Below are 57671 nucleotides of genomic sequence, written 5' to 3'. Positions count from 1 at the left end.
GTGCAGGAATCCGCGCTGCAGGGCGTCTCCGGCACATAGGCCACGGTGGGCTGACGCCCATCGTTGGTGTAGTTAAACGGGGGCCCGAAGCGATTGAACGGATATTGCGTGGACGGCAGCACCATGACGCCCAGACGCGAGTCGCCCAGCCACTGCCAATCCGTCCCAGGCGCGCTGGTACCCGGGCCCGTCTGCATAAACATGACTGTGGTCGGGTCGATGTCCTGCGTCGACCCATTCAGCCGATACGACACGACATGCGTACCCGGCGACGTCTGGTTTGTCGTCGCGAAGTGATTGTTCTGGTTGTTGATTTGCGCGGCCGCAATCGTCAGGTTGCCGTCGGCGTTGATGGTGGCCGAACCGTTGACGACATTCTGGGCTGAGCCAGTCGCGTGGTTGCTCGCGTCGAGCGCCCCGCCAACACGCATGTTGCCAATCGCGTAGATAAGCGCATGCTCCTGGTTGTTGAGCGTCTGCACACCCAGGTCCATGTCGCCACGGCTGGCGATGACGCCCGCCACGCCACTGCCGTTGACGGTGTTCGTTAGCGTGTTGGCAGCAATCGAGACCGAATCCCCGTACAGACGGCCCGTGTTGACGACGTTGTTCGCCCGCACGACGGTCGCGCCACCGTCGATAAGGCCGTCGTTGGACAGCGCGCCCTGCGCTGTCAGCGTGTTCGATACGGTGCCAATCAGTTGGCCGCTCTGCGTGTTGGTGATGTTGTTGGCCGACACCGCGAGGTTGCGGCCGGCGGACATCGTGCCCGAGTTGGTGACGTTGCCGGTGGTCGTCACCGACACGTCTTGCCCGGCAGCCAGCGTGCCGCTGTTGTTGTAGTCGGACTGCAGGTTCAGAGACACACTGCCTTGCGACTGCACCGTGCCGTCGCCGCTCATCTGGCCAGCCGTCACACCCACGCTCTTGGTGCCGTTCAGGTTGCCCTGGGTGTTCGTCAATGCAGCGGTCGCCTTGGCACCCACCGTGCCTGCCGATTGGATCGAGCCCTGCGTGTTGTTGATCGACGGTGCCGTGAGCTGCGTGTTGAGGTCGGAGCGGATGGCACCAGCTGTGTTGTCGAGCGACGTCGTGGCGGTGAGCGCTACATTTGCGCCCTCCATGCCGGTCGTGGCCGTATTGGTGTTCTTGTTGAGCAGGTTGGCACCGGATACCGTCAGCGTGCCACCGGAGTGCATCAGGCCGGCGGAGTTGTCGACCGTCGCGCCATTCACCGTCACATCGCTGTTGGAGGCGACCTGACCGCCGGCGTTGGTGAGGGTGCCGGTATTGACCGTCAGCGCACCGTTGGAAACCAGCTTGCCCTGGTCGTTGGTCAAGGTCTGGCTCTGCACGTCCAGCGTGGTGTTCGCTGAAATCGTGCCTTGCTGGTTTGTCAGCGTGTTGGCGTTGACCGAGACTGCGTTGCCGATCACCGCGCCTTTGGTATTGGCCAGCGATTGGCTGTGGGTTGCCAGTGTCGTACCCGCCTGCATCACGCCGCCGTTGGCGTTCGTGATGGCGCCCGCTGTTGCATCGAGCGCGGCCGTAGACGCGATGGCACCGCCGGTGTTGTCCAGCGCCCCTGTGCCGGTGTTGACCGTCACATTGCGACCGGACACCGTGCCGCCCTGGTTGCCCAGGCTTGCCGCCTGAAGCTGAATATCTTGCGTGGCGAGGAGCTTGCCGCCGGCATTGGCGACGTTGCCCGTGCTGGTGAGGGTGAGCCCACCCTGGCCGGAGCCGAGGATGCCACCGGCGGTGTTGTCCAGACTGGCTACCGTGGCGTGCACATCGCCAGTCGCGGCCAGCGTGCCGCCCTGGTTGGTGACCGCGCCGGCGGTCAGCTGCAACGCATTGGCAGCGGACACCTTGCCTGCCGTGTTGTCGAGTGCGCCCGACCCCGTGTTGAGGGTGACGTTCTGACCCGAGACCGTACCCGCCTGGTTGCCCATGCTGGTTGCCGCGAGCGTGACATCTTGAGCAGCGAGCAGCTTGCCGCCCGCGTTGCCGATATTGCCCGTGCTGGTGACGTTGAGGGCGCCAGCGCTGGAACCCAGTACGCCCGAGGTGTTATCAAGGCGCGCCACGTTTGCTGTGACATTGCCCGCACCGGCCAGCGTGCCAAGTTGGTTCACCAAGCTGCCGGCTGTTACGTTGGCCACGCCCGAGGCGGACACCGTACCGCTGGTGTTGTCGACCGCGCCCGACCCGGTGTTGACCGTGAGGTTGCGCGCAGAGATGGTGCCGGCCTGGTTGCCAAGGGACGCCGCATTGAGCGTCGCATCCTGACCGGCAATGAGCTTGCCGTATGCGCTGGCGATATTGCCGGTGCTGTTGATGACGAGGTTGTTACCGCTGGAGCCAAGTGCGCCACCGGTGTTGTCCACGCTCGCCACGGTGGCGGTCATGTCCGCGGCAGAAGCGAGCGTGCCGCCCCGGTTGACGAGGCTGCCCGCCGTCACGTCTGCCGTGCCGGAGGCGGAGACTTGCCCATTGGTGTTGTCGACCGTGCCAGCGCCTGCGTTCACCAACAGGTTGCGCGCCGAGATGGCGCCACCCTGGTTGCTCAAGCTGGCGGCGTTGAATGTGGCGTCTTGTGCGGCAATCAGCTTGCCGTTCGTGCTCGTGACGGCACCGCTGCTGTCCACCTTCAGATTGCCGGTGCTGGAACCCAGCACGCCCGACGTGTTGTCCAGGCTCGCGACGGTCGCGTGCACGTTGCCGTTGGCGGCAAGCGTGCCGCTCTGGTTGATCAAGCTGCCAGCCTGAACGTTGGCCACGCCCGATGCCGACACCGTGCCATTGGTGTTGTCGATGGCCCCCGCTCCGGCGTTGAGCGACAGATTGCGACCAGAGACGGTGCCCGCCTGATTGCCGATCGTCGCGGCATTCAGGGTGACATCCTGTGCAGCGACAAGCTTGCCGCCACTCGCGTTGGCAATCGAACCCGTGCTGTTGACGATCAGGTTGCCGGTGTTGGAGCCGAGCGCACCGCCAGTGTTGTCCACGCTGGCCACCGTCGCGGTGACATCGCCGGTAGCGGCGAGCGTGCCACCACGGTTGACGAGGTTGCCGCCCTGGATGTTGGCCGTACCCGAGGCGGCCATCGAGCCGCCCGTGTTGTCGATGGCGCCCGTGCCCGTATTGAGGGAAAGATTACGCGCCGAGATTGCACCGGCCTGATTTCCCAGGCTCGTGCCCGCAAGCGTCACATCCTGCGCTGCGACCAACTTGCCGCCCGCGTTCGTGATGGCGCCGCTGCTGTTGACGTTCAAGGTGCCACTGCCGGAGCCGAGCACACCTGAGGTGTTGTCCAGGCTGGCCACGTGGGCAGACACATTGCCGGCGGCTGCAAGCGTGCCGCCTTGGTTGACAAGGCTACCGGCCGTAACGTTTGCCGTGCCCGCGGCGGAAACCGTACCGCCGGTGTTGTCTACCGCGCCAGTCCCTGTGTTGAGCGACAGGTTCTGAGCCGACACCGTGCCACCCTGGTTGCCCAAGCTGCCGCCAGTGATGGAGACGTCTTGCGCAGCAACCAGTTTGCCCTTGGCATTGGTGATGTCACCCGTAGCGTTAACGGCGAGGCTGCCGCTATTGGAGCCCAGTGCTCCGGAGGTGTTGTCCAGCGAGCCAGTGGTGATGCTCGTGTTGCCGGTGGAAGCCAGCAGACCACCCTGGTTGACGACGCGCTGAGCGCCAACCTGCAGCGTGGTGTTGGACGAGAGGCTGCCGGCTGTGTTGTCCAACGTGCCGCCGGCCTGAACGGTTACGCTGCCGCCCGAAATGGTCGCGCTGCGCGTGGCCACATCGCCCGTGGCGGACAGCGAGACCGTGCCTTGCGTGGCGACGTTGCCGTTGCTGGCGTCAATGCTTGCACCGGTCACGCCAATGCTCTGACCGGCCAGCAGATTGCCGCTGTTGCGCACTGCGCCTGTTGCATTCAATGCCACTGCCCCCGGCTGCGTGACATTGCCGTTCGTATCGACACCCGCGCCGATCGTGCCGCTATTGGTGACTTGCGGGCCGGTGATGGTGGCGTTGCCGCCGGCAACCACGGTGCCGCTGTTGGTCGTGCTGCCAGACACCGTCACGTTGCCAGGGCTGGTGATCACGCCCTGGTTGTTGATGTTGGGTGCCGAGATGTTGGCATCCGCCGCGCTTTGCACGCGGCCGGTCGGCGTGATGGTGACATCGCCATTGGCCGCCAGGCTCAGGCTGCCGGTGAGCGCAGCGAGGTTGCCGCCGATGTTGACGCCCAGCCCTTGCTCGGTGCCGATCAACCGCGTGGCGCCACCGCCGTACATGCTGCCCAGCTGGCCAACGTCGATGGCGACCTGCGGTGCCGCGCCCACGCCCGCAATCGCGGTTGGCGTGACGCTGCCGTAGTCGACGCTATTGGCACCCGCTACCGCATTGAGACGTTCAGCCCACACTTGACCATTGATGGCCATGGCGCGAGACAGCAAATCAAGCTGCGCGCCGCGCGCATCAAGGCCTGCGCCGTTGACCGTAATTTGACCTTGTTGGACCGAGATGCTCGAGATGTTGCCCAGCGCATCGAAGTTGGGCGTGCCGGTGGTGAGCGTGACCCGAGGCGCCTGGATGAACGAACAACCGGCACACGTGATGCCCGCGGGGTTGGCAACGATGAGGCTGGCTTGGTTGCCTGCGATTTCTGTGGGGCCTGCCAGCACGGACGGATTGCCGCTGGTCACCTGGTTCAGGATGACGCGCGCCGCGCTGTTGCCCAGGAATGGGTTGCCCTGCACCCAGCCCGCGATTTGCGTCTGAGAATTCTGACCACTGTTGTTGAGCACAACGCCGGCCTGGCCCACGTTGTAGTTCGTGAACGCGTTGGAACTGACGCCAGCAGCCGAAGGCGCATTGATGTTCACCACCGGCGTGCCATTTGCCGCCACCCCCACGACGGGGTGGGGACCAGGAACATTGCGGTCTGGTGTAAGTGATTGCGCATTCAGGCCTGGCGCTGCCAGCGCGGCCACCGTACTCAACGTCAGCGCAGATGCCCGGCGGCTGGCGCGGCTTCCCGTGTCACGCCCCTTGCCTGTGCTTCTGGCCGTTTCCTCCACGGCAACCAGCATGCCGCGCACGGCGTTGAAGACAGTTCGATAACACTTGGCGTTCATGATGTTTCTCTACTGGCAATGGAGACGGCAAGTGCCTGCTGACGACCGGGCGCGATCGCAAGCAGGCGAGGAAAGACGACGACAGGCAAGCCGCTCGCACTGGAGCGGCAAGATCGTTTCACTTCAGGGAAGAGGCAGGTCAGCGTATGCGCCGACGGAAGACACGCCGAGCGGATGTCCAGCGCCTTGAAGACACACGGCGGCGCGCCTGAGATGTCGTCTCATGCGAAAGCACTCCCTGCCCCGTCTGAAATGGAACAACCCCGACGGCCTCACTCGACTGACGGAGGGAGTGCCTTTTGCTGTTTGCGCGGATGATAATCGAAAGGACCAGCTCGAAGATTAACAACCGTAAATTCGATGCAAATGCGCGACGTTCAATGATATTTACATCTGCATTCGGTGATATTGAATTCAGATTAATTGAGACTTTGCAGCGCGATTCCGGCAGTGGCATCGGTGAAAACGTCAGCCGATCGCGGGTAGTTCGCGCTTGGGCCACCTCGGGCTGGGCACCCCTACCATCTCCATGCCCCCACCCCGCGACTTGGGGATGGCGGCGGCAATGCCTGCCGCCTACTGTTGCCGTGCGCGCTCTGCGCGACCACAGGGAGGGATGCATGAAGCGAGTGATTGCACTGCTGACCATACTGACCGCCGCATGGGCGCATGCTAGCGACAGCGTAAAGCCGGTGAGCCCGGGCACGAAGTCAGGGACATCAACCTCGGGAAACAAGTCCGGTGGTGGCGGCGACTCCGGGGGACGCACATCTGGTGGCGGCACAGACAGCGGCGGCAAAGCGCACGACCCCGCCACACGGGTGGACATCTCTGGAAATCGCCCGGAACGTCCTGGCGGCTACAACAGCAAAGGTGAAAGCCTCGAGCGACCAAAGGACAACGCTGGCCCCATCCGATCGGGCGGAGGCGGCGGCCCTGCGCTTGGGCCTAAGCCTAAGGAAACCAAGGACGGAAGCTGACAGCCGAGCGCATCCGCGCCGCCGTTCGTCACTGATACTCCATCAGCACCGACATGGCGCCATTCACAGTGCCGGGCGTGACCTTGGCTTCGGTCTGAACGTATGACACGCGCATCGGGATAGAAAACGAACCGCCGGTGTCTTTGCTGTAGGCATCGATTCTGTTCGACGTATCGAATGCAACAGGCGCCCCCGCACTGTCAGTTACCCTGATCCTCACGCCTTTGGCAGTCGATTCGGCGGAAAGCGGCAATACCCCCGCTGACGTCCCAACGGTGTCGCCCACCGGCTTGAGCCTGTAGAGAATCTTGTTGTATCCCTTCGGGCAGTCGTCAATGTTGATCTGGAAGCTACGCTCGCCAGCCGTTGCGCCAACACCAGTCAGGCGTCCCACGCGAGCGGGTTGCAGCTCTACGGTCCGACTGGGTACCGAGCAGCTTCCTTCGATTCTGGTCAGCCTCGTGTTAAGGCGGATGTAGTTATCGATCCTGTTGGTTCCCGACGTTGTCTTTGTGAAAAACCAGAACTGAATTGAATCGGCGGTTGTTCCGTTGCCCAACTCTGGGGAAGCGTCCCTCAGCAATTGAATTTCGATCGGCGAAGAAAATTTTATGGACGGTTGATTTTCATCCAGCCTTGTCTGTGGTTCCCCATTGACGAGGACTTGCATCCGCAAGCCTTTGATTTCTGTGATGACGGTCGGTCCGTTTGATACAAAGCCCGGTACGTCACCCGAGGCGACATTAACATGGCTAATAGGACGGAAATTCACCAACCTGCATGTGCCCTCGCCACATAACGTTTGAGGCGTCAAATAGGCTCTCGCCACAACGGTATTAGCCGCAACACCCCGGGGCAGTGAGAGTGCGGTAGGAAAAGGGCGGAAGTCTGCGCCGAAAGCGGACGTGGCCGCAGTCAAGCCCAGCGACGCCGCTACTGCCCGTTCCACCACGCGCATGGCTTTCAGATCCAGCCGGTGCATCTTCATTAGTCTCTCCTCCATATGCTCGGTAGTTTTGGAACCGCGTGCCTGGCGCATCGGCCTATTGCACGCTTCCTCCACCGAAATTTGGTACACGTTTCAGTCGTTACGGGATACCCAGGATGTGCCCGGCTATTGCAAACACAGCGCTACGTAGGTTCGCGCGATAACGGCTGGGCACATGGAGGTTGATTCTGTGTATCGAGGGATGTTGGCGGTATCAGACCAATCCTAAGACCGTAAGCGCCCGGTGAACCCGCCTTGCCAGTTAGATGGCCTAGGTGTCCAGCGATGCGGAATGGGTGTTGTTGATTCTTGAAGTACGTGTTCACGCACGGAATTTGCCGATCAACGACATGGCGGTGGCACATTGCCATGACGAGGCAGTGCGCAACGTCATTGAACCGATTTGCCCCCAGCGGGGGCACCGGGACCCCGAATACAAGAACCGGATGATCTTCGACCGGTTTCGGGAAACTGTGCTTGAAGAATGAGAGAGAGGTTGGAACGCCAATAGCGCCGCTGTGACGGCGGGCGCGGGAAGTGTCGGGCGTGATCTATAAAACCTTGGCATTCCCGCCCGTCACGGGAATGCGTCAATCTGTTGTTATTGGCTGTAGCCCCGCCGCTCTATGGCGGCCAATACATCCCACGCCTGCGGATCAACATCGCGGCCCCCAAGCGACATCGAAACGTACGCATCAATCGCATCCACAAAGCCTTTGATAAATGCCGGGGGGAATGCGTGCGCGGACAGATGTTGAAGCTGCTCGCGCAGCATGCCCGGGCGGCATTGGCCGTGTGAGCGCATGGCGGAGCGCGTGCGCTTGAGATACGCCTGCGCTGCGATGGCGCCGTTCAGGTAGGTGCGGTTTTTGGTGAGCGTACCTGTGTCGGATGACGTGGGCGCGTGGGTGGGTGGTTCGGGTGGAGATGGGTAAGACGCGGGGCGGTGCCCGCTTTGGTTGCTTGGCATGATGGCCTCTTTGGGGTTGCAGGAGGCTCACCACTCCGTCGCCAGACGAGGGTGGCAGGCCCGACGGCGGGGCTGGCGAACCGGTCCCCAAAGAAAACCGGCAGACCCGAAGGTCTCCCCACCCGGCCTGCCATAAAGCTAGCGCGAGCGTGTACGGACGCAACCGCATCAGCAGCTGTCCGTCTTCTTTGAGTGTTGCGCGGTCGGATCGCCAGACCCGGCTGCCGTTGGTGCGACAGCGGGCCAATTATAGCGATGGGGGCACCTTCCAAGTTCCGATTCTCTGCCCCGGGGCCCCTCGCCCCAAGGGCCGAGAGCGCACCGCGCATTTCGGCTCAATGCGTGCTGGGATCGAGCCTGCGCGAAGCAAGCTTGGGCTGTTGCGCCGCGTCGCCTTCCTTCAGCGCGCCGAGCGACGCAGTTTTAGATGCGTGCGTCGATGTCAAACATTCGATTTCGGCAACCTGGGAACGGAGCTCGGCCATCACACCGCCACCCACGGCCCTCAGAGGCACGAACTCGGCTCAAAAACATTCGATACATCGGAGCTCCGAGAGCCGTGCTTGGCCATCAAAGCCCCGACGCCGACGCGTTCGGACTGGCGCGCCACCGTCGGGGGTTCAAAGCCCGCTGTCGAAGCTCGAAAATTTCGAGCTTGACAGCGGAATACGAGTGTTTGGGGCTCGCGATCCGCCTGCAACGGTTCGAGATCGAATCCGAAGGCCCCGCCCTCGAGCAAGAGACATGCGTGCTCGGCGATTTGAGACCTGCGCTCCGACCTCGAACCTCTGCGCAGGGACGCCGCCGCCCTGGGTTCTGTCAAAAGTGGTGACTTGCCTTGATATCGGCCCCGTAGCAAACCAATCTCGCCCGGTCGTGCCAATTGACGCGACCTTGTTAATACGTAGAGAAGGAATGCAATGTCACAGAACCTGATTTTGAAGCTCGCGGGCCTGATCGATCTGTCGATCGAGCAGCGCATGACCATCACGAAGATGGGCGACAAATCGGAAGCGTTTTGCCGTAAGGCCGTTGAAGTGCTGGGCAACAACCCCGGCGTGCTTTCGGTGAACTACAGCCTGGCGGAAGTGAAGCGTGACTTGGCGGCGTTTGATGCACTGCGCCCTCGCGTCGTTCGAGTGGAGAAGCTACTTGAAAAGATGCACGACTCGCAGATGGCACTGGGTAGCGACTTGATGACGGCCTCGCTGGAGGGGTATGCGTATCTCAAGGTGGCTGGCAAAGGGGAGGCGTTGGATACGGCTCGGGCGGCGTTGTCGGTACGGTTTAGTCGGGGGGCGCGGAAGAAGGTGGAGGTTGCTACGGAGTAAGTTGATCGATAGTTGTTAGGAACCAAAGCCGCTCCTTGGGCGGCTTTGTTCGTGTTTATGCAATCGATTGTAGGCAACCAGGCCAAACGACGCGCCGCCGAAGACTAGTGTTGCGATGTGCGCATGGCCATTCACTCGTTGGTGCGACAACGCGCTCCGCGCTCAGTGACATCTACCGGTGACATCTTTCCTCAGATCGCACGCTTTACGGTCTTCCGGACAGACCCACCGTCGCCGTTCTCAAGTGCCATGTCAGGTGAGTGGTGGCGTGGAGCCCGCGTTACCCAGTTCTTAAGTCTTGGCGCGAGGAACCACCAGTATGGTTGTGCACGAACTGCTGCGACCATGAACTGGATATCGGGAACTCCTGGCCGTTTCTCGGGGAGCTCTACGAGCGTACGCCCCAACTTCGCGCGAAAGCACTTGCGATAGTAGGAAAATCGCCAACGCTCAGAATTCAACTGGGCCTGAATAAAAATAAGGGCCTCAACAGGAAGTGGCGCGCCGCCCTGCTCCCGAGCCACGGCTACTGCCACATCATCTTTTGCCCCAAATTCATAGGGGTGCAGTTTGGTGGTCAATGGACTCCCGTTGAACGCAATCGTAATTGCGTTTGCATACGCCATACGCCTAGGAATTTCGTAGAAACCGGCAATTCCATTGTTCCCATCCGCGCACGAGGCCACGGGAATACCCCCCTTCCAGCGAATTTAAATTGTGGTAGTCGCCCGCCTCGAGTTCAAACAAGGAATTTAAAGAATACTCACCGAATTTTGAATAGCGCTTTGGAAATTCCTCGGAGATCGGAGAAAGTCCCACCGCCGCATCCACGATACCTCCGGAGCCCACCGACGTGCTCTTGAGATCAAGAGATACGAGTGCAGCGATATTTTCCCTGACCTGCACATCCAATCGGGATTGCAACTCCTTGGAAGTGGGGACCTGACTGTCAAGATAGGCTTCAGGCGCAAGCTCCAGGATAGGGTCGCTTAGATCAAGGGGGGAGATCTTTATGCGTGCCGGCTCCCCTTCGATAGGCTCATCGGGATCTGCAATAAATGCCCGAAGCTTTGGTTTGAGGGCGTCCAGATCGTTCACGCCTGGCACTGGCAAGCGCTTACCTTTGGACTTCCGATAACCATCATTGACGACCCGCGCCCAAAGTACCGGCTGCTCAGCCCTGTGCGGCACACCTTTTCGGAGAATGATCGCCACCGCTTGTACAGCCACGGGGTAGAACAATTCCTCTGGCAGACTAACAACGGCAACTACGGAATGATGCTCAAGGAGCGGGCGTCTCCACGCTCCAGCGCTGCCGCCCTCCGAGACGACAGACATAGGAACGATGGCCAGCAAGAGAGCTCCATCCGCCATCGATTTCAGTGCAGTTTCCACAAACCGCCATTCATGCTCGTCCGACTTCTTTAAGGCGAATGGTGGATTCATAAAAACACGCGTAATCGGCTCCTCACCCAATTTGGGTTTCGCTTTCACATACTGCGCTGTTGCGTGACCGTCATTTGTGGATCGAGTAAGAAATCGATTAAAACAGTCTGCCTCTACTATGTTGTTCTTTCCATCGCCGCGAAAGATCATGTTGACGATAGCCAACGCGGCAACCGATGATTCCTGTTCGATACCAAACAAGCCAAATCTCTTGAATCTCTCAAGCGGCGCCCCCTTGGTTTTTGCTCGAACATGATCGAACGCCGCTACCAAGAAGCCTCCTGTCCCACAGGCCGGATCAAAAACCAGATCACTTGGAGAAACGCCAACTGCATCGACGGCGAACCGAGTAATGTGCCTGGGCGTCAAAACAATGCCTATTTCCTTGGCACCATTACCGTAGCGCAAGAAGACCTCGTAGAACTTACCCAGGACATCGGTCCCAGAATTCATAGCGGACTTGATGTTTAGGTCAAGCAGTTGCTGAATTGTTCTAACTATTGCTGCCTTATATTTGACGTGACTATCCGGATTTGTTGGTGGTTCAATTTTTACAAACGGGTGAAATTCCCGCTTCCCGTGACGACGAAGCGCGGAATCCGTACGATTGTTGATGTCACCAATAAGAACCGGCAAATCGCCCTCAAGATCAAGCGATGCGGTCTCCACCAGGGCTAACAGCAGCGCTGCCATAACTCGGGACCGATCATTCTTATTGATCCCACCGTTGTGGAGTGTCGCGTTGATTTGCTCTGCGGCTCGAAGAAACAGTTCTTCGTTAACCTGATAGTCAGCAATATCCGGACTACCCGAAATAAGTAGCGTTTCAACGGTACGCGGATCAAGTAGGCCTGTAGCCTCTACACCGTTAATCGTAACGCTCTCGTAACGACCGCGCACGAGCATCTTGGTGCGCACTTCGTAGCCAGACTCGTCGTTTCCAGCCACACCGCTTATGAGTACAGCTTTAATGCCTCGACCTTTGTTAATAGGTGCAGCATAGTCGTTCTCCGCCTCTTTGAGCGCTTGTCCCAAAGCGGCTTTCCGACTCTTAGCTTCAATCACCCATACCTTGGTTTCCGAGAGTTTTACGATATTCTCGGGACGCATTAATTTGAGTGCAGACTTTAAAACAGGATGTTCAAAACATTGGTTCTGCGTCCATACCTGTCCTTCGCTATAGCGTGAAGGATTTTTGACGACCCAGCCCACCTCTTTCAGGTTTTCTCGGATGAAGTGATACGCTTCGACCTCGCTTTGAGGCGAGGCTGCTACAAGTGGCTTTAGTTGGGAGCGAGCCCGCTTTCCGGTTGCCATTGTTCGACTATTTCCTAAGACAGTATAAAAGTTACGTGTTATCGCCTACACCCGCGGAATGTACCCGACATGTCGCATACCCACTAGTGTTAGTAGTAACCAATGCATGCCAGCACGGTTAGCACTCCGGCTCGCTCTTGCTTCCATCGCAGCAAGAGAGATCCCCACATCCAGATTTTCGCTGCATGAACAGCGAAAGCAGTTACTTCGACTACCCGCTTCAACTCCAGCCGGAAACGCCTCGTTGGTGCTGTGCAAAGCAAAACGCCGGGAAGTAACCCCCGGCGTTTTGTATCTATGCGCGGCTACACCCCTCAAACATCAATATTCCGCGCCACCAACGCATTGCTCTCAATGAAGTTCCGGCGCGGTTCCACGTCGTCGCCCATCAGCGTGGTGAAGATCTGGTCCGCGGCAATGGCGTCTTCAATCTGCACGCGCAGCAGGCGGCGCTGGGTGACGTCCATGGTGGTTTCCCACAGCTGCTCGGGGTTCATTTCGCCCAGGCCCTTGTAGCGCTGGCGGCTCACGCCGCGCTCGGCCTCGCTCAGCAGCCAGGTCATGGCGGCGTGGAAGTCGGCAACGTTCTGCTCGCGCACCTTGTCGCCGGTGCCGCGGCGCACCTTGGCGCCGTCGCCAATCAGGCCCTGGAAGGTGGCGGCGGTGCTTGAGAGCGCGGTGTAGTCGGCGCCGGCCACAAAGTCGGCGTCGATGTGGCTGAGGCGCTGGTTGCCGTGCTGGCGGCGGACGACCATGATGCGGTACTTCTCGGTCTTCTCGTCGTACTGCATGAAGGCGTCTGCGGTGGCGCCGCCGTTGGCGCTGCTGGCGTTGCCTTGCATTTCCAGCAGGCGGGCCTTGAGCGTGCGGGCGCTGGCTTCGGCTGCGGCTTCGTTGGACAAGTCCAGCGACACGCCTTCGGCAATGGCGCGCAGGGCGTCGGCGTCAATCACGCGAGACAGGCGCTCGATCACGCCGCGGCTGAGCTGGTACTGGCGTGCGAGTTCGGCCAGGGCGTCGCCGGCAATCTCGGTGCCGTCGGGGCGCACGAGCACGGCGGTGTCCAGCGCCTGGCGCACGAGGTAGGCGGCCATCTCGACATCGTCTTTGATGTAGCGCTCTTCCTTGCCGTGCTTGATCTTGTAGAGCGGCGGCTGGGCGATGTACACGTGGCCGCGCTCGATGATCTCGGGCATCTGGCGGTAGAAGAACGTGAGCAGCAGCGTGCGGATGTGCGAGCCGTCCACGTCAGCATCGGTCATGATGATGATGCGGTGGTAGCGCAGCTTGTCGAGGTTGTAGTCGTCTTTGCCAATGCCGGTGCCCATGGCGGTGATGAGCGTGAGCACTTCCTGGCTGGAGAGCATCTTGTCAAAGCGCGCGCGCTCGACGTTCAGGATCTTGCCCTTGAGCGGCAGGATTGCCTGGAACTTGCGGTCGCGGCCCTGCTTGGCCGATCCGCCTGCGGAGTCACCCTCGACGATGAAGAGTTCAGACAGCGCGGGGTCTTTCTCCTGGCAGTCGGCCAGCTTGCCGGGCAGGCCCATGCCGTCGAGCACGCCTTTGCGGCGCGTCATTTCGCGGGCCTTGCGGGCGGCTTCACGCGCGCGGGCAGCTTCAACGATCTTGCCGCAGATGATCTTGGCGTCGACGGGCGTTTCCAGCAGGAAGTCGCTCAGCGCCTTGGCGACGACTTCTTCCACCGGCAGGCGCACTTCCGACGAGACGAGCTTGTCCTTGGTCTGCGAGCTGAACTTGGGCTCGGGCACCTTGACGGACAGCACGCAGGTCAGGCCTTCGCGCATGTCGTCGCCCGAGGTGTCGACCTTGGCTTTCTTGGCGATCTCGTTGTCGGCGATGTACTTGTTGATGACGCGCGTCATGGCGGCGCGCAGGCCCGTGAGGTGGGTGCCGCCGTCACGCTGCGGGATGTTGTTGGTGAAGCAGAGCACCTGTTCGTTGTAGGCGTCGTTCCACTGCATTGACACTTCCACGGCCACGCCGTCTTTCTCGCCTGCGGCAAAGAAGATGGTGGGGTGCAGCACGGTCTTGTTCTTGTTGATGTACTCAACGAAGCCCTTCACGCCGCCCGAGAAGGCGAAGTCTTCTTCCTTGCCGGTGCGCTGATCGGTCAGCCGGATGTGCACGCCGTTGTTCAGGAACGAAAGCTCGCGAATGCGCTTGGAGAGGATCTCGTAGTGGTATTCGACGTTGGTGAAGATCTCTTCGTCGGCCAGGAAGTGCACTTCGGTGCCGCGCTTGTCGGTGGTGCCCAACACGCGCAGCGGCGAGACCTCCACCATCTGACCGTCCGGCCCTTGCACCGTTTCGATCAGGCGGTTTTGCGGAACGCCCTGTGCAAACTCGATGTAATGCACCTTGCCACCCTGGCGCACCGTCACCTTCATCCACTTCGACAGACCGTTCACGCACGACACGCCCACGCCGTGCAGGCCGCCCGACACCTTGTAGCTGTTCTGGTTGAACTTGCCACCGGCGTGCAGCTCGGTCATGGCGATCTCGGTCGCGCTGCGCTTGGGCTCGTGTTTGTCGTCAAACTTGATGCCGGTCGGGATGCCACGGCCGTTGTCGATCACGGAGATGGAGTTGTCCGTGTGGATGGTGACCTGGATCTCGGTGCAATGCCCGGCCAGTGCTTCGTCGATGGAATTGTCCAGCACCTCGAACACGAGGTGGTGCAGGCCGGTGCCATCCGAGGTGTCGCCGATGTACATGCCCGGCCGCTTGCGTACCGCCTCCAGGCCTTCCAGGATCTGGATCGAGGCGGCGTCATAGCTGTTGGCCTCGGCGGGGGTGGATTGCGGTTTCTGCTCTTCGGTCATGTCGTTCTGCTCGCTGCCATGGGCGCGGAAATGGTTATCTCAACGCACACAGCGGGGTTGCTTAAAAACGGCGAAGGGGCGGATCGTCACGATCCAGCCCCTCGTCTTGCTCTGGGTGCAGCGGTGCGTCAAATGCGCATCGGCATGACGACGTACTTGAAGGTGTCGTCGTCGGGCAGGGTGATGAGTGCGCTCGAGTTGGAGTCGCCCAGGCTCACCTGCACTTTTTCGGCCTTGAGGTTGGCCAGCACGTCCAGCAGGTAGGTGACGTTGAAACCGATATCCAGCGCATCGCCCTGGTAGTCGATTTCGAGTTCTTCCTGCGCTTCTTCCTGGTCAGCGTTGGTGGAGCTGATCTTCAGGACGTTGGTGTCGAGCATGCAGCGCACGCCCTTGAACTTGTCGGTGGTCAGGATGGCCGTGCGTTGCAGCGCCTGCTGCAGGAAGGCACGGTCGATCGTGAAGCTGTTGCGGTAACCCTTCGGGATCACGCGCTGGAAATCCGGGAACTTGCCTTCGACCAGCTTGGAGATCAGCTCGATATTGCCGAAAGTGAACTTGACCTGGTTCGATGCCAGTTGCACCGAGACGGGATCGTCCACGTCTTCCAGCAGGCGTTGCAGTTCGAGGATGGTCTTGCGCGGGATGATCACTTCCTGGCGGCCGCCGGCTCCTGCCGGTTGCTCGCCGGTTTCCACGCCGCAGTAGGCCAGGCGGTGGCCGTCGGTGGCGACGGCCATGACTTGCTTGCCGTCCACCACCAGCAGCATGCCGTTGAGGTAGTAGCGGATGTCTTGCTGGGCCATCGCGAAGTGCACCATCGCCAGCAAGTGCTTGAGCGTCTTCTGCGGCAGCGTGATGCGGGCACCGAAATCGGTTGCCTCTGCAACGGTCGGGAATTCTTCGGCGGCCAGCGTCTGCAGCGCAAAGCGGCTCTTGCCGGACTGCACCGTCATGCGCTTGTCGTTGAGCGTGAGGGCGACTTCGCCGTCAGGCATGGCACGCAGGATGTCGACCAGCTTGCGGGCGGCCACGGTGGTGGCAACGTCGCCCGCGCCGGCGCCGCAATCGGCGTGCGTGGTGATCTGGATTTCGATGTCGGTGGACAGGAAGGAAACCCGTTCACCTTGCTTGGTGATCAGCAGATTGGCCAGGATCGGCAGCGTGTGTCGGCGTTCCACGATGCCGCTCACGATTTGCAGCGGACGCAGCAGGTTGTCTCGCGAGGTTTTGACCAATTGCATGAAGGCGATCCTTGGCTTGAGAGGTGACACCGCGCGCGCCCCAGCCTCGGCCACATGGCCAGGTGCCTGCAGGAGCATTCGCGATTAACCCAAAGTTGTTGTAAATCAAGGGGTTAATCACAAATTATACCGCAAATAAGGGGGCGCTGGATAGCGTCACGCGCGCGGCAAATATGTCTATTGTGCATGAAAAGACGCCCGCATTCGAGCGGGCGTCTGTCGAGGCTTGATTCAGGGCGAATGGCGTTGCCATGCGCTCTGCTGACCATCGCGCGGTCAGCCCTTGAGCGTTTGCTCCAGCACGTGCAACTCGTGGTTGAGCTGGGCGTCTTTGGTGCGCTCGTCGGCGATCTTGCGCACGGCGTGCAGCACCGTGGTGTGGTCGCGTCCGCCGAAGAGCTCACCAATCTCGGGCAGGCTCTTCTGCGTGAGTTCCTTGGCCAGATACATGGCGATCTGACGCGGGCGCGCGATGTTGGCCGGCCTCTTCTTGGAGTACATATCCGCGACCTTGATGTTGTAGAAATCCGCGCAGGTCTTCTGGATGTTTTCCACCGAAATTTGGCGGTTCTGCACCGTCAGCAGGTCTTTGAGCGCCTCCCGCGTGACCTCGATCGTGATCTCTTTGCCGTGGAAGTTGGAGTACGCCAGGATCTTGCGCAGCGCGCCTTCCAGCTCACGCACGTTCGAGCGCAGGTGCTTGGCCACGAAGAAGGCCACCTCTTCCGGCACGGTCACGTTCTCTGCCTGCGCCTTCTTCATCAGAATCGCAACGCGCATCTCCAGCTCGGGCGGCTCAATGGCCACGGTCAGGCCGGAGTCGAAGCGCGAGATCAGGCGGTCGTCGATGCCCGTGATCTCTTTCGGATACGTATCGCTGGTGATGATGACCTGCGCGCGATTGGCGATCAGCGCCTCGAACGCGTAGAAGAATTCTTCCTGCGTGCGGTTCTTGCCCGAGAAGAACTGGATGTCATCGATCAGCAGCAGATCGAGCGAGTGGTAGTAGCGTTTGAAATCATCAAACGCCTTGCGCTGGTACGCCTTCACCACATCCGACACGTACTGCTCCGCATGGATGTAGCGGATGCGCGCGCGCGGGTTCTCCATCAGCATGAAGTTGCCGATGGCATGGATCAAGTGCGTCTTGCCCAGGCCCACGCCGCCGTACAAGTACAGCGGGTTGTACGACTTGCCGGGGTTGTTGGCGACCTGGATAGCCGCGGCGCGCGCCAACTGGTTCGCCTTACCGGTGACGAAGTTGTCGAACGTCAGGATCTGGTTCAGCCGCGAGCGCTCATGCACGGAATCGTCCACGTGCGCCTGCGGCGGCGCAGCCAGGGTCGCGACCACGGCAGGCGCCTGCGGCGGCATGCGGTACGACCGGGCGCTGACCTCGGCGGCGTCCATCACGGGCACATCGATATCGGCGGCGGCATGGCTCGCCGTTGCGAGCGCGGTTTCGCGATACACAGACGGCGCGGGGCGCAACGTTGCGGCGTCATGCGAGACACCGTTGCCGGCCGGCATGGCCTGCCGCGGTTGACCTGCTTGCGCCCCAAGGGGTTGCATCGGCACTGGCGCGAGCGCCGGCTGAAGCGCCGCCTGGCGCTGGCCGGCGCTCGGGTCGAGCACGAACTGCACGTCGACCGTTGCCTCCCAGTAGTCGCACGCGAGCGACTGGATGCGGCCCGAGAACTGGCTCTTGACCCAGTCGAGCTTGAAACGGTTGGGCGCGGCAATCCGCAGCGTGCACGCCTGCTCGTCAAACGACAGCGGCGTCAGCGGCTTGATCCACGTCTTGAATTGTTGCGGCGTCAGCTCACTCTCGAGTTGAGCGGACGCCGCATGCCAGAAATCCTGCATCGTTATCGTTAGGTGTTTGACCGGCGCCACACGCGTCTGATGACGTCCCCGGGAGGGCCGGCCGCCGGGCTCCTGGCTGTGGCCAGAAACCGGGTGGCTTTCGTTATTGGAACGGGATTGTACCCCTGGCCGAAAGTTATCCACAAAGGATAAGTCTGTGGATAACCTGTGGACCCGCTGTGAGTAGCGGTGGACAACCGATTTTATTGACCTCCCGCAAACCCAATCCCGGCAAGCCTTTGCGCAGAGGACCCCAAGCCGCACAAGGCGCTGGGGACAACTCGTCGCCGGGTGGATTTCGGTCGCGGGGCGCACGTTATCCCCAGTCAGTCAGGCTTGACAGAAGTGGAAAATGCCGTTTAAATGCCGGGTTCTGCGATGCGCAGCAGGGGAGCGCACGCTTGTTCGTGTCAGATGCGGGGCGAGAAACACTTCGTCGCGACTGATCCGGCTTAGGCCCGATGCCCTCGGTGCCCGATGTTCCGGTGACACCCTAGACCTGAACAACACAGCGCACGGCGGTCTGCGTGGGCGATTTCTCTGACTGAATCGACACCAGGCCGCAGGGGCAGCCCTAGGCCCGGCGCGTGCGGCGATGTCCGCACCACCCATTAACAAGAGAGTGCATCATGAAGCGTACCTATCAACCTTCCGTTACCCGTCGCAAGCGCACCCACGGTTTCCGTGTCCGCATGAAGACCCGTGGTGGCCGTGCCGTGCTGAACGCACGCCGCGCCAAGGGCCGTAAGCGCCTGGCCATCTAAAGACGGCCGCGCCGAGGGCGGCGGCTCATGGCCGTTGTCCGTGGCTTTGCGGCACGCTGGCGATGGGCCTGCACGCCTACCCCAAGGCCGCGAGGCTGACAAAAACGGATGAGTTTTCATCCGTTTTTGCTTTGCGGCCGGTCCGGCGTAGTCGTCACTTCGTGCTGTATGTGCGCGCCAACGGCGATCGCCCGGCGCGCCTGGGCGTGGTGATCGGCAAGAAATTCGCCAAGCGCGCCGTCGAGCGCAACCTCATCAAGCGCCAGTGCCGCGAGTTGTTCCGCCTGCGGCAGCCGTTGCTGGGCGGGCGCGACGTGCTGATCCGCCTGCAGGCTAAGTTTCCGCGCCAGGATGTGCCCACCGTGGCCGCCTTCAAGCGCATCTGCCGCGAAGAGCTGGCGCAGCTTTTCGAGGTTGCCACGCGGCCACTGTCGGCGCCGCCTGCCGCAACACCTCCCCAGCCCACCGCTGGGAGCACGCCATGACGCGCGTGCTGCTGTTTCTGCTGCGCATCTACAAAGTGGCGTTCAGCCCGTTTGTAGGGGCGCAATGCCGTTTCCTCCCGACCTGCTCCGACTACGCGCGCGATGCCGTGCTCACTCACGGGCCCGGTTACGGCAGTTATCTTGCGGCAAAACGTCTATGCCGCTGCCATCCGTTCGCACAAGGCGGGTATGATCCTGTGCCGCCCGCTGCTGGCGACGCTGTGCCCCGCTCCACCGATCCCGCATCGACCGACGCGACCGCAGCTGACTCCCAGCCTGCGCGGCCGTCGATCCAGGCAGTGCCGGAAAACGTAGCGAGCAGCCCGAGGTTGGACCGAGAAGCGCAACCGTACAAGGGTACGGTGAGCATCGCAGGTTCAAGATCGGGCTGCGCAGCCGTTTTTCGGCGCTGGCTTCACCTTCCCAGACCGTAATCCGACATGGATATCAAACGCACCATTCTCTGGGTGATCTTCTCGCTGGCGGTTGTCCTGCTGTTCGACAACTGGCAACGCGCGAATGGCCACCAGTCGATGTTCTTCCCCACGCCGCAAACGGCCACGACCACGGCCGCCGCGCCGGGCAGCACGCCCGCAGGCGACGTGCCAAGCAACGCCTCTACAGCGGCAGCCGCCGGGTCGCAAGCCGCCCCGGCCACGGGTGCCGCTTCGCAGGCCCCGGCTTCGGAAAAGATCGTCATCTCGACCGACCTGCTGCGCGCCACCATCGACACCGACGGCGCCATCGTCACCAAGCTCGAACTGCTCGACCAGAAGGACCACGACGGCAACCCGATGGTGCTGTTCGACCGCAGCGTCGAGCGTACCTATCTGGCACGCTCGGGCCTCATCGGCGGCGACTTCCCGAACCACACGACGGTGTTCGCTGCATCGCCCGGCCCGCGTGACCTGGGTACCGGCAACGATGTCTCCATCACGCTGACGGCCGACAAGGGCGGCGCCAAGCTGGCCAAGACGTACGTCTTCAAGCGCGGCAGCTACGTGATCGACTCGCGCTTCGACGTGACCAACGACGGCACCGCGCCGATCAACCCGACGCTGTACCTGGAACTGGCCCGCGACGGCGGCGCTGTGGAGCAATCGCGCTTCTACAGCACGTTCACCGGCCCGGCCGTGTACACCGACGGCGACAAGTTCCACAAGATCACTTTCGCCGACATCGACAAGGGCAAGGCACAGGTGCCGGCCCCGACCAATAGCGGCTGGGTGGCGATGGTGCAGCATTACTTTGCATCGGCCTGGATTCCCGCCGACAACGTCAAGCGCGAGTACTACGTCAACCGCGTCGACACCAACTTCTACCGCATCGGCATCCAGGAGCCGCTGGGCACCGTCGCGCCGGGCGCCAGTGTGTCGACCACGGCGCGCCTGTTTGCCGGCCCGCAGCAAGCGCGCATGCTCGAGGCCATCACCCCGGGCCTGGACCTCGTGAAGGACTATGGCTGGCTGACCATCGTCGCCAAGCCGCTGTTCTGGCTGCTCGAGAAGATCCACGCGCTGCTGGGCAACTGGGGCTGGTCGATCGTCGCGCTCACGGTGCTGATCAAGCTGGTGTTTTTCCCGCTGTCGGCCACGAGCTACCGGTCGATGGCCAAGATGAAAGACCTGCAGCCGCGCATGACGGCCATCCGCGAGCGCCACAAGGGCGATCCGCAGAAGATGAACCAGGAAATGATGACGCTGTACCGCACCGAGAAGGTCAATCCGCTCGGCGGCTGCCTGCCGATCGTGATCCAGATTCCGGTGTTCATGGCGTTGTACTGGGCGCTGCTGTCGTCGGTCGAAATGCGCGGTGCGCCCTGGATCGGCTGGGTGCACGATCTGTCCACGCCCGACCCGTTCTACATCCTGCCGGTGCTGATGGCCGTGTCGATGTTCGTGCAGACCAAGCTGAACCCGACCCCGCCGGACCCGGTGCAGGCCAAGGTGATGATGTTCATGCCGATCGCGTTCTCGGTGATGTTCTTCTTCTTCCCGGCCGGCCTGGTGCTGTACTGGGTGGTGAACAACTGCCTGTCGATCGCGCAGCAGTGGTCGATCAACCGCATGCTGGGCACCAACAACAAGGCAGCACCCGCCAAGTAAGGCGAATTCGCTTCAGCAAAGAGGGCACTTCCGGGTGCCCTTTTTTGCGCCCGCCCGAAACGCGTCAACCGCTTCAACCGGGTGCGTGGCAGACGGCCTCGATGTTGTGGCCATCCGGGTCGCGCACGAAGGCGCCGTAGTAGTTCGGATGATAGTGTGCGCGCACGCCGGGCGCGCCATTGTCGGTGCCGCCTGCAGCCAGGGCCGCGGCGTAGAACGTGTCCACATCGGCACGCGTGTCGACGCGGAAGGCCACATGCACCGGCGGCTTGTTCGACCCCTGCCCGGCCGTCGCCGCTGAAATCCAGAATTCCGCCTTGCCCGATGGGCCAAAGCCCGCCACATCGGTGTGGCCCGTGACAGCCGCCGGAAACTCCCGCAGCTTGCCCAGGCCAATGGCGCCGAGCGCCCGTTCGTAGAACCGCTTGCTGGCTTCGAAGTCGCTGACGACGACGCCGGTGTGATCGATCATCCGAATCTCCTTGGTTGGAAACTGGCGCGCAACGGCGCGGCTGCCGCACAATACCGCCCATGACCGCTGCTGACCATCCCACCACCTTGCCGAATGCGTCGGCCGCGCCGCACGCGCCCATCCTCACGATCCCGATCGCGGCGATTGCCACCGCGCCCGGGCGGGGCGGCATCGGCGTGGTACGTGTGTCAGGGCCCGACGTGCGCGCTGTCATGCACGCCGTGTGCGGACGCCTGCTGACGCCCCGCCAGGCAACCTATCTGCCATTCCTCGATGCCGACGGCAACGCCATCGACCGCGGCATCGCGCTGTGGTTTCCCGCGCCGCATTCGTACACAGGCGAAGACGTGCTCGAGCTGCAGGGCCACGGCGGCCCTGTCGTGATGCAACTGCTGCTGCAGCGCTGCCTGACCGCCGGCCGCGAGATCGGCCTGCGCGTGGCCGAGCCCGGCGAGTTCACGCGCCGCGCCTTCCTCAACGACAAGATGGATCTGGCGCAAGCCGAGGCCGTCGCCGATCTGATTGAAGCCAGCACCGAAGCCGCCGCACGTTCGGCGGCGCGTTCGCTCGATGGCGCGTTTTCGCAAACGGTGCATGCGCTGGTCGAGCGGGTGATCCATCTGCGCATGCTGGTGGAAGCGACGCTGGACTTTCCAGAGGAGGAGATCGACTTCCTGGAAGCCTCCGACGCGCGCGGTCAGCTCGCCAACATTCGCACGGCCGTCGATGGCGTGCTGGCGCAGGCGCGCCAAGGTGCGCTGCTGCGCGAAGGCCTGCACGTGGTGCTGGCGGGGCAGCCGAACGTCGGCAAATCGTCGCTGCTTAATGCGCTGGCCGGAGCGGAACTTGCCATCGTCACGCCCATCGCTGGCACCACACGCGACAAGGTGCAGCAGACCATCCAGATTGAGGGTATCCCGCTGAACATCGTCGACACGGCGGGCCTGCGCGATACGGAAGACGAAGTCGAGCGCATCGGTATCGAGCGCACCTGGGCCGCCATCGCCCGCGCCGATGTCGTGTTGCATCTGCTGGACGCGACGGACTATCGCGCCAAGGGCCTCTCGCCCGAAGACACCGCAATCGACGCCCGCATTGCCGAACACGTGCCTGCCGGCGTACCGACCCTGCGCGTCATCAACAAGATCGACCTCTCGGGCGTAGCTATACCGTGCCGCGTGGATGCCGAACCGCCCGAGGTGTGGCTCTCGGCGCGCGATGGCCTGGGCGTCGAACTGCTGCGCGCGGCGTTGCTGGAGATTGCCGGCTGGCAGGGCGGCGGCGAGGGGCTTTACCTCGCCCGCGAGCGCCATCTCGCGGCGCTGCGCACGGCCCGCGAACATCTCGCCACGGCGGCGGAGCACGCGGCACAGCAAGCGCAATCGCTGGATCTGTTTGCCGAGGAACTGCGGCTTGCGCAGGAGGCGTTGAACAGCATTACGGGGGCGTTCTCCAGCGATGATTTGCTGGGGGTGATTTTTAGCCGGTTTTGCATCGGCAAGTGAGCGCCATGTCCGCCTACCCCGTCTCCATCAAAGGCGTCCTGCGCGCGCCCGCGGGCGAGGTCGTCCTGCTGCTCAATGAACGGGAAGAGTGGGAACTGCCCGGCGGCCGAATCGAACTCGGCGAGTCCTCCACCGAATGCCTCGTACGCGAGATTGCCGAAGAGCTGAACTTGCACGTTGAGGTGGGCGCGCTGGTCGACACGTACCTGTTTGAAGTCGTGCCGAGCAAGCATGTGTTCGTTGCCACGTATGCGTGCGCGCTGCTCAGCCCGTTTGAGCCGACCGTCAGTCATGAGCACAAGCGCCTTGGGCTGTTTGCGCCCGATGCCTTGCCGGTGAATTTGCCGGCGGGCTATCGGGCGTCGATAGCGGCGGCGTGCAATACGGCGATACCGCCGGATTAGCACGCATGGGCAGAGGGCGCTATTACAGCTGGTGGCGGCGCGCCGGCGAAACGGCCGAAGGGCTCTTCCACGCCAATGGCTGGGCAGCGCACGTCGCGCACGCACTCCGTCTTCAAGGACAGCTGCACGTTGATCGCCGTGATGTGACTTTACCCTTGAGTGCGCCGCTCGCGGAGCCGCTCAAAGTGGCCTTCGCTTCAGACTTCCATGCGGGGCCGTTGACCGATCCGCGCTTGCTGGATGCCATGCAGCGGGCGATTGCAGACTTCGCACCACACGTGCTCCTGCTAGGAGGCGATTTTGTTTCACTGCATCACCGCCACATCAGTGGCTTAGCTGCACGCTTGCAGGAACTGCCGGCGCCCGTGGGCAAATTCGGCGTGTTCGGCAATCACGACCTCTGGGTAGATGACACGTTCATCCGGGCGCGGCTGGAAGCAGCGGGCGTGCAAATGCTTGTCAATGAGTCCGTACGTCTTGCACCGCCGTATGATGAACTGCATGTTTGCGGGCTAGATGAGCCCGGTGTAAGGCAACCGACGCTGGACGCACCTTCAATGGCACCGGTCCGCGCAGACTGCTGCTGATGCACTCACCGCTAGGCTTGCGGCACGTGCAGGCGTATCCATTTGATTTGGCGTTCCGCGGGCACACGCATGGCGGACAGATTGCTCGGCCAAATGGTCGTGCCATCGTGCTGCCTTCGGGCTCGGGCGAACGGCGCTTTGCCAGCGGCTATTTTGAATTGGCGGAGGGTGGACGGTTGGTGACCAGTCGAGGCATCGGCATGAGCGATTTGCCGATTCGTTTGTTTTCACCGTCGGAGGTCCATCTCTATACCATTCAGGCAGCCAGCTAGGCGCGACCTCTCCGAGATCCAATCCCCTCTACCGCAAACGCGGCGCCCCGCCCACAGCACCGCAACTTGCACCGGCTCGATACAAGAGTATTCCCGCATACGTGGCGATCCACACGTGTTCATCCGATTTATGGACCGCTTAGCCCCGTGCGAGAACTGACCGCGGGATTCCACGCATCAAATCTGATACATCCAGCCCGTCTGGCGCGCTCACGATCCGCGACCGCGATGGAAACCGCCCGCCACCACTGGATTTGCGCCCGATGGTGCGCTCCTTGCAGTTATCCCAACGCGACCGGTACGAGCATCTACGAAGCAATGTCGGCCATCGCACGAAGGCGGTGGAACACGGCGCAATCAGGGATTGGATCGAGTAAGGGCGCGACAGACTGCAGTGGCTATGCCGCACCCCGTAGGGTTATTTGCGATCCGATAAATAGCGAAAACAACAGGGGAACGTTGCGCGAGTGAAACGTCGAGTGCGTTGCGGGGACGGACCCAACCGCTTAAGTCGATACGCCCTCGGCCTGGCACACGTCTGGGGAGAGGCCCGTGAAAAAGACAATCTATTTGTGGGTAGCAATGGGCGAGATCTTCGTTGGCAGCACTCAGGCGCAGGAGATATTTTTGCAAGGTGGTACACAGGGTGCAGGCATTGGAGCGGCGATAAGCTTCAACTCGATGCTTGGTGCGCATATCGATTTCAACGCGATCAACCTGTCGCACAACTTCAGCTTCGGCGGCAATCGCTATCAGGACGACATTCGACTTCGCCAGGGGGGGATTTACGCCGATATCTTCCCCTTGTGCGGCAGCGGCTTTCGAACAACCGCTGGCGTACGATTCTCCGACGACGAGCTCAGCGGCACCTCGGTGCCGACCAATGGCACATACACGTTCGCGGGTAGAAAGCTTCTGGCATTGCCGGGCATGTATGCCGTTGCAAAAGCCCGATATCCAACCGTGATGCCATATTTCGGCATCGGCTACGGCCATCGGCCGGCCTCAAAGGGGTTCGGCTTCATTGCGGACATCGGTGTCGCTTACGGCATACCAAAGTCTTCCTACACCTTGTCGCCGCAGTTGGCCGCAAAGGTCGGCCCCGTGAATAGCCACCTTATTGCAACGAATGGCCTGCAGGAGTTGCAACGCGAGATGTCGCGTTATCGCTGGTATCCGGTAATACAAATCGGGGTGTCATATCGGTTCTGAGTGAGGCCCCTGTTACACCGGCGCGCCAAAACGGCGCGCTGAAACGACTTGAGGCTTGCAACAGCAGAAAACACGCGATGGCGTTCGAGGGCGCGCAGGTGGGCGGGATGTCCGGGCCTGCGGCAGGCAGCGCCGAGAAGTCGGACAAGAACGCGTTCGCACCAAATCCGGTATGAACGAGGCCATGCGTCACAAGGGCCGGTTTGAATTCCAGCGCCGCTTGGGCTACAAGCGGGCATAGAACGGAGGCTGGCTTATCGTCCAGCCGCAGAATACGAGCCGGACTGGCGCCCATCTAAGTTGCTAACTGTTGACCCCTCGCTCAATCCCGCCCCCAACGCCAGCGCGGCGGCTCGCCCTTCCACCAGCAAACCAACACCAGCAGCGCCGTCACACCCATCACGTAAACCACGAAGCTCCATTGCGTGGTGCCCGGGTGCAGCCCGACGATGCCCGCCAGCAGCAATACGGCATAGATGGCGAGCACCACCCAGCCCTGCCAACGCGAAGGCAAGCCCCATCCCCAGCCGTAGCGCTTGGCGGGAAACCAGTACTCGTTGGAGTTAGTAGGCATTGTTGTCGGGGAAACACGAGCAGGGGATGCTCGCTAATGTACTCCCGCGCAGGATCGGCGCAACAAACGCCAACAGCCAGCCGGTCAATTACCGCTGGCGGATGTCGTTGCAACAGAGAAGGGCGCGCGCTGGGCGCACCGAAGCAGCGGACAATGGCGCACAGGCCATCAACCGCATCTTGCTAGCTTCTGCATCGGGGAGTGGAGCGTTGGTTGAATCCGGAAAGGCTTCCGGTACGCGCTAGGCGCTACAAACCAAGCTCGGCGGAACGGAGGTCGATTGACTTCACACCGCCAGCGGCAGCACCCGATTGGTGCTACCGAAACAATCGCGCGATCTTAGTAGAGCTTCTTCGGCAGCATTTGCGAACGCAGGCGTTTACGCGTACGCGACACAGCGGCAGCCTTCTTGCGCTTGCGCTCGGTCGTCGGCTTTTCGTAAGCGGTGCGGGCGCGCAGTTCCTTGATCAGGCCAGTGCGCTCGATTTCACGGCGGAAGCGGCGCAGTGCAACTTCGACCGGCTCGTTTTCTTTCAGACGGATGGTGGTCATCGGGTCCCTTGCTCAGTATTCGGGTGGACGGCGAAACAGCGGATTATATACCGCCCAGAGGGCGTGCAGTGTAGTTGAATCTGTTTACCGATGCAAGGCACTTCCGATTGTGGTGAGAATGCCATTTCTTGCCGCAATTTTGCGCAGAGGCGTGGCCTTGATACTACGCCGTGAGCGGCCAGCCAGCGGAAGGAGCGAGGAAGGAACGCCGCTTGCTCAACGCGAGCATCTCTCCAGGTCCCTACTGTGGAACGCGTTCCCAAGTCTGCGCCCGCGCCGGTTGCCGCAAGCACCACCACCCTCGCCGAAGCGCTGCCCGAACGGCTGCGCTATGTGGACGACACACGCCCGGGCTACACCCGGCGTCGGCTGCGCGGCCGCTTCGTCTATTTCGACACGCGCGGCGGGCGCATCCGCGACCCGGCGGTGATTGCGCGCATCAACAAGCTGGCGATCCCGCCGGCCTATACCGACGTCTGGATCTGCCCACACGCGGGCGGTCATCTGCAGGCGACGGGGCGCGACGCGCGTGGGCGCAAGCAATATCGCTATCACGCCGACTGGCGCGCCTTTCGCGATGCCGACAAGTACGGGCGGCTGCTGGCCTTCGGGGCAGTGCTGCCGTGGGTGCGCGGGGCGATCACCGCCCATTTGGAGGCGCCGGGCCTGTCGCGCGAAAAGATGCTGGCGACGGTGGTCTACCTGCTGGACGTGACGCTGGTGCGCGTGGGCAACGCGGCGTATGCGCGCGACAACCGGTCCTACGGGCTCACGACGTTGCGCAATCGGCACGTCGAGGTCCACGGCAACACGGTGCGCTTTCAGTTTCGCGGCAAGAGCGGTGTGGAGCACGACGTGTCGGTATCGGACCCGCGCCTGGCGCGCATCATCCGGCGCTGCGTCGATCTGCCGGGGCAGGAATTGTTCCAGTACATCGACGAAGCTGGCGAGCGCCGTGCGGTCGATTCCACAGATGTGAATGCCTACTTACAGGAGATTTCCGGCGCGGATTTCACGGCGAAGGACTACCGCACCTGGGCCGGCAGCGTGCTGGCGCTGGATCTGCTGCGCGGGCGCACGCCGACGAACGTTACCGAGGCGCGCCGGCAGGTGGTGGAGGTTGTTGCTGCCGTGGCCCAGCGCCTCGGGAACACACCGGCCGTCTGCCGCAAGTGCTATGTGCACCCGGCCGTGGTGGACGCGTTCCTGGAGGGCGAACTGGAAGCATTGCCCCCGACCCGCGCGCGCAAGGGCCTACGACGCGAAGAGGTGGCGCTGCTTCGATTTCTCGAGCACGCCGCCGGCGCAAAGGGCACAGGCGAAAAAAAGCCCGCCTGAACAAGGCGGGCCTTCGAGCGAACAGACGCAAACTTACTTCGATTGCTGCGGCGTCATGTCCGGCGTGGCGGGCGCAACGCCCGGCGCGGCCGTCGGCCGTGCCTGCTGTGCGGCCACGGTGGTGCTGTGCTCCTGCAACCCGCCGCCCAGCGCCGTGTACAGATCGATGGCGTTGGTCAGGCGGGCCAGACGCGTCTGCACCAGGGTCTGGTCGGCGCTGAACAGATCGCGCTGCGCGTCAAGCACATCGAGGAAGCTCGACACGCCGTTGCGATAGCGCTGGTCAGACAGCGTCAGGCGATCGGCCGTGGCATCGCGGAAGCGCTTCTGCGCGGCCACCTGCTCTTCCAGCGTGCCGCGCGCAACGAGGGCGTCGGACACCTCGCGGAACGCGGTCTGGATCGTCTTCTCGTAGTTCGCAACCGCAATCTTCTGGTTGGTCTTGGTCAAGTCCAGGTTGAAGATGTTGGTGCCCCAGTTGAAGATCGGCAGCGTCAGGTTCGGCACGAACGACCAGAACTGGGTCCCACTCTTGAACAGGTCATGAAGCGCGCCGCTGGCCGTGCCTACGTTTGACGTCAGCCCGATGCTCGGGAAGAACGCTGCCCGCGCCACGCCAATGTTGGCGTTGGCGGCAATCAGCTTCTGCTCAGCCTGGCGGATGTCCGGACGTTGCTCCAGGAGCTCCGACGGCAGACCCGGCGGAATGTCGGCCACGATCTTCTCCGACGACACCATGGTCGGCGCGGGCAGATCGGCCGGCAGCGGCGCGCCCACCAGCAGCACCAGGGCGTTGGTCGCCTGGGCGTACTGGCGCGTCAGCTGTGCCACCGACACACGCACCGATTCCACCAGCGTCTCGGTCTGACGCAGATCCAGCGCCGACGAGGCGCCGACGTCAAAGCGCTGCTTGGCAAGCTTGTAGTAGTCCTCGCGGCCCTTCAGGGTCTGCTGGGCCAGATCGAGCTGTTCGGCGTAGGCGCGCTCGTTCAGGTAGGCCTTGGCCACCTGCGAGATCAGGCTGATCTGCGCGGCACGCCGGCCTTCGTCCGTCGCCAGATAACTTGCACGCGCAGACGACGTGACGTCGCCCACGCTGAACAGGTTCACCTGGTAATTGCTGATGCCCACGCCAAGCTGGTACTGCTTGGTGTGGATGTCGCCGCCGGTGGTCGAGATTGACGGCGGTGTATGGCTGCGCGTGTACGTGGCAGACGCGTTGACCGGCGGCAGCAGGTCGGCGATCTGCAGGCGGTACTGCGCACGCGCGGCCTCGACGTTGAGCATGGCCACGCGCAGGTCTCGGTTGTTCTCGAGCGCCAGGCCGATCAGCTTCTGCAGGCGCGCATCGGGGAAGAACTCGCGCCAGCCCAGTTCGGTCGCGCGGGGCGCGTTCTCGCCGGGCTTGGCGGAGTCCGCCGGCACGGCATAGCCGGCCGGTGCCTGCGGGTACGTGCCCGTTATCGGAGCGTCCGGGCGCTCATAGGTGGGCGCCAGCGAGCAGCCGGACAACACGCCGGCAGCCAGCAGGAGCGCCGGCAGCAGCGCGGGGGTTCGAAAGGTCATCGTTTTCTGCATGTTCAGATTTCCTCGTCCAGCGGACGGTGCGCGGCATCCAGGCGGCGTTGACGCTCGCTGCCCTTGAAGATGCGGCGGACCACCACGAAGAACACGGGCACCAGCACCACGGCCAGCACCGTCGCGGTGATCATCCCGCCCATCACGCCGGTACCGATGGCGCGTTGGCTGGCGGAGCTGGCGCCGGTGGCAATCGCCAGCGGCAGCACACCCAGGATGAAGGCGAACGACGTCATGATGATCGGGCGGAACCGCAGGTGCACGGCCTCCAGCGTCGCGTCGATCAGGCTCTTGCCTTGCGCCTGCAAGTCCTTCGCAAACTCGATGATCAGAATCGCGTTCTTGGCGGACAAGCCCACCACCGCAATCAGGCCGACCTTGAAGTACACGTCATCCGGCATCGCGCGCAGTGTCACGCCCAGAAGTGCGCCAAGCACACCCAGCGGCACCACCAGAATCACCGCAGCCGGGATCGACCAGCTTTCGTACAGCGCCGCCAGCACCAGGAACACCGCCAGCAGCGACAGCGCATACAGCGCCGGCGCCTGCGAACCCGAAGCCTTTTCCTGCAGCGACTGGCCCGTCCACTCGTAGCCGATACCGGCCGGCAGCTTGGCGGCCAGGCGTTCCATCTCGGCCATGGCGTCACCCGAGCTGGCACCCGGCGCGGCTGCACCCGAAAGGCGGACAGCCGGATAGCCGTTGTAGCGCACGAGCTGCACCGGGCCGACGATCCAATGGCCCTTGGCGAACGTCGACATCGGGACCATGTTGCCCTGCGCGTTGCGCACGTACAGGTTCATGATGTCTTCGGGCTGCATGCGGTTGATCTTGTCCGCCTGCACGATCACACGCTGCTGACGACCATAGTTCGGGAAGTCGTTGGCGTATGCCGAGCCCAGCGCCGTCGACAGCACGGCGTTGATGTCGGTGAACGAGACACCCAGCGCATTGGCCTTCTCGCGGTCGATATCCACCTGGTACTGCGGCGAATCTTCCAGGCCTTCTGGGCGCATGCCGGTGATGACCTTGCTTTGCGCCGCCATCCCCAGCAGCTGATTGCGAGCTGCCATCAGCGCGTCGTGGCCGAGGCCCGCGCGGTCCTGCAGACGGAACGTAAAGCCCGTTGCGTTACCCAGTTCCGGAATCGGCGGCGGATTCAGCGGAAAGACGATCGCATCGCGAATGCCACCGAACAGCGCACCAAAGGCCCGGCCGACCACGGCATCGGCGGTTTGATCCTTGCCCTTGCGCTCGCTCCAGTCCTTGAACGGGGTGAACACGATACCCGCGTTCGGCCCGTTGCCCGAGAAGCTGAAACCCTGGACAGCCACGATGTTCTCGACCGCCTTTTCCTGCTTGTAGTAGTTCTCGACCTGCTTGATCACTTCCAGCGTGCGGTTGGCCGATGCACCCGGCGGCAGCTGGATGTTGGTCACGATGTAGCCCTGGTCTTCGGTCGGCAGGAACGAAGACGGCAGGCGCAGGAACAGGAACACCACCGCCACGATCAGCGCAACGTAGATGACCATGTAGCGGAAGGTTTTCTTGAGCATGCGCTCCACGAAGCTTTGATAGCGGTTCGTGGTGGTGCTGAACATGCGGTTGAACCAGCCGAAGAAGCCCTTCTTCTCGTGGTGCGAACCCTTCTCGATCGGCTTGAGCAGCGTCGAGCACAGTGCCGGCGTGAGCGTCAGCGCCATGAGTGCCGAGAAGAAGATCGATGACACCATCGACAGCGAGAACTGGCGATAGATCGCGCCGACCGAGCCCGAGAAGAACGCCATCGGGATGAACACGGCCATCAGCACCAGCGTAATGCCGATGATGGCGCCTGTGATCTGGCCCATGGCCTTGCGGGTCGCTTCGCGCGGGGGCAGGCCTTCTTCGGCCATGATCCGCTCGACGTTTTCCACCACCACGATGGCATCGTCAACGAGAATACCGATCGCCAGCACGAGGCCGAACATCGTCAGCACGTTGATCGAGAAACCCATCGCGTTCATGGTGGCGAACGCGCCCAAGAGCGAGATCGGCACCACGATCGACGGCACCAGCGTGTAGCGGATGTTCTGCAGGAACAGCAGCATCACCAGGAACACCAGCGCCATGGCCTCGAACAGCGTCTTGACCACTTCTTCGATCGAGATCTGGACGAACTTGGAGGTGTCGTACGGCACCTTGTATTCCACGCCCGCCGGGAAGTACTTCGACAGCTCTTCCAGCTTGGCCTTCACGGCCTTGGCAGTGCCCAGCGCGTTACCCGTCGGCGAAAGCTGCACACCAATCGCCGAGATCGGCTGGCCGTTGATCCGTGCAGACGTCGAGTAGGTCTGGCCGCCGAGTTCCAGGCGCGCCACGTCCTTCACGCGCACCAGCGAACCGTCCGGCTTGGCCACCAGCACGATGTTGCCGAACTGCTCGGTGGTCGTGAGCTGACCTTCCACCACGACCGTTGCCGCGAGCGGCTGATCGGAGACGGACGGCAGATCACCGATCGTACCGGCCGAGACCAGCGCGTTCTGCGCGCGGATGGCGTTATAGACGTCCGTGGGGGTCAGCTTGTAGCCGACCAGCTTGGCCGGATCGATCCAGACGCGCATGGCGCGTTCCGTGCCGAACAGAATCGCCTGACCGACACCCGGCACGCGCTTGATTTCATTCAGCACGTTGCGCGAGATGTAGTCGCCCAGCGCCACCGGATCCATCTTGCCGTCGGTGGATGCGAGCGTCGCGAACAGCAGGAAGTTCGAGCGGGCCTTGTCGACCTGCACACCCTGCTGCGTCACCTGCGAAGGCAGACGCGCTTCCACGCGCTTCAAGCGGTTCTGCACGTCCACCTGCGCCAGCGCCGGATCGGTACCGGCCTTGAACGTCACGGTGATCTGCGCCTGGCCGTTACCGCCCTGGCTGACCGACTCCATATAGAGCAGGCCGTCCGCACCGTTCATTTCCTGCTCGATGATGCTCGTGACGGATTCGTCCAGCGTCTTCGCGTTTGCGCCCGGATACGTTGCCGTGATGATGATGGACGGCGGTGCAATGGTCGGGTACTGCGAGATCGGCAGCTGGGTGATCGAAATCGCCCCAGCAAGGATGATGAACAGCGCGAGCACCCAGGCAAAGACTGGGCGATCGATAAAAAACTTTGCCATGCGATGGCTCCTTGTTTACTGCTTGGCTGCCGGTGCGCTGGCAGCGGGAGTGCTTGCAGCAGGCGCGCTGGCTGCCGGTACGGGTGCTGCGCCGCTACCCTGGCCGCCCTGACCTTGCGGGCCCTTGCCCTGGCCTGCCGACATCGGTTGCCACGGCACGGCCTTGACCGGAGCTCCCGGACGCACCTTCTGCAGGCCGTCGACGATCACCTTGTCGCCGGCCTTCAGGCCGTTGGAGACGATCCATTCCGTACCGGTCGAGCGGTCGGCCTGGACCTGGCGCACGGCTGCCGTGCCCTTCTCGTCGACGACCATGACGGAGGCGCCGTCCGGGCTGCGCGTCACCGCTTGTTGCGGCACCGTGATGGCTTGTTCGTCCACGGCCTGCTCCAGGCGGGCACGCACGTACATGCCCGGCAGCAGCGTGCGGTCAGCGTTCGGAACAATCGCGCGCAGCGTGATCGTGCCCGTAGCAGGGTCCACCGTCAGGTCCGAGAAATAGAGCTTGCCCGTTTGCGCGTAGGCGCGACCGTCTTCCGTCACGAGCGTGACCTTGGCCGCATCACCCCCGGCCTTGGCCAGCTTGCCGTCCTTGAGCGCCTGCTGCAGACGCATCACTTCGGTGCTCGACTGCGTGAAGGTCAGGTAGATCGGATCGATCTGCTGCACGGTCGTCAGCAGCGTCGCCTCGCCCTGGCCCACCAGCGCGCCTTCAGTGACCTGCGCCAGACCGGCACGGCCGGAAATGGGCGATGTCACGCTGGCGTAGCCCACGTTCAGCTTGGCGGTTTCCACGGCAGCGCGGGCGGCGGCCACGTCAGCGGTGGCTTGCTTGGCGGCGGCGGTGGCGTCGTCGTAGTCCTGCTTGCTGATGGCGTTGGTGGCAACCAGCGGCTTGTAGCGCTCGGCCTTCAGTTGCGCCTGCGTTTGCGTGGCTTCCGAACGCGCCAGCTGTGCCTTGGCGCTGTCCAGCGATGCCCGGTACTGCGCCGGATCGATCTGGAACAACTGCTGGCCGGCCTTCACGTCACTGCCTTCTGCGTAGGTGCGCTTGAGCACAATGCCCGCGACCCGTGCGCGCACCTGTGCCACACGCGTAGCCTCCAGGCGGCCCGGCAATTCGCTGGTCAGGCCAACAGAGTGCGGCTGCACGGTCACAACGCCGACTTCGGTCGGAGGCATGCCGGCGCCGCCCGGCCCTTGTGCCTGCTTGTTACCGCAGGCTGCAAGTGCCACCACCATAAATGCGGCGGCAGCGAGTTGGTGATAACGGCGGGTGTTCGTCATAGATGACCCCATGTGGCGATAAGCGGAATGCCGGGTGCCGCATCGTCGCGCAAACGAGTGCGACGCCGGCAAACCGTCAGCGAAACCAAAAAAAACACAAAAACGAAAACGTCCGATGCTAGCTGCATCTGGCGGCATGCGATATGGCCTTCGCGACGAACTCGCAACAACTCGGACCAGAAAGCTAAGACGCGGGAGCGATCGGCAGTCGATCTCCGACCTGGTCGCCGACAGACACACAGTCTGCCCCAGCGCACCTGCCCGGGATGGATGTGGCGCGTACGGCCATGGGCAAGGGACGGAGTGCGCGCTATTATAGATACGTTCGCGTATGTATGTAAGTGACGCCATTGAGGAATAGGGACTCCGTTGACACCTTTCCGGAGTTCGTAGCGATGACGGCGATCAAGCGAACATGCAGCGGATACCGCGCTGCGACAAGGATTGTCAGCCAACCGGCCTGCTGCCGCGTTGTGCGAAGCGCAATAGTGCGTTGCCTTGAATTGTGCATTGCACAAAAGCCAATCGAAAGAACGCCGCCTGGGGTGGCACGGCGTTCCCCTGGAAGATCATGGTCAGACGAACGAAGGAAGAGGCACTGGAAACACGTAACCGCATCCTGGATGCGGCGGAAGACGTGTTCTATGCGCGGGGCGTGGCACGCACATCGCTATCGGATATCGCGCAGGCCGCGGGCGTGACACGCGGCGCCATCTACTGGCACTTCCGCAACAAGGCCGACGTGTTTGCCGCCATGTGCGAGCGCGTGAAGCTGCCCATGGAGACCATGTGCACCCCGCTGGGCGTGGAGGCCGATGATCCATTGGGCGAACTGCGCACGGTGGGCAACTTCCTGCTGCGGCAACTCGTGGAAGATGCGCACTGGCGCAAGGTCTTCGAGATCATGTTCAACAAGTGCGAATTCGTCGAAGACACAAGCCCCATCCTCAAGCGCCAGCAGGAATCGTTTGAAGAAGGCATGGCCCATCTGACGAGCATCATCGAGCAGGCGACGCGGCGCGGGCAGCTGCCGGCCGACCTCGACATCCCACTGGCCGTGGCGCATTTCCATGCCACGTTCAACGGCATCATGGGCGATTACCTCTTCTACCCGGACGTCTCCAGCCTCGCCACCAAGCGTGAGCGACTGCTGGATGCGTGCATCGACACGCTCAAATACGCGCCGTCGCTGCGGCTGGAGCCGGCAGCGGCCGCTACCGTCCGCACCGGGGCCCCGGCATGAACGCGCCCGAGTTCGATCAGATGGTGTTTGCCGGCGGCGGCAACCGGTGCTGGTGGCAGGCCGGCTGGTGGGACGTCGTGCAGCCCGAACTGGGCCTGGCGCCGCGCGTGATTGCCGGCATCTCGGCGGGAGCTTCGACGGCGTGCATGCTGCATGCGTGGAATTCCGCCGAGCTGATGGATTACTACGGCGAGGCCCTGCGCCAGAACACCCGCAACGCCCATTGGGGCAACCTGCTGCGCGGCGAGCGCGTGTTTCCGCACTACGGCATGTACCGCACGGCGCTGCTGACGGTCTTCAGCGAGGGCCGCTTCGGGCGGCTGGCACAGGCGCCCGAGATCCGGATCGGCGTGGCGCATATCCCGCGCTGGCTGGGCGCACGCTCGGCGGTGGCAGCAGGTCTGATTGCCTACAACATCGAAAAGCACGTTCGCAAGACGCTGCACCCAACGCTGGGCAAACGCCTCGGCTTTACGGCGGAAATCGTGCGCGCGCAGGACTGCGCCACACCCGAGGACTTGGCGGATCTTCTGCTGCAATCAGCCTCCACCCCGCCGTTCACGCCGGTGCTGCGGCGCGCGGGGCGGCCGGTGCTTGACGGCGGCATGGTCGATAACGTGCCCGTGCACGCGCTGGACGCCATCCCGGGCGACGCGCTTGTGCTGGTCACGCGCCTGTACCCGCGCCCAACGTATTTCCGCATGGATGTGCCGGTGCCCGACGGCGTGCAGCGCCGCTTTTACGTACAGCCCTCACGCAAGGTCCCCATTTCGAGCTGGGATTACACCCGTCCGGGCGCCATGCGCGACGCGTATGCGCTGGGCCGTCATGACGGCGAAACCTTCCTGCGCGAACTTCCACGCGGGTTCACCACCGCAGTGGCTGCGTAACCACCTCCTCCAAGACAGGCGGCGGGCGCGCCGCTTGCTGCGCATGGCGCGCCCGCCGGCGCGCCGCCAAGGTCGTCCGGCCGATACTTCTTCGACGGACACCTCATGCCCGCAAACCCTGCACATGCGTTTGACCTGATCGTGATCGGCGCCGGTTCGGCCGGGCTCGCGGCTGCGCGCCGATCTGCGGAACTTGGGGCCCGCACGCTGCTGATCGACCGCGCGCAAATCGGCGGCACCTGCGTCAACCGCGGATGCGTGCCCAAGAAACTGCTCGGCTACGGCGCCGCCTGGTCGCAGACGATGGCTCGGTGCTTGCGCGCCGCACACACCTCGGACGCCTGGGCCGATGCCATCGCCCGCACGCGCACCGAAGTCGCGCGGCTGCACGAAACGCATTTCGCCCGCCTGGCCGATGCCGGCGTGCAATGGCTGAGCGGCATGGCCTCGCTGCGCGGCCGCGGCATCGTCCGGGTGCAAGCCGAGTCCGGCAAGACCACGCTGCGTGCGCGCCAGATCGTGCTGGCCGCCGGCACCCGCCCCACGCCGCTTCCCGTACCCGGCGCGGAGCTGGCGTGCACGTCCGACGACGTGTTTGGTTGGGACACGCTGCCCGCATCGCTCATCATCGCGGGCGGCGGTGTCATCGCGGTGGAAATGGCGTCCACGTTGGCGCGCTTCGGCGTGCGGGTCACCGTGCTGACGCGCGATGCGCGCGTGCTGCCGGAATTTGATGCCACGGTGGCCGAGGCCGCCGCGCTGTCGCTGGCTGGCTGCGGCGTCGACCTGATCCTGAACGCCGACGTCGTCCGCATCGAACGCGATGCCGTGAACGGCGGCGGCGTGGCTGTCTACGCGAGCACCGAGGGCAGCGACGTTCCGCGCGTGCTGCGCGCCCAGCGCATGCTGAGCGCCATCGGACGCACGTCGAACATCGCAGGCCTTGGCCTGGAGGCCGCAGGCGTCACGCTCGATGCGCACGGGCGCATTGCCGTCGACCGCCACTTCCGTACACGCGCCCGCGGCGTCCATGCAGTAGGGGACATCTGCGGCGGCAGCCCGCTGCAATTGACGCCCGTGGCCGTCGCGCAGGGCCGCTACGTGGCCGAACGCCTGTTCGGCAAAGGGATCAAGCTGCCTGACATGAACACCGTGCCGATGGCCGTGTTCTGCGATCCGGCCATCGCCGGCGTGGGCCTGACCGAGGCCGACGCGCGCACGCGCTGGCCCGAACTTGGCAAACGCGGGCCGGACACCGACAAACGCGCCCTGGCCGACCGCATCGACATCGTCGTCCGCCGCTTTGTCTCGCTGGAGCAGCGCTTTGCGGGCTCGGGCATGGAATCGCTGATCAAGCTGGTGTGCAACGCGCGCAGCGGCCGCGTGCTCGGCGCGCACATCGTCGACAACGCCGCGCCGGAGATCATCCAGGCGATGGCGGTGGCCGTGCGCATGGGCGTACGGCTCAAGCATCTGCAGTCGACCGTCGGCCTCCACCCGACGGTGGCGGAGGAATTGCTGGGCATGTAAGCGCACTCGTTCAATTTTCCTGATCCCGCCCTGCAAATCCATGCACGTTACAGGTGCTGCATCGGCGCACAATGACAGACACTTTCTTCAGGAAATTTGACATGCTCCCCGTGCTCTATCTGTCCCATGGATCGCCCATGCTGGCGGCCGATCCGGGCCCCGTCGGCAAGATGCTTGCGGCGCTCGGGCAAGAGATGGCAGCCCTCAAGCCGCGCGCCATCGTCGTGGTTTCACCGCACTGGATGACGCGCCGGCCGGCCGTCACTGCCCGCGCGCAGCAGGAGGCCTGGCACGACTTCGGCGGTTTCCCGCCGCAGCTCTACGCCCTGGAATACGCCCCGCCGGGCGCGCCCGACGTGGCAGAACGCATCCGTGCGCTGATCGACGGCAACATCGTCCCCGGGCTGGAAGAACAGGCCTCCACCGTGCTGGACCCGCGCCAGCCGCTGGACCACGGCGCGTGGGTGCCGCTGATGCTGATGCTTCCCGAGGCGAAGATCCCCGTCGTGCAGGTGTCGTTGATGCCGGGCTTGTCGCCGGCGTGCCAGATGGCGATGGGGCGCACCCTCGCGCCGCTGCGCGACGAGGGTGTGCTCATCGTCGGCTCCGGCAGCTTCACGCACAACCTGCGCGCGCTGATGCGCGGCCCCGGCATGGCGCAGCACGGCGTGCCGGTCGAGCCTTGGGTGACGGCCTTCCGCGAATGGATGATCGAGACGATGACCGACGGCATCCGCAGCGGCGATTTCACCCGCTTCTGCGATTACCGCGCGCAAGCCCCGAACGCCGCCCACGCCCACCCGACCGATGAACACCTGATGCCGCTGTACGTGGCGCTGGGCGCAGCCATGGGCCAGCCGAGCCAGGCCACGCCGGGCGGCGTGCAGGCTCAGCACGTGGTCGATACGGTGACGTACGGATCGCTGGCGATGGACAGCTTCCGCTTTGACGGCGCGGGCGCCAATCAGCCGCAGCTGCGCGCCGCGGCTTGATTAACGGAAACGACGGGTAGAACGACTGGCGTTATGCGCGGATCAGCGCAGGCGCCAGTGCCGTCGGATTGACCACGCTGTCGACGTTGCCCTGCAGAACATCGAGGATGTTCTGGAACGCGACGCTGAAGTACAGCTCGTAACCTTCGCGCTCGACGTAGCCGATGTGCGGCGTGCAGATGCAGTTCTCCATGCGCAGCAGGGTGTGGCCCTGCAGGATGGGCTCCGTTTCAAACACGTCGATGGCGGCCATGCCCGGGCGCCCGCGGTTGAGCGACGTCACCAGGCCGTTTTCTTCCACCAGCTCGGCGCGGCTCGTGTTGACGAAGAGGGCGGTCGGCTTCATGCGCGTGAGGTCGGCCACCGTGACGATGCCGCGCGTTTCGTCGTTCAGGCGCAGATGGACGGACAGCACATCGGACTGCTCGAACAGCGCGTCCTTCGAATCCGCCACGGCAAAGCCATCAGCGCGAGCCCGCTCTTGCGAGCCTTCGCGGCCCCACACCAGCACATTCATGCCGAAAGCGCGGCCGTAGCCGGCCACGAGCTGACCAATCTTGCCGTAGCCGAAGATGCCCAGCGTCTGGCCTTTCAGGACGCGGCCAATGCCAAAGTTGGGCGGCATCGTCGTGGATTTCAGCCCCGACTGCTGCCACGCGCCGTGCTTGAGGCTCGCCACGTATTGCGGAATACGACGCTGTGCGGCCATCACCAGCGCCCAGGTCAGCTCGGCCGGCGCCACCGGCGAGCCTTTCCCCTCCAGCACCACCACACCCTTGTCGGTGCAGGCATCCAGATCGATATGGCCGCCCGAGTCGCGCGATACGCGGCCCGTCTGGCTGATGATCTTGAGTTTGGGCAGGCGATCGAGCAACTGACGCGTCACGCGCGTGCGCTCCCGGATCAGCACAATGGCTTCAACGTCCGCCACGCGTGCGGCCAATTGCCCCACACCTTTGACGGTGTTGTTGAACACTTTGACTTCGTGGTCTTGCAGCAGGCTGAAGCAATCCAGCTTGCGAACAGCGTCTTGGTAGTCGTCCAGTACGGCAATCTTCATCGACATCTCACTTCGAACAATGGTGCGCAGCAAAAAACAGCGATCCCTCGCGGTGGTATTCTTCCCATCCCTCGTCGCACGACAATCCGTGTCGACGTTTGGAATTGCCCGCCGCGGGCACGCAATTTGCGCAGCCTCGCTGGTGACGAGTCCTTGTTCTACGGTCTGTTGACCTCGGTCCCGCCACTTTAGCGCACGCGGCCCTCGCTGCCCGGAAAAACCCACCTTCCGTCAGTGCACCGCTTTGTAACTGAATGTGAAATCAGCACGGCTCCCGTCCCTCCGCCTGCCTCACCTCTCCCTCTGGAAACCGCTGATCCGGCTCGCTTCCGATGCGCCGTCGATCGCTTTCCACCCCGCCGCTGGGCGCGGCCGCCGTGCTGATCCGACACCGATTTCTTTCTCACTTCCATTGGAGTTTTGGTCATGAATCAACCCGTGATGCAGGGCGTGCCCGCATTGAACGTGCCCGATTACGTGAAACACCCGCGCCTGGTCGCGTGGGTGGGCGAGGTGGCGGCGCTCACCAAGCCGGAGCGCATCGTCTGGTGCGATGGTTCGCAAGAGGAATACGACCGCCTGTGCGCCGAGATGGTGGCCGCCGGCACGATGAAGCAGCTCAACCCGGCCAAGCGCAAGAACTCGTACCTGGCGCTGTCGGACCCGTCGGACGTGGCACGCGTGGAAGACCGCACCTTCATCTGCTCACAGAAGAAGGAAGACGCCGGCCCCACCAACAACTGGACGGCCCCGGCCGAGATGCGCCAGACGCTGAACGGCCTGTTTGACGGCAGCATGCGCGGCCGCACGCTGTATGTGGTGCCGTTCTCGATGGGCCCGCTGGGCTCGCCGATCGCGCACATCGGCGTGGAGTTGTCGGACAGCCCGTACGTGGCCGTCAACATGCGCATCATGACCCGCATGGGTCGCGCGGTGTACGACGTGCTGGGCACTGACGGCGATTTCGTACCGTGCGTGCACACCGTCGGCAAGCCGCTCGCCGCCGGCGAAAAGGACGTGCCGTGGCCGTGCAACCCGACCAAGTACATCGTGCATTTCCCGGAAACGCGCGAAATCTGGTCGTTCGGCTCGGGCTACGGCGGCAATGCGCTGCTGGGCAAGAAATGCTTCGCGCTGCGGATCGCCTCCACCATGGGCCGCGACCAGGGCTGGCTGGCCGAGCACATGCTGATCCTGGGCGTGACGTCGCCGGAGGGCAAGACGTACCACGTGGCTGCGGCCTTCCCGTCGGCCTGCGGCAAGACCAACTTTGCGATGCTGATTCCGCCTGCAGGCCTGAACGGCTGGAAGGTGACGACCATCGGCGACGACATCGCCTGGATCAAGCCCCGCCAGGACGCCAACGGCAAGACGCGCCTGTACGCCATCAACCCGGAAGCCGGCTACTTTGGCGTGGCTCCGGGCACGAGCGAGAAGACCAACTTCAACGCGATGGCCACGCTCAAAGAGAACGTCATCTTCACCAACGTGGCCCTCACCGACGACGGCGACGTGTGGTGGGAAGGCATGACCGACACGCCGCCGGCGCACCTGATCGACTGGCAGGGTCAGGACTGGACGCCTGCGAGCGCCAAGGAAACCGGCCGCAAGGCAGCGCATCCGAACGCGCGTTTCACGGCGCCCGCCGCGCAATGCCCCTCGATCGATCCGGAATGGGACAACCCGGCCGGCGTACCCATTGATGCGTTCATCTTCGGCGGCCGCCGTTCGACCACCGTGCCGCTCGTTACTGAAGCGCGCGACTGGACCGAAGGCGTGTACATGGCCGCGACGATGGGCTCGGAAACCACCGCTGCCGCTGCCGGCCAGCAAGGCGTGGTGCGCCGCGACCCGTTCGCCATGCTGCCGTTCTGCGGCTACAACATGGCCGACTACTTCGCACACTGGCTCAAGGTTGGCGAGAAGCTGGCCGACAGCGGCGCAACGCTGCCGAAGATCTTCTGCGTGAACTGGTTCCGCAAGGATGAAAACGGCAAGTTCGTGTGGCCGGGCTTTGGCGAGAACATGCGCGTACTCAAGTGGATGATCGATCGCATCGAAGGCCAGGCGCAGGGTGAGGAACACGTCTTTGGCGTGTCGCCGCGCTACGAAGAACTGAGCTGGGATGGCCTGGACTTCACAGCGGAGCAGTTCGCCAAGGTGATCTCGCTGGACGCGGACGCCTGGAAGCAGGAACTGGCGCTACACGACGAGCTGTTCACGAAACTGGCGCACGGCCTTCCGCAAGCACTGCCCGATGCCAAGACCCGCCTGGAAGAACGCCTGGGCGGCTGACGCCCGTAGCCTCCTCGGCACCAGGAAAAGAAAGCCCGCCTCGCGCGGGCTTTTTTGCGTCCGCCCACAACAGGTTGCCCAAACAACGAGCAGTAATCCTAAAGTTTTAAATCGCGCGAATTACCCCTGCCACAAAACAGATCAATTGATTTTTAGCAAATCCGATTGTTTTGTAAAAAATACCGGCGCACACATGAAATCAATCATTATGCCGGCGCGAGCATAATCGTTATGCATTTATGCCAGACTTGAATTATTGCACGCATGATATCCGCCAAGAACGTTGCCGGGCTTAGCTTTATGAAGAATGAATGTCAACCGCGCCATCCCAGTTCACGGGGAATTCAATGAATTTCGAAATTTTAAAATTCCTGCGTGACGAATCCCTACGGGATTCTTATAATCCGGCAAAACGGAATCCTTTCTCTCTGAGCCAGAGGGGGTTCATGACTAGAGGAAACGGGAAAGGGCGAACAAGCCTTATGCCAACGGAGGTGGGGGATCCCTGCTTCACCGGCGCTCGGGGGGGCGCCGGCTCGGATTGCGCGTAAGCGATACCGCACACTGTGCAAACGATTGCATGGTCCGGCACGCTGCGACTGGCACCGAGGGGCTTGCAGACCTTTCTCAGGACCACCCTGGACACCACCCAGGAGGCTCCGCTGGCGATCGTCGACGGGAACAGCAGCATGACGATCCGCGCAAGGCCAACGGCCGGGCAACAGCGCCCGCAAGAAACGACATGCGAGCACACGCGCAATTGCCCGCATGGCACTCATAACAACGCGCACCGCAGACTGCAGAGCGCAGCCGCAGGGCTGCTCGCCGGAGTGTGTCGGCTGGTTAGACGGGAGATATTACAAAGTGGGTATTCAGATCTTGCTGGTCGAACACGACCAGGCAGAGGGGGAGCGTCTGTCGTTTTCCCTGCGTGATGGTGGACACGATGTTCAACGGGTCAGCCATCCGAGCCAGGCGCAGCCTGCCATCCTGGCCGCCATGCCGGAGCTGCTCCTGATGGAGTGGACGTGGCCCGAGCGCGAGTCGATCGACATGCTGCTGGCCTTGCGCGCCAACATGCAGACGCGCGGCCTGCCGGTCATCGTGCTGTCCCGTCATGGCGATGCGCGCGCCAAGATTGCCGCGCTCGACGCCGGCGCCGACGACTACGTCGTCAAACCGTGTGACACGGGCGAGCTGCATGCCCGCATCCGCGCCGTACTGCGCCGCCGCGCGCCGCACCAGCATGGCGACGACATCCTGCAGGTCAACGGTCTGCGCCTCGATCCGCTCACGCTGGGTGTGACTGCCCAGACCGAAACCGGCCCCCGCGCCATTGCGCTCAGCCCGCTGGAATTCCGCCTGCTGCACTTTCTCGTCGCGCATCCGCAACGCGTGCATTCGCGCACGCAGCTACTGGACCGCGTGTGGGGCAACCATGTCTTCGTGGGTGAGCGCACGGTCGATGTGCACGTGCGCAAGCTGCGCGTGGCGCTGGCCGGTACGCCTTGCGACGGCCTGATCCAGACCGTGCGCGGCGGCGGCTATCGGCTCGTGGCCGGCACTGGCGGCACGACGGCCGCGCATGCTGCCGAAGCGATCGGCATGCAACTGGAAGCCGCAACCCGCAAGGCCGAACTGCCGGCATACGGGCGCGTCCCCGCGACGCGCTCGCTCGGCCCCGCTCAATTGGGCGCCTGACGAGCCTCTGCGCCGGAATCGACCGCCGCTTGCGCATCGCGCAGCGGCGGTTTTCTTTTGCGTCAGCGCTTGGCGATGCGCACCCCAGCCCGGGCAGATCGCCGCCGTTCGTTCTTGTGGTGCAGCGTCAACGCTGGCTCTCACGCCAGCGTCTGAGCCAGCCAAGTCCTTCGCTTGTACCGGCACGCGGCCGATATTCACACCCGACCCAGCCGTTGTAGCCAAGCGCATCCAGCAGCGCAAAGAGGTGCGGATAGTGGAGTTCACCTTCGTCCGGCTCGTGGCGATCGGGCACGCCGGCGATCTGCACGTGGCCCACACCATCGACGTACTGCTTGAGCTTGACCGATAGATCGCCCTCCATGATCTGCGCGTGGTACAGGTCGAACTGCACCTTGACGTTGGCGGCGCCCACTTCCTTGCACACCGCATGCGCCTGCGCTTGGTGCGTGAGGAAGAAGCCCGGCATGTCGCGCGTGTTGATGGGTTCCAGCACGATGGTGACGCCCGCACCGGCAGCCTCGCGCGCAGCGTAGGCGACATTGCTCACGTAGATGGTGTGATGGCGTGCGCGGTCTGCTCCGGCGGGCAGCAGGCCAGCCATCACGTGCAGACGCGTGTTGCCGAGCACCTGCGCATACTCGAGCGCTGTCGCAATGCCGCGCTTGAACTCCTCTTCGCGACCGGGCAGCGAGGCGATGCCGCGCTCGCCGCCCGCCCAATCGCCCGGCGGCGCATTGAACAGCGCCTGCGTGAGACCTGTATCGTCAAGACGGGCGCGGATATCCGCCTTGTCGAAGTCATAGGGAAAAAGGAACTCCACGCCCTCGAAGCCATCCTTTGCCGCAGCGGCAAAGCGGTCGAGGAACGCGTGCTCCTGGTACATCATGGACAGGTTGGCGGCAAAGCGCGGCATGACAGACCTCTGAATACGATTGCTTATTTATTGACCAGCTTCGGCGGCGTGCGCAACACGGCAATGCAGCCGAGCACCAGCACGCCCGCCAGCGCGTACATGCCGGCGGATGTGCTGCCCGTCATGTCCTTGAGCGCACCGATCATATAGGGGCTCACGAAGCCGGCCAAGTTGCCGACGGAGTTGATGGCGGCAATGCCGGCCGCAGCAGCGGTGCCTTGCAGGAACGCCGTCGGCAGGGACCAGAACAGCGGCGCGCACGTCAGCACGCCCGCGGCGGCCAATGACAGGAACACGATCGACAGGGCCACGTTGTGACCCGCCGTTGCCACCACGGCAAAACCGACTGCGCCCATCAGCGCCGGCACAACCAGGTGCCAGCGGCGCTCGCGGCGTGCATCGGCGCTGCGGCCGATCAGCACCATGGTGATCGCCGCACATACATACGGAATGGCGGAGAGCATGCCCACCATGAAGGTGTCTTTCACGCCGGCGCTCTTCACCAGCGTCGGCATCCAGAACGTCAAGCCGTATTGGCCCATGACGAAGGCGAAGTAGATCAGGCTCATCATCCACACGCGCGGATCGGAGAACACCTTGCCGATGCCGGGGTGCTCGGTCTTGCCTTTGTTGTCGGCCGCAATGTTGGCTTCGAGGATCTGCTTTTCGTCTTCCGACAGCCACTTGGCCTTGCGGATGCTGTCATCGAACTTCCAGAGCACCAGCAGCCCAACGAGCACGGCAGGGATGGCTTCGATCACGAACATCCACTGCCAGCCCTGCCAGCCGCCGGCTGCGCCCGCTCCGTGAAACGCACTCATGATCCAGCCCGACAGCGGGTTGCCGAAGATGCCCGAGATGGGAATGGCCGCCATGAACATCGCCACGATGCGCGCGCGGCGATGCGACGGATACCAGTACGTCAGGTACAGGATGATGCCGGGGTAGAAACCCGCTTCCGCCAAGCCCAGGAGGAAGCGCATCGCGTAGAACTGCGTGGGCGTCTGCACAAATGCAAACGCGCCCGAGATCAAACCCCACGTGATCATGATCCGCGCGATCCAGATACGCGCGCCGATCTTGTTCATCAGCAGGTTGCTCGGCACCTCGAAGAGAAAATAGCCGAGGAAGAAGATGCCGGCGCCCAGCCCGTACACCGTCTCGGAAAAATTCAGCGCCTGCGACATCTGCAGCTTCGCAAACCCGACGTTCACGCGGTCGAGATAGGCGACCACGTAGCACAGCATGATGAGCGGGACGATGCGGCGCGACACGCGCGCGTAGACACTGTCCTCTTTTGAAACGGCGTGCGAAGGCAACGCCGCCGTGGTGGCGGTCGAGGTGTTCATTTTGTCTCCGGTGTAAGTGTTATATGGGCCGAGCGGCGGGCACTACCGATCTGCTGCCGGTTGCTCTACCAACGGGCCCCGAACGTCTGGCGCAGTTCGTCGATCTGCGCGTCGGACAGCGGCGCCGGCTTGGGTTCGGTCATCAACCAAAGCCGTGCGGTTTCTTCCAGTTCTTCCAGCGCGTAAGCCGCAGTCGACACCGAGCCGTGCCACACCACGGGCCCCAGCCGGTCGAGCAGCACGGCGCGCACATCATTGGCCAGCGCGGCAATCCGCGCGGCCACATCCGGATGGCCCGGTCGCCGATACGCGATAAGCGGCACGTGGCCGACCTTCATCACGTAGTACGGCGTAATGGGCGGCAGCACGTCGGCTTCGTGCCAGACGCCCGCCAGCGTGAGCGCCACGAGATGCGTCGAATGCGTGTGCACCACGGCATGCGCCTCCGCATTGCGGTCGTAGATGCCGCGATGCAGGGCCAGCGTTTTCGACGGCTTGTCGCCGCTGACCCATTCGCCCGTCGCCAGCACCTTGGCGATACGTGCCGGGTCCAGCGTGCCGAGGCAGGCATCGGTGGGCGTGATGAGCCAGCCGTCAGGCAGGCGCGCGCTGATGTTGCCTGCCGTGCCGACGGTGTAACCGCGCGCATACAGGCTCTGTCCGACGCGGGTGATCTCTTCACGTAGCGCGCTTTCGTTCGTGGTGGTCATGCGATCGGCTCCGTGGTTGCGTGCGCCAGTTGCGCGAGCGCCTTCTCGAAGAAATCCACCGTGCCGAAGTTGCCGGACTTCAATGCCAGCGCAAGCGGATCGCTATCGATGGTGGCGGTCCAGGGCACACCGGGGTCGATCTGCGGACCGATGCGCAGCGCACGCACATCGAGCGCCTGCACCACCGCGCCCGAGGTCTCGCCGCCAGCCACCACGAAGCGGCGCACGCCATCGGCATGCAGCGTGCGGGCGATGCGGCCCAGTGCGTCTTCCACCAACTTGCCCGCGCGCTCAACGCCCAGCGTCTGCTGCACGCGTGCCACTTGCTCCGGCGCACTGGTGGCGTATACCAGCACCGTCTGACCTGCATGGCGGTGCACGAAATCGAGCGCCTCGACCACCACCGGTTTGCCTTCGGCCAGCGCCAGCGGATCCACCTGGAACGCCGGACGCGATGCTCGCCAGTGCGCCACCTGCGCGTTCGTCGCACGTGAACAGCTGCCCGACAGCACGATCGCCGAATCGGCCACGATCGGCAGCTGCGCCGTATTGCCATGCGCGGTGATCAGCCCCGCGCGGCGATATTGCGCCGGCAGGCCAAGCGCCAGGCCCGAGCCGCCGGTGAGCAGCGGTAGATCGGCAAATGCCTCGCCCAGGACGATCAGGTCGTCGTTGGATATGGCATCGGCAATTGCCAGCTTCACCCCGTCGGCGCGCAATTGCTGGGCCCGATCGCGAGCGGCCTGTGCGCCGCGCATGATGGTGTCGTAACGCAGCAGGCCGACTTTGCTCGCACTCTGGCGAGCCAGCACCGGCACGAGATTCGGATCGCGCATCGGCGTCAACGGATGGTGCTCCATGCCCGACGCGTTGAGCAGCACATCGCCCACAAACAGATGGCCTCGGAAGATCGTGCGGCCGTTTTCGGGAAAGGCGGGACAGGCCAATGTGAAATCGGTACCCAGTTCAGCCATCAACGCCTCGGCCACAGGCCCGATGTTGCCGGCGTCGGTGGAGTCGAAGGTCGAGCAGTACTTGAAGAAGAAGCGCGAACAGCCTTGCGCGCGCAGCCAGCGCAGTGCGCTCAACGACTGCGCCACGGCATCGGCCGCGGCAATCGTGCGCGACTTGAGCGCGACGACGATGGCATCGGCATCCGCTGCGATGGCCTCGCCGCCGGCCTGCGGCACACCGATGGTCTGCACCGTGCGCATGCCAGCGCGCACGAGCATGTTGGCGAGGTCGGTCGCACCGGTGAAGTCGTCGGCGATGCAACCGAGGACCGGGCGGGACGTGGGCGCTGCGCTCATTTCGGTTGGCCCTCCGGCAATGTGATCCCCGGGAAGATCTTGATCACGGCGGAGTCATCTTCCCTGGCGTAGCCGGCGGTGGACGCCTGCATGAACATCTGGTGCGCGGTGGCCGCCAGTGGCAGCGGGAATTTGCTCGCGCGCGCGGTATCGAGCACGAGCCCCAGATCCTTGACGAAGATGTCGACGGCGGACAGCGGCGTGTAGTCGCCGGCCAGCACGTGGGCCATGCGGTTTTCGAACATCCAGCTGTTGCCCGCGCTATGGGTGATGACTTCGTACAGCGCGTCCGCTGCCACGCCTTCGCGCAGGCCCAGTGCCATGGCTTCGGCGGCGGCGGCAATGTGCACGCCGGCCAGCAGCTGGTTGATGATCTTGACCTTGCTGCCCGCGCCCGCCTTGTCGCCCAGGCGATAGACCTTGCCAGCCATGGCATCGAGCACGTCGCCCGCCGCCGCATACGCCTCGGGCGTGGCCGAGGTCATCATGGTCATCTGGCCCGAGGCGGCCTTGGCAGCGCCACCGGAGATAGGGCCATCCACGTACAGAATGCCCTGCTGCGCGAGACGCGCCTCCAGCGCTATCGACCAGTTCGGGTCCACCGTTGAACACATGACGAACGTGCTGCCCCGTCGCATGGCGCCCGCTGCGCCTGCCTCGCCGAACAACACGGCTTCCGTCTGCGCAGCGTTGACCACCACCGAGACCACCACGTCCACACCCGCTGCCACCTCGGCAGGCGTTGCACAGGCCACGCCGCCTTCCTTGGCGAAATCTGCAGCAGCGCCCGGGCGCGCATCGCAGGCATACACGGTGTAGCCGTGATTACGCAGGGTCTTGGCAATGCCCAGACCCATGGCGCCGAGTCCGATCACGCCAACCTTCCGGTCAGCCGCCGATTGCGTCATGAATGGCTCCTGAAATCAGTCTTGCGCTGCATCGCGGCCCTCGGCCAAGCGACGTGCGGCATTGAACATGTGGGTCTGCGCGGCATTGCGTGCAGCGAGTGCGTCGCGGTGGCGGATCGCTTCGACCATCGCGCGGTGCTCGTCGCGGACCTGGCGGGCGAAGTCTTCGCGGCGCGCTTCGTTGCTGCGCGTCACGCCGATCGCTTCCTCCAGGTATTGGCTGAAAAAGCCGAGTGCCTGCACGAGGAACGGATTGCCGCTGGCGGCCGCGATGGCGCGGTGAAAACGCAGGTCTTCGGTCACGCCGTCACCGCCGGCCGCCACCGCAGCGTCGATGCTGTCGAGTGCGGCGTCGATCTCGATCATCTCGGCGTCGGTGCGGCGCTGGGCCGCGAGGGCGGCGCCTTCAGCCTCCAGCGCACGGCGCAGTTCGATGATGTGCAGCACGGCATCGATCGAGCCGGCTTGCGCCGCGTCGATCCGCAGCGGCTTGAGGCCAGCCTGCTGAGTGACGTACACGCCGCTGCCCTGGCGCGCTTCGACCACGCCTTCGTGGCGCAGACGCGAGATGGCCTCGCGGATCACGGTTCGGCTCACACCGAATTCCTGCCCGAGCACGGTTTCGGACGGCATGCGTTCGCCGCGGCGCAGTTCGCCCGCGTCGATCTTGTCCATCAGGGTCTGGGCCACGCGGTCGGACAGGGAGGGCGCGGCGTCGAGTCGTTCAAACATGGTGGCAGGGATGTCTTGGCAAGCGTAAATTCGTCGTGTCATCATACAAGTTGAGTCGTAGCGCTTCATCCCTGTTTACCCTAGGCACCGATCAAAACGCCCGGCGGCTTACGTCAGGCAAGAAGGAGACACCATGAATATCGTCATCACCGGCGGCGCCGGTTTCCTGGGCCAGCGCGTGCTGGCGGCACTGCTTCAGCAACCGGGCCTGCCGGCTGCGGACGGCTCGGTGCAGCCCGTTGAGACCTTCATCGTGCTGGACCAGGTGGCCGGTCAGATTGCCGATGCGCGCGTGCGCTACGTGACCGGCGATGCCTCCGACCCCGCCCTCATCGCGCAGGTGATCGACGAAAATGTGGGCGGCGTGTTCCACCTGGCCGCCGTGGTGAGCGGCACCGCCGAGGCCGACTTCGACCTCGGCATGCGCGTGAACCTGGACGGCACGCGCGCATTGCTCGATGCGCTGCGCGCGCAGCACGCCAAGACCGGCCGTGCACCGCGCGTGCTGTTCGCCAGCTCCGTGGCGGTGTTCGGTGGCCAACTGCCGGCCGTTGTCACCGACGACACGGCGGCCACGCCGCAGGCCTCGTACGGCGTGCAGAAGCTGATGGGCGAATTCCTGGTCGGCGAGTATTCGCGCAAGGGCTACATCGACGGCCGCGCCGTGCGCATCCCCACGGTGTCGGTGCGCCCGGGCAAACCGAACGGCGCGGCCTCGAGCTTTGCCAGCGGCATCATCCGCGAGCCGCTGGCCGGCGAGGAAGCCATCTGCCCGGTGGAAGCCGAGACTGAGCTGTGGCTCGCGTCGCCGCGCCAGGTGGTGGCGTCGCTGCTGCACGCGTACACGCTGCCGGCGTCGGCATGGGGCAATCGCCGCTCACTGAATCTGCCGGGCATTACGGTGCGCGTGGGCGAGATGGTGGAAGCGTTGCGCAAGGTGGCGGGCGATGCGCCGGTCTCGCGCATCCGCTGGGAGCCGGACGCGCGCATCAAGGCCATCGTGCAAAGCTGGCCGGCGCGCTTCGATACCGCGCGCGCCGATGCGCTGGGCTTTGGCCGCGACACCTCGTTCGAGGCGATGGTGCGCGATTACGTGGACAGCGCGAAGGGCGCCTAACGGCCCTTGCCCAGCTCCACCGCAAACTTCACCAGTTCTGCCTGCCCCTCGATGCCGAGTTTGCGCTTGAGGTTCAGGCGGTGCGATTCCACCGTACGCACGGACAAGCCCAGCTCGTCGGCGATGCGCTTGTTGGCATAACCCTTGGCGATGCCCTCGAGAATGTCGCGCTCGCGCGGCGTGAGCGCCTCGACCGGTGTAGGCATGACAGCCTGCTCCGCCATGCGCATCGCCAGCTGCGCGCTGTAGAACGGCCGGCCGGCCAGCACGGCGTCGATGGCCTCGACCAGCTCGCTGGCGGGCGCATCCTTGAGCACGTAGCCACGCGCGCCGGCGCGGATCACCTGCCGCACGTACTCCAGGTTGTCGTGCATCGACAGCACCAGCACGGCGATCTCGGGAAATTCCTCGGCAAACTTCTCGGTGAGCGCAATGCCGTTCATGCCGCGCATGCCGATGTCCATCAGCGCCAGATCGGGTGACAGTGTGCGCGCGGCCTGCAGGGCGGCATCCGCGTCACCGGCTTCACCCACCACTTCGAAATGCGGCACGGCTTCCAGCCGCACGCGCACGCCATCGCGCACGAGCGGGTGATCGTCGACGAGGAGCAGTTTGACGGGCGTGGGTGGTCGCATGTTCATACGAGTGGAGAAGAGGGGGCCGAAGCCAGTTGGGCGATGACGACATGCGGCAGCACGGCGCACACCTCGGTGCCGTGCGGGCCGGAGGCGATCGCACAGGTGCCGCCCAGGGCGGCCATGCGCTCACGCATGTTGCGCAGGCCGATGCCGTGCTGTGGGTCCACCTGCACGGATTCCACGTCGAAGCCGGGGCCGTTGTCGCGAACGGACAAGCGCACGGCATCAATATCGTTTTCAAGCAGCACGCCGATGCGCGTGGCTTGCGTGGCATGGCGCTCGATGTTCGAGACGGCCTCTTGCGCAATGCGGAACAGCGCGGTGTTGCACGCATCCGGCAATTGCACCGGCGGGCCGACAAGTTCAAGCGCAATCGCAGACCCCGGCTGGCTGTCTTCATGTGCCTCGCGCGTTTCGCGCACGAGCAGCTCCAGTGCGGCAGCCAGGCCGAGATCATCCAGCAGCGCAGGGCGCAGGTTGTGCGACACGCGCCGCACCTCGCCCAGCGCGCCGTTCAACCGGTCGAGCGCCCGGCGCAGCATGCTGCCCGCCCGTTCGATCGACGTCGGCGATGCCGCTGACGCTTCGAGATGGCCATGCGCGGTTTCCAGCAGCAGCTTGGTCGAGACGAGCACCTGGCTGATGCCGTCGTGCAACTCGCGCGAGACACGCGCACGTTCGTCTTCCTGCGACTTCACCACCTGCTGTGCGAGCTGGCGCAGCTTGGCATCGGCCTGGCGGTGGTCGCTCACGTTCAGCGCCAGCCCGCTGCCGGCCACCAGCAGGATGCTGATCGCGGCGATGCCCACCACCCAGGCCAATGTCTGGTCGATGTTCGCTTGCGCGCGCCGGTCGATCTCACGCAAGGTTTGTTCGATGTCGTCCAGGTACAGGCCGGTGCCCACCATCCAGCCCCACTGTGGAATCGGTTCGACATAACCGAGCTTGGGCACGCTCTGGTGCGTCGATGGCTTGTCCCACATGTAGCGCACGAAACCGCCGCCGGCCTGGGCGGCAGCCACCAGTTTCTGGATGGTCGGCTGGCCGCCGGAGTCCGTCAGGTCCCACAAGTCGCGCCCGACAAGTTCCGGCTGGCGCGGGTGCATGAGGTTGCGGCCGCGCAAGTCGTAGAGGAAGAAGTAGCCATCGGTGCCGAAGTCGAGGCGGGCGAGCGTGCGCATCGCTTCGTCGCGCGTGGCTTCGTCCCGGGCCGGGTCGCCACTTTGGCCGGACGCAAGCAACGGCGCGATGGCACTCTGCGCAAGCTTGACGTAAGACCGCAGCTCGGTCTCCTTGGCCTGCAGGTACGCCGATTCCACCAACTGTCGTTCGTGCCGCGCCAGTGCAATCGACTGGTGCCGCACGGTCAGCATGATCGCCAGCATGGCGATGGTCAGCGGCGCGACGGCGAGCAGCAGGATCTTCTGGCGGAGCTTCATGGCAAAACGCGGCGTACGTTGCGGCATCGCAAGGTGGCGCCGCGGTCTCGGTCGGGTGTGGCCCCTGCGTAGAACTACGGACCTGTGCTGCGTAGTCCTCCGCTTGTGGCGCGGGGCGAGGCTGGCAAATACTACACGCCCCTGTCACGGGGCAGGACTTACCGCAGGGATGAACCCACATCCCGCGTTCAGCAAATAGCTTCGACCAAGGTTCGAGGAGATCGACATGAGCTTCGTCAGGCAACACCTGATCTGGCTGGTCGTCGCCATTCTTGGCGCATCTGCTTTTGCCACCGTTGCGCTTGCGCGCGGCGAGGCAGTCAGTGCGCTATGGGTGGTGGTGGCCGCCGTATGCATCTACCTGATCGCGTATCGCTACTACAGCCGCTTCATTGCCGACAAGGTGCTCGGCCTGGACGGCACCCGCAAGACGCCCGCCTGGCGTTACAACGACGGGCTCGATTACGTTCCCACCAACAAGCACGTGCTGTTCGGGCACCACTTCGCGGCCATTGCCGGGGCAGGCCCGCTCGTGGGCCCCGTGCTGGCCGCGCAGATGGGCTATCTGCCCGGCATGCTCTGGATTCTGGCCGGCGTGGTGTTTGCCGGCGCGGTGCAGGATTTCATCGTGCTGTTCATCTCCAGCCGCCGCGACGGCCGCTCGCTGGGCGACCTCGTGAAGAGCGAGATGGGCACCGTGCCCGGCGTGATCGCGCTGTTTGGCGCGTTCCTCATCATGATCATCATCCTGGCCGTGCTGGCGCTGATCGTGGTGAAGGCGCTGGTCGGCTCGCCGTGGGGCACCTTCACGGTGGCCGCCACGATCCCCATCGCGCTGTTCATGGGCGTGTACGTGCGCTACGTCCGCCCGGGCCGCATCGGCGAGATCTCCATCATCGGCTTCGTGCTGCTGATGCTGGCCATCATCGGCGGTCAGGCGGTGCACGAAAATGCCGCGCTGGCGCCGCTGTTCACGTTCGACGGCAAGGCCCTCACGTGGATGCTGATCGGCTACGGCTTTGTCGCCTCGGTGCTGCCGGTGTGGCTGCTGTTGGCCCCGCGTGATTACCTGTCGACGTTCCTGAAGATCGGCACGATCATGGCGCTGGCCATCGGCATCCTGATCGTCGCGCCGCAGATGCAGATGCCTTCGCTCACGCAGTTTGCTGGCGGCGGCGGCCCGGTGTGGTCGGGCAACATGTTCCCGTTCCTGTTCATCACCATTGCGTGCGGCGCGGTGTCGGGCTTCCACTCGCTCATCGCGTCGGGCACCACGCCCAAGTTACTGGAGAACGAACGCCAAGCACGCTTCATCGGCTACGGCGCGATGCTGATGGAATCGTTCGTCGCCATCATGGCGCTGGTGGCCGCTTCGGTCATCGACCCGGGCGTGTACTTCGCGATGAACAGCCCTGCGGCACTGGTGGGCGCGACGCCCGATACGGTGGCACACACGCTGTCCACCTGGGGCTTCGTCATCTCCCCTGACGTGCTGATCCAGACCGCCAAGGACGTCGGCGAAAACACCATCCTCGCCCGTGCGGGCGGCGCCCCGACGCTGGCTGTGGGCATGGCGCACATCCTGCACCAGGTGGTGGGCGGCCAGGCCATGATGGCCTTCTGGTACCACTTTGCGATTCTGTTCGAGGCGCTGTTCATCCTGACCGCCGTGGACGCAGGCACGCGCGCCGGGCGCTTCATGCTGCAGGATCTGCTGGGCACGTTTGTGCCGGCACTCAAGCGCACGGATTCGCTCGTCGCCAACCTCATTGCCACGGCTGCGACCGTCGCACTGTGGGGCTACTTCCTGTACCAGGGCGTGGTCGATCCGCTGGGCGGCATCAACACGCTGTGGCCGCTCTTTGGCATCTCCAACCAGATGCTGGCCGCGATTGCGCTGACGCTCGGCACCTGCGTGCTGGTCAAGATGAAACGCGACCGCTACGTGTGGGTGACGCTGCTGCCGACCCTCTGGCTGCTGCTCTGCACGCTCACCGCCGGCTGGCAGAAGCTGTTCGATCCGGACCCGAAGATCGGCTTCCTGGCGCACGCCAACAAGTACGCCAGCGCGATTGCCGAAGGTAAGCTGCTGGCCCCCGCCAAGTCGATGGCGCAGATGCAGCAGGTGGTGCTGAACGACCGCATTGACGCGTTCCTGTGCGGCCTGTTCATTCTCGTGGTGGTCAGCATCGCGTGGTATGGCCTGCGCACGGTGCTCAAGGCGCGCGCCGCGAGCCGCCCGACCGCCAACGAAACGCCGTACGAAGCGCTGGGCGCGTGAGCACGGGCATGCGCGAAGAACTCGAAAACTTCGGCCGCTACCTGGGCCAGACGCTGCGCCTGATGGTCGGCGTGCCAGACTACGACACCTACGTGCGGCATATGCAGGAGACGCACCCCGGCCAGACCGTCATGACGTACGAAGACTTCTTCCGCGAACGCCAGGACGCGCGCTACGCCGGACGCGTCGGCCGCTGCTGTTGATGAACGGTTGAACACGCTCCCAAACAAAAACCGCCGGTGCATGCAGCCATGCCCGGCGGTTTTTTCTTGCGTGCCCTACATGGACCGACGTGCCGCTGTGGGCGGATCGCCGTGCTTGGCCCGATAGGTTTTCTCCACCAGTTCACGCAGCTTGCCGAGCGCCCCCACATCACCTTGGGCGGCCGCCCTGCCGTACCACTTCTTGGCCTGCTCGATATCCTGCGGCACGACACCAGGCTCGCCGCGCTCGTAATAGCTGCCGACGATGTACTGCGATGGCGCATCGCCCCCTTCGGCCGCCTTCTTGTACCAACTGAATGCGCGCCCGTAGTCGCGTGGCACACCGCGCCCGGTGAAGTAATCGGTGGCCAGCGCACGCTGCGCCTCGACATGCCCGCCGGCGGCGGCACGCTCGTACCACTTGTTGGCTTCTTCCAGCGAGCGCGGTACCAGTTCGCCGCGTTCAAACAATTCGCCGTAGGCAAACTGCGCGTGGGTCATCTGGTTGTCGGCGGCACGGCGCAGCCATTTGACCGCTTCGTCGGGCCGGGCGACGGTGCCTTCGCCGCGCATCAGCATCATCGCGTAGTTGAATTGCGCGAGCCGGTTGCCGCGCTGGGCTGCCTCGGCAAATTCATCGAAGGCGTGGCCGAAATCGTTCTTCTCATAGTGCGCGATGGCGATCTGGGTGAGGGCGTCGGCGTCGCCTCGCACAGCTTGCGGCGAGGTTGCGGCAAGTGCAAAAGGCGCCGCCATCCCCATCGCAATCACCAACACCGTCTGCAGCATGCGCGGACTACTGCGCCTGGTCTGTCTGCTCATCGCACGCTCCTCACCGGAAGAGGGTCCAGTGTAGCGCGCCACTGTGCTGCGTGTGGGCGCGCACAAACCAGCACACAGCAAGTCCATCGATGCCAGGGCAATCAGCCGGCGCGCACCCGGTACACCGCTACGCTGCCACGCCAGTTGGCGCCCCAGCGCACCACGTTGCCTTCGTGCAGCACCACACGGTCGAGAATCACCAGCCCAACCTTGGGCGCCAGCGCTTCAAAGTCGCGGATGGTCAGCACACGCACGTTGGGCGTGTTGTACCACTCGTACGGCAGCGACTTGGACACCGGCATGCGCCCGCGAAAAATCGAGAGCCGATGCGGCCAGTAGCCGAAGTTCGGAAACGACACGATGCACTCGCGCCCCACGCGCAGCATCTCGCGCAGCACCTGCGCCGTGTTGTGGATGGTCTGCAGCGTTTGCGAAAGGATGACCGTATCGAAGCTCTTGTCCTCGAACAGCGCCAGCCCGCCTTCCATGTTCTGCTGGATCACGTGCACGCCCTTTTGCGTGGAGGCCAGCACGCCCGCATCGTCGATCTCGATGCCGTAGGCCAGCACGTCGAGCTCATCCTGCAGCACGCGCAACAGGCTGCCGTCGCCGCAACCGAGGTCGAGCACGGTCGAGCGCGGCTCGATCCAGCGAGCGATGGCACGAAAATCCGCCCGGTCCGCCAGGACGTTCGGCACCGCCGACGGTGCCGCGGGGTTCAGCGTTTGCGTTGTCATGCGCCGATCTCCTGGGCGATGCGTTCGTAATAGGCGCGGACCAGCGCGTGGTAGCGCGCGTCTTCCAACAGGAAAGCGTCGTGACCGTGCGGCGCGTCGATCTCGCCGTAGGTGACGGGATGCTTGTTGTCGAGCAGCGCCTTGACCAGTTCGCGGCTGCGCGCAGGGGCGAATCGCCAGTCGGTCATGAAGCTGACGACGAGGTAGCTCGCCTTAGTATGCGCGACGGCCTTGGTCAGGCTGCCGCCGTAGGCCAGTGCGGGGTCGAAGTAATCGAGCGCGCGCGTGATCAGCAGATACGTGTTCGCATCGAAGTACTCGGCAAACTTGTCGCCCTGGTAGCGCAGGTAGCTCTCGACCTGGAACTCGACGT

At 63.7% G+C, this 57671-nt stretch carries 47 protein-coding genes and 1 pseudogene (2 of these 48 only partly in view); 21 read left to right on the top strand and 27 right to left on the bottom strand.

The window, feature by feature from the left end:
- Together BEK68_RS18230 and BEK68_RS18225 are read right to left on the bottom strand one after the other, a co-directional pair.
- Positions 1-5150: the 5' portion of a hemagglutinin repeat-containing protein gene (locus BEK68_RS18230; RefSeq protein WP_009239340.1), read on the bottom strand. Its footprint begins 4957 nt before the window's first position; only the first 5150 of its 10107 coding nucleotides appear in the window; its start codon is at positions 5148-5150; its stop codon lies beyond the left edge, outside the window.
- A gap of 1008 nt (positions 5151-6158) precedes the next feature.
- A complete protein-coding gene (locus BEK68_RS18225; protein WP_009239342.1) occupies positions 6159-7118 on the bottom strand; it encodes a fimbrial protein in 960 nt (319 codons plus the stop codon).
- 275 nt (positions 7119-7393) lie between these two features.
- Here BEK68_RS18225 and BEK68_RS18220 point away from each other — a divergent pair, with 275 nt between their 5' ends.
- Entirely contained in the window at positions 7394-7606 is a 213-nt protein-coding gene (locus tag BEK68_RS18220) for a hypothetical protein (protein WP_009277208.1), read from the top strand.
- Positions 7607-7719: 113 nt separating this feature from the next.
- On the opposite strand, the gene BEK68_RS18215 is transcribed toward BEK68_RS18220, so the two are convergent.
- Positions 7720-8088, bottom strand: coding sequence for a hypothetical protein (locus tag BEK68_RS18215; RefSeq protein ID WP_009239343.1), 369 nt, complete (start codon positions 8086-8088; stop codon positions 7720-7722).
- 335 nt (positions 8089-8423) lie between these two features.
- Positions 8424-8573, bottom strand: coding sequence for a hypothetical protein (locus BEK68_RS25815; RefSeq protein WP_157042457.1), 150 nt, complete (start codon positions 8571-8573; stop codon positions 8424-8426).
- A gap of 435 nt (positions 8574-9008) precedes the next feature.
- On the opposite strand from BEK68_RS25815, the gene BEK68_RS18210 reads away from it, so the two are divergent.
- A complete protein-coding gene (locus BEK68_RS18210; protein WP_009239344.1) occupies positions 9009-9419 on the top strand; it encodes a hypothetical protein in 411 nt (136 codons plus the stop codon).
- 191 nt (positions 9420-9610) lie between these two features.
- Here the strand turns inward: BEK68_RS18210 and BEK68_RS25560 are convergent, their stop codons facing one another.
- The 5 genes from BEK68_RS25560 to dnaA form a co-directional block, all read right to left on the bottom strand.
- Positions 9611-10000, bottom strand: coding sequence for a hypothetical protein (locus BEK68_RS25560; RefSeq protein ID WP_139111366.1), 390 nt, complete (start codon positions 9998-10000; stop codon positions 9611-9613).
- A 49-nt stretch (positions 10001-10049) separates the two neighbouring features.
- Positions 10050-12182, bottom strand: a complete 2133-nt coding sequence (locus BEK68_RS18205) for an HsdM family class I SAM-dependent methyltransferase (RefSeq protein ID WP_009239345.1) — start codon at positions 12180-12182, stop codon at positions 10050-10052.
- A 314-nt stretch (positions 12183-12496) separates the two neighbouring features.
- Positions 12497-15025, bottom strand: a complete 2529-nt coding sequence (gene gyrB / locus BEK68_RS18200; protein ID WP_009239346.1) for a DNA topoisomerase (ATP-hydrolyzing) subunit B — start codon at positions 15023-15025, stop codon at positions 12497-12499.
- 128 nt (positions 15026-15153) lie between these two features.
- Complete coding sequence (gene dnaN, locus BEK68_RS18195; protein WP_004628148.1) at positions 15154-16269, bottom strand: DNA polymerase III subunit beta; 1116 nt, start codon at positions 16267-16269, stop codon at positions 15154-15156.
- A 276-nt stretch (positions 16270-16545) separates the two neighbouring features.
- Positions 16546-18135 (bottom strand): chromosomal replication initiator protein DnaA, encoded by a 1590-nt coding sequence (gene dnaA, locus BEK68_RS18190; RefSeq protein WP_009239347.1) that lies wholly within the window; start codon positions 18133-18135, stop codon positions 16546-16548.
- 629 nt (positions 18136-18764) lie between these two features.
- Here dnaA and rpmH point away from each other — a divergent pair.
- The 4 genes and pseudogenes from rpmH to yidC all read left to right on the top strand — a co-directional run bounded on the left by rpmH (position 18765) and on the right by yidC (position 21489).
- Entirely contained in the window at positions 18765-18899 is a 135-nt protein-coding gene (gene rpmH / locus BEK68_RS18185; RefSeq protein ID WP_003262958.1) for a 50S ribosomal protein L34, read from the top strand.
- A 62-nt stretch (positions 18900-18961) separates the two neighbouring features.
- Complete coding sequence (gene rnpA, locus BEK68_RS18180; protein ID WP_004628162.1) at positions 18962-19384, top strand: ribonuclease P protein component; 423 nt, start codon at positions 18962-18964, stop codon at positions 19382-19384.
- Positions 19381-19677, top strand: a pseudogene (yidD, locus tag BEK68_RS25085) (membrane protein insertion efficiency factor YidD); the annotation flags it as partial. The gene rnpA and the pseudogene yidD, both read left to right, overlap by 4 nt.
- Before the next feature lie 147 nt (positions 19678-19824).
- Positions 19825-21489, top strand: coding sequence for a membrane protein insertase YidC (yidC, locus tag BEK68_RS18175; RefSeq protein WP_009239348.1), 1665 nt, complete (start codon positions 19825-19827; stop codon positions 21487-21489).
- 73 nt (positions 21490-21562) lie between these two features.
- On the opposite strand, the gene BEK68_RS18170 is transcribed toward yidC, so the two are convergent.
- Positions 21563-21961, bottom strand: a complete 399-nt coding sequence (locus BEK68_RS18170; protein WP_009239349.1) for a VOC family protein — start codon at positions 21959-21961, stop codon at positions 21563-21565.
- A gap of 59 nt (positions 21962-22020) precedes the next feature.
- Here BEK68_RS18170 and mnmE point away from each other — a divergent pair, with 59 nt between their 5' ends.
- From mnmE to BEK68_RS18150, 5 genes are all read left to right on the top strand, one after another.
- Positions 22021-23466, top strand: coding sequence for a tRNA uridine-5-carboxymethylaminomethyl(34) synthesis GTPase MnmE (gene mnmE / locus BEK68_RS18165; RefSeq protein WP_009239350.1), 1446 nt, complete (start codon positions 22021-22023; stop codon positions 23464-23466).
- A gap of 5 nt (positions 23467-23471) precedes the next feature.
- Positions 23472-23870, top strand: coding sequence for an NUDIX hydrolase (locus tag BEK68_RS18160; RefSeq protein ID WP_009239351.1), 399 nt, complete (start codon positions 23472-23474; stop codon positions 23868-23870).
- Positions 23843-24457 carry a metallophosphoesterase gene (locus BEK68_RS18155; protein ID WP_232295842.1) on the top strand — a complete coding sequence of 205 codons (615 nt, stop codon included), beginning with the start codon at positions 23843-23845 and terminating at the stop codon, positions 24455-24457. The genes BEK68_RS18160 and BEK68_RS18155 overlap by 28 nt, the downstream gene beginning before the upstream one ends.
- A gap of 26 nt (positions 24458-24483) precedes the next feature.
- Positions 24484-24729 carry a hypothetical protein gene (locus BEK68_RS26240; protein WP_232295843.1) on the top strand — a complete coding sequence of 82 codons (246 nt, stop codon included), beginning with the start codon at positions 24484-24486 and terminating at the stop codon, positions 24727-24729.
- 552 nt (positions 24730-25281) lie between these two features.
- Positions 25282-25941, top strand: coding sequence for a hypothetical protein (locus BEK68_RS18150; protein WP_009239354.1), 660 nt, complete (start codon positions 25282-25284; stop codon positions 25939-25941).
- A 322-nt stretch (positions 25942-26263) separates the two neighbouring features.
- Here the strand turns inward: BEK68_RS18150 and BEK68_RS18145 are convergent, their stop codons facing one another.
- Together BEK68_RS18145 and rpsU are read right to left on the bottom strand one after the other, a co-directional pair.
- Positions 26264-26515, bottom strand: a complete 252-nt coding sequence (locus tag BEK68_RS18145) for a hypothetical protein (protein ID WP_004628190.1) — start codon at positions 26513-26515, stop codon at positions 26264-26266.
- 339 nt (positions 26516-26854) lie between these two features.
- Positions 26855-27067, bottom strand: a complete 213-nt coding sequence (rpsU, locus tag BEK68_RS18140; protein ID WP_003262970.1) for a 30S ribosomal protein S21 — start codon at positions 27065-27067, stop codon at positions 26855-26857.
- Positions 27068-27313: 246 nt separating this feature from the next.
- Between rpsU and BEK68_RS18135 the strand changes: the two genes are divergently transcribed.
- Positions 27314-28405, top strand: coding sequence for a DNA topoisomerase IB (locus BEK68_RS18135; protein WP_009239355.1), 1092 nt, complete (start codon positions 27314-27316; stop codon positions 28403-28405).
- A gap of 33 nt (positions 28406-28438) precedes the next feature.
- Here the strand turns inward: BEK68_RS18135 and BEK68_RS18130 are convergent, their stop codons facing one another.
- The 3 genes from BEK68_RS18130 to BEK68_RS18120 are packed head-to-tail and all read right to left on the bottom strand — an operon-like array spanning position 28439 to position 34425.
- Positions 28439-29983, bottom strand: coding sequence for an efflux transporter outer membrane subunit (locus BEK68_RS18130; RefSeq protein WP_009239356.1), 1545 nt, complete (start codon positions 29981-29983; stop codon positions 28439-28441).
- 2 nt (positions 29984-29985) lie between these two features.
- Positions 29986-33138, bottom strand: a complete 3153-nt coding sequence (locus BEK68_RS18125) for an efflux RND transporter permease subunit (RefSeq protein WP_009239357.1) — start codon at positions 33136-33138, stop codon at positions 29986-29988.
- Positions 33139-33153: 15 nt separating this feature from the next.
- Entirely contained in the window at positions 33154-34425 is a 1272-nt protein-coding gene (locus BEK68_RS18120; RefSeq protein WP_004628198.1) for an efflux RND transporter periplasmic adaptor subunit, read from the bottom strand.
- Between the two features lie 571 nt (positions 34426-34996).
- Between BEK68_RS18120 and BEK68_RS18115 the strand changes: the two genes are divergently transcribed.
- The 4 genes from BEK68_RS18115 to BEK68_RS18100 all read left to right on the top strand — a co-directional run bounded on the left by BEK68_RS18115 (position 34997) and on the right by BEK68_RS18100 (position 39080).
- Positions 34997-35668 carry a TetR family transcriptional regulator gene (locus BEK68_RS18115; RefSeq protein ID WP_009239358.1) on the top strand — a complete coding sequence of 224 codons (672 nt, stop codon included), beginning with the start codon at positions 34997-34999 and terminating at the stop codon, positions 35666-35668.
- The gene (locus BEK68_RS18110; protein WP_009239359.1) at positions 35665-36558 is read left to right on the top strand and encodes a patatin-like phospholipase family protein; all 894 of its coding nucleotides are present in this window, start codon (positions 35665-35667) and stop codon (positions 36556-36558) included. Before BEK68_RS18115 ends, BEK68_RS18110 begins: the two co-directional genes overlap by 4 nt.
- A 105-nt stretch (positions 36559-36663) precedes the next feature.
- Positions 36664-38088, top strand: a complete 1425-nt coding sequence (locus BEK68_RS18105; protein ID WP_009239360.1) for a dihydrolipoyl dehydrogenase family protein — start codon at positions 36664-36666, stop codon at positions 38086-38088.
- A gap of 101 nt (positions 38089-38189) precedes the next feature.
- Positions 38190-39080 carry a DODA-type extradiol aromatic ring-opening family dioxygenase gene (locus BEK68_RS18100; RefSeq protein WP_009239361.1) on the top strand — a complete coding sequence of 297 codons (891 nt, stop codon included), beginning with the start codon at positions 38190-38192 and terminating at the stop codon, positions 39078-39080.
- A 31-nt stretch (positions 39081-39111) separates the two neighbouring features.
- Here BEK68_RS18100 and BEK68_RS18095 read toward each other — a convergent pair whose 3' ends face one another.
- Positions 39112-40140, bottom strand: a complete 1029-nt coding sequence (locus BEK68_RS18095; protein WP_004628208.1) for a D-2-hydroxyacid dehydrogenase family protein — start codon at positions 40138-40140, stop codon at positions 39112-39114.
- A 426-nt stretch (positions 40141-40566) separates the two neighbouring features.
- On the opposite strand from BEK68_RS18095, the gene BEK68_RS18090 reads away from it, so the two are divergent.
- Together BEK68_RS18090 and BEK68_RS18085 are read left to right on the top strand one after the other, a co-directional pair.
- Positions 40567-42435 (top strand): phosphoenolpyruvate carboxykinase (GTP), encoded by a 1869-nt coding sequence (locus BEK68_RS18090; protein WP_009239362.1) that lies wholly within the window; start codon positions 40567-40569, stop codon positions 42433-42435.
- 864 nt (positions 42436-43299) lie between these two features.
- A complete protein-coding gene (locus BEK68_RS18085; RefSeq protein ID WP_009277210.1) occupies positions 43300-44136 on the top strand; it encodes a winged helix-turn-helix domain-containing protein in 837 nt (278 codons plus the stop codon).
- 127 nt (positions 44137-44263) lie between these two features.
- On the opposite strand, the gene otnI is transcribed toward BEK68_RS18085, so the two are convergent.
- The 6 genes from otnI to BEK68_RS18055 all read right to left on the bottom strand — a co-directional run bounded on the left by otnI (position 44264) and on the right by BEK68_RS18055 (position 50061).
- On the bottom strand, positions 44264-45052 hold the full coding sequence (gene otnI / locus BEK68_RS18080; protein WP_009239365.1) for a 2-oxo-tetronate isomerase: 789 nt from the start codon (positions 45050-45052) through the stop codon (positions 44264-44266).
- A 23-nt stretch (positions 45053-45075) separates the two neighbouring features.
- Complete coding sequence (locus BEK68_RS18075) at positions 45076-46401, bottom strand: MFS transporter (RefSeq protein ID WP_009239366.1); 1326 nt, start codon at positions 46399-46401, stop codon at positions 45076-45078.
- 65 nt (positions 46402-46466) lie between these two features.
- On the bottom strand, positions 46467-47111 hold the full coding sequence (locus BEK68_RS18070) for an aldolase (RefSeq protein WP_009239367.1): 645 nt from the start codon (positions 47109-47111) through the stop codon (positions 46467-46469).
- A complete protein-coding gene (otnK, locus tag BEK68_RS18065) occupies positions 47108-48421 on the bottom strand; it encodes a 3-oxo-tetronate kinase (protein ID WP_009239368.1) in 1314 nt (437 codons plus the stop codon). The genes BEK68_RS18070 and otnK overlap by 4 nt, the downstream gene beginning before the upstream one ends.
- Complete coding sequence (gene ltnD, locus BEK68_RS18060) at positions 48418-49329, bottom strand: L-threonate dehydrogenase (RefSeq protein ID WP_009239369.1); 912 nt, start codon at positions 49327-49329, stop codon at positions 48418-48420. The genes otnK and ltnD overlap by 4 nt, the downstream gene beginning before the upstream one ends.
- A 15-nt stretch (positions 49330-49344) precedes the next feature.
- Positions 49345-50061, bottom strand: a complete 717-nt coding sequence (locus BEK68_RS18055; RefSeq protein ID WP_004628218.1) for a FadR/GntR family transcriptional regulator — start codon at positions 50059-50061, stop codon at positions 49345-49347.
- 133 nt (positions 50062-50194) lie between these two features.
- On the opposite strand from BEK68_RS18055, the gene denD reads away from it, so the two are divergent.
- On the top strand, positions 50195-51178 hold the full coding sequence (denD, locus tag BEK68_RS18050; RefSeq protein WP_009239370.1) for a D-erythronate dehydrogenase: 984 nt from the start codon (positions 50195-50197) through the stop codon (positions 51176-51178).
- On the opposite strand, the gene BEK68_RS18045 is transcribed toward denD, so the two are convergent.
- Both BEK68_RS18045 and BEK68_RS18040 read right to left on the bottom strand, forming a co-directional pair.
- A complete protein-coding gene (locus tag BEK68_RS18045) occupies positions 51175-51819 on the bottom strand; it encodes a response regulator (protein ID WP_004628220.1) in 645 nt (214 codons plus the stop codon). The two genes, denD and BEK68_RS18045, sit on opposite strands and share 4 nt — an antisense overlap.
- Complete coding sequence (locus BEK68_RS18040; RefSeq protein ID WP_004628221.1) at positions 51816-53255, bottom strand: cache domain-containing protein; 1440 nt, start codon at positions 53253-53255, stop codon at positions 51816-51818. Before BEK68_RS18040 ends, BEK68_RS18045 begins: the two co-directional genes overlap by 4 nt.
- A 226-nt stretch (positions 53256-53481) precedes the next feature.
- Between BEK68_RS18040 and BEK68_RS18035 the strand changes: the two genes are divergently transcribed.
- Complete coding sequence (locus tag BEK68_RS18035; protein WP_009239371.1) at positions 53482-55536, top strand: carbon starvation CstA family protein; 2055 nt, start codon at positions 53482-53484, stop codon at positions 55534-55536.
- Between the two features lie 8 nt (positions 55537-55544).
- On the top strand, positions 55545-55739 hold the full coding sequence (locus BEK68_RS18030; protein ID WP_009239372.1) for a YbdD/YjiX family protein: 195 nt from the start codon (positions 55545-55547) through the stop codon (positions 55737-55739).
- 75 nt (positions 55740-55814) lie between these two features.
- On the opposite strand, the gene BEK68_RS18025 is transcribed toward BEK68_RS18030, so the two are convergent.
- The 3 genes from BEK68_RS18025 to metX all read right to left on the bottom strand — a co-directional run.
- Complete coding sequence (locus tag BEK68_RS18025) at positions 55815-56561, bottom strand: tetratricopeptide repeat protein (RefSeq protein ID WP_009239373.1); 747 nt, start codon at positions 56559-56561, stop codon at positions 55815-55817.
- Positions 56562-56662: 101 nt separating this feature from the next.
- Positions 56663-57298, bottom strand: a complete 636-nt coding sequence (gene metW, locus BEK68_RS18020; protein WP_009239374.1) for a methionine biosynthesis protein MetW — start codon at positions 57296-57298, stop codon at positions 56663-56665.
- A protein-coding gene (metX, locus tag BEK68_RS18015) for a homoserine O-succinyltransferase MetX (protein ID WP_009239375.1) crosses the window boundary here: on the bottom strand, positions 57295-57671 show its final stretch. It continues 838 nt past the right edge of the window; 377 of the gene's 1215 nt are visible here — the last part of the coding sequence; the start codon falls outside the window, past its right edge; it ends in the stop codon at positions 57295-57297. Before metX ends, metW begins: the two co-directional genes overlap by 4 nt.

Origin of the sequence: Ralstonia pickettii (assembly GCF_001699815.1) — a bacterium.
GTDB classification, from domain to species: Bacteria; Pseudomonadota; Gammaproteobacteria; order Burkholderiales; family Burkholderiaceae; genus Ralstonia; species Ralstonia thomasii.
Note: the sequence above shows the minus strand (reverse complement) of the source record. Positions and strands in the feature narration are given on the sequence as shown.

Bases quoted from the DNA above. Each gene is read 5' to 3' on its own strand.
- BEK68_RS18225 (WP_009239342.1), bottom strand. From the start codon at position 7,118: ATGAAGATGCACCGGCTGGATCTGAAAGCCATGCGCGTGGTGGAACGG.
- BEK68_RS18095 (WP_004628208.1), bottom strand. From the start codon at position 40,140: ATGAAGATTGCCGTACTGGACGACTACCAAGACGCTGTTCGCAAGCTG.
- rpmH (WP_003262958.1), top strand. From the start codon at position 18,765: ATGAAGCGTACCTATCAACCTTCCGTTACCCGTCGCAAGCGCACCCAC.
- BEK68_RS18075 (WP_009239366.1), bottom strand. From the start codon at position 46,401: ATGAACACCTCGACCGCCACCACGGCGGCGTTGCCTTCGCACGCCGTT.
- metW (WP_009239374.1), bottom strand. From the start codon at position 57,298: ATGACAACGCAAACGCTGAACCCCGCGGCACCGTCGGCGGTGCCGAAC.
- BEK68_RS18035 (WP_009239371.1), top strand. From the start codon at position 53,482: ATGAGCTTCGTCAGGCAACACCTGATCTGGCTGGTCGTCGCCATTCTT.
- rpsU (WP_003262970.1), bottom strand. From the start codon at position 27,067: ATGACCACCATCCGTCTGAAAGAAAACGAGCCGGTCGAAGTTGCACTG.
- BEK68_RS18215 (WP_009239343.1), bottom strand. From the start codon at position 8,088: ATGCCAAGCAACCAAAGCGGGCACCGCCCCGCGTCTTACCCATCTCCA.
- mnmE (WP_009239350.1), top strand. From the start codon at position 22,021: ATGACCGCTGCTGACCATCCCACCACCTTGCCGAATGCGTCGGCCGCG.
- BEK68_RS18030 (WP_009239372.1), top strand. From the start codon at position 55,545: ATGCGCGAAGAACTCGAAAACTTCGGCCGCTACCTGGGCCAGACGCTG.
- BEK68_RS18040 (WP_004628221.1), bottom strand. From the start codon at position 53,255: ATGAAGCTCCGCCAGAAGATCCTGCTGCTCGCCGTCGCGCCGCTGACC.
- BEK68_RS18170 (WP_009239349.1), bottom strand. From the start codon at position 21,961: ATGATCGATCACACCGGCGTCGTCGTCAGCGACTTCGAAGCCAGCAAG.
- BEK68_RS18145 (WP_004628190.1), bottom strand. From the start codon at position 26,515: ATGCCTACTAACTCCAACGAGTACTGGTTTCCCGCCAAGCGCTACGGC.
- BEK68_RS18115 (WP_009239358.1), top strand. From the start codon at position 34,997: ATGGTCAGACGAACGAAGGAAGAGGCACTGGAAACACGTAACCGCATC.
- dnaA (WP_009239347.1), bottom strand. From the start codon at position 18,135: ATGCAGGATTTCTGGCATGCGGCGTCCGCTCAACTCGAGAGTGAGCTG.
- BEK68_RS18105 (WP_009239360.1), top strand. From the start codon at position 36,664: ATGCCCGCAAACCCTGCACATGCGTTTGACCTGATCGTGATCGGCGCC.
- BEK68_RS18205 (WP_009239345.1), bottom strand. From the start codon at position 12,182: ATGGCAACCGGAAAGCGGGCTCGCTCCCAACTAAAGCCACTTGTAGCA.
- BEK68_RS18120 (WP_004628198.1), bottom strand. From the start codon at position 34,425: ATGACGAACACCCGCCGTTATCACCAACTCGCTGCCGCCGCATTTATG.
- BEK68_RS18045 (WP_004628220.1), bottom strand. From the start codon at position 51,819: ATGAACATGCGACCACCCACGCCCGTCAAACTGCTCCTCGTCGACGAT.
- BEK68_RS18070 (WP_009239367.1), bottom strand. From the start codon at position 47,111: ATGACCACCACGAACGAAAGCGCGCTACGTGAAGAGATCACCCGCGTC.
- otnK (WP_009239368.1), bottom strand. From the start codon at position 48,421: ATGAGCGCAGCGCCCACGTCCCGCCCGGTCCTCGGTTGCATCGCCGAC.
- denD (WP_009239370.1), top strand. From the start codon at position 50,195: ATGAATATCGTCATCACCGGCGGCGCCGGTTTCCTGGGCCAGCGCGTG.
- BEK68_RS18025 (WP_009239373.1), bottom strand. From the start codon at position 56,561: ATGAGCAGACAGACCAGGCGCAGTAGTCCGCGCATGCTGCAGACGGTG.
- BEK68_RS18100 (WP_009239361.1), top strand. From the start codon at position 38,190: ATGCTCCCCGTGCTCTATCTGTCCCATGGATCGCCCATGCTGGCGGCC.
- BEK68_RS25815 (WP_157042457.1), bottom strand. From the start codon at position 8,573: ATGGCCGAGCTCCGTTCCCAGGTTGCCGAAATCGAATGTTTGACATCG.
- yidC (WP_009239348.1), top strand. From the start codon at position 19,825: ATGGATATCAAACGCACCATTCTCTGGGTGATCTTCTCGCTGGCGGTT.
- BEK68_RS18055 (WP_004628218.1), bottom strand. From the start codon at position 50,061: ATGTTTGAACGACTCGACGCCGCGCCCTCCCTGTCCGACCGCGTGGCC.
- gyrB (WP_009239346.1), bottom strand. From the start codon at position 15,025: ATGACCGAAGAGCAGAAACCGCAATCCACCCCCGCCGAGGCCAACAGC.
- otnI (WP_009239365.1), bottom strand. From the start codon at position 45,052: ATGCCGCGCTTTGCCGCCAACCTGTCCATGATGTACCAGGAGCACGCG.
- BEK68_RS18160 (WP_009239351.1), top strand. From the start codon at position 23,472: ATGTCCGCCTACCCCGTCTCCATCAAAGGCGTCCTGCGCGCGCCCGCG.
- dnaN (WP_004628148.1), bottom strand. From the start codon at position 16,269: ATGCAATTGGTCAAAACCTCGCGAGACAACCTGCTGCGTCCGCTGCAA.
- BEK68_RS18090 (WP_009239362.1), top strand. From the start codon at position 40,567: ATGAATCAACCCGTGATGCAGGGCGTGCCCGCATTGAACGTGCCCGAT.
- rnpA (WP_004628162.1), top strand. From the start codon at position 18,962: ATGGGCCTGCACGCCTACCCCAAGGCCGCGAGGCTGACAAAAACGGAT.
- BEK68_RS18125 (WP_009239357.1), bottom strand. From the start codon at position 33,138: ATGGCAAAGTTTTTTATCGATCGCCCAGTCTTTGCCTGGGTGCTCGCG.
- BEK68_RS18210 (WP_009239344.1), top strand. From the start codon at position 9,009: ATGTCACAGAACCTGATTTTGAAGCTCGCGGGCCTGATCGATCTGTCG.
- ltnD (WP_009239369.1), bottom strand. From the start codon at position 49,329: ATGACGCAATCGGCGGCTGACCGGAAGGTTGGCGTGATCGGACTCGGC.
- BEK68_RS18110 (WP_009239359.1), top strand. From the start codon at position 35,665: ATGAACGCGCCCGAGTTCGATCAGATGGTGTTTGCCGGCGGCGGCAAC.
- BEK68_RS18130 (WP_009239356.1), bottom strand. From the start codon at position 29,983: ATGCAGAAAACGATGACCTTTCGAACCCCCGCGCTGCTGCCGGCGCTC.